This window comes from Pseudoduganella sp. jia 12 (assembly GCF_055502675.1).
In genome coordinates this window covers 56,872-114,542 of sequence record NZ_JBUXKP010000007.1, presented here as the reverse complement: position 1 = coordinate 114,542, position 57,671 = coordinate 56,872, and the positions used below count along the sequence as shown (strand labels likewise).

Here is a 57,671-nt window from a genome sequence, read left to right as displayed (position 1 = left end):
GCTCGAAATGCCGGACGGCATGCCGGACGAGATCTTCAAGCACCTGGGCAAGGTTTGGGTGGGCGGCCAGCAGCTGAAGATCAGCAAGGCCGATGCGATGCCGCCGCTGTCCGGCAAGCACACCCCGCCGAAGAAGCCCGCCGCCAAGGCTGCCAAGCCGAAGGCCAAGCGCTGATCTGCTGCACGGCTGCTGCACGGCCGCGGTGCCGTGCGTGCACCACAAGAATGCCGGGCGTGCGCCGTTGTACCGCACGCTCGGCATTTCAGGGCTGAAATGCTTCCAAATGCCCGCCATCAGGCTGGCCCGGTAATTGCATAGACATCCTTATTTACTTCTCTTGACCGGGGAGGGCGGATGTTGCATACCTTACTGCGAAACGATTTACTTCAATACACCGCGCCGCGCCGGCGCACGGTGCGCGTGCTGTGGATCGATCCGGCGCGTACGCTGGCCTGGCTGTTCGACATGGATGGCAAGGGCTGCGACGTGGAACGGGCACGGATGGTGGACCTGGAAGCGGACTTGGCCCTGGGCCGGGCGCTTCGCCTGGCCGACGACCCATGGCTCGTGTTGGCCGACCAGGAAACCATCAAGCCGGGCCACCTGGCCCTGCGCGAACGGGCCTGGGCCATCGTGGCGGCGCTGACGGCCGACGAACCCGGCATCTACGAGCCGCGCCGGCGTGGCCAGATGATCGCCGACTACACGGCACGCCATGGCGTGTCCCACCCCACCATCTACCGCTACCTGCGCCGCTACTGGCAGCGCGGGCAAACGCCGAACGCGCTGCTGCCGGATTATTCGAACAGCGGCGCGCGCGGCAAGACGCGCTCCTCCACCGCCGGCATCAAGCGCGGCCGGCCGCGTCGCGACGGCGCACCGCCCGGCATCAATGTCGACGAACCGATGCGCCGCGTGTTCCGTGTGGCCGCGGCCACCTATACCGGCACGCGTTTTTCGCGGCGCGGCGCCTACGAGACGATGCTGCGCGAGTTCTTCTGCGAACGCCGCGTGATGCCCGAGACACTGCAAGTGGTGCGGGCCGGTGCCTGCGACGCGATACCCAGCTTCGGGCAATTCAACTACTGGCTCGACCAGGGCCGCATCCTGCGGCCCGCGCCACGGCCGCTGCCGCTGCCGCCGCACGCGCTGGTGAATGTCGAGGGCCGCCCCGGTGCCGCGTTCCAGGTGGCCGCCGTGCGGGCCGATGTGCAGTTGGTGGCCGGTGGCGAACGGCGCCGCCTGGCCGGACGGCCCGTCATCTATCTCGTCAGCGACATGTTCAGCGGCATGGTCACGGGCTTCTACGTCAGCCTGGAAGCGCCGGCATGGCGGCATGCGCTGATGGCGCTCGCCAACTGCGCCGCGGACAAGCCACGCCAGGCCTTGCGCCACGGCCGTGCGATCGCCGCGCAGGACTGGCCCTGCCGCCACCTGCCGGAACGCCTGCTGGTGCCTGGCGCGCTGGCCGGCGGCGATGGCGGCCGCGCGCTGCAGGACAATTTCGGCGTGCGCTGCCTGACCGGCATCCCGGCCGAGGTGCCGGCAAGGGCCGCGCTGGAGCGCCGCTTCGGGCTGCTGCGCGCGGATGCCCCGGCCATGTCGCCCGCGGCGCCTGCTGACCTGGGGCCGCTGGACGGAGCACTCGGCATCCATCAGTTCCGCCGCCTCGTCATCGACGCGATCCTCGAACACAACCTGCAGGGCACCGGAGATGGACCGGCACCTTTGCAGCTGTGGGACTGGGGAGCCCGCGAACGGGGTGCCGCGCTGAAGCAGTATGCCGAAGACGTGGTGCACTGCGCGCTGCTGCCGCTGCACGATGCGCTGGTGACCGAGGAAGGGATCAGCCTGGACGGCCAGTTGTACACCTGTGCCAAGGCGGTGGAAGAGCGCTGGTTCGAGCGCGCCCGCCAGCGCGGCCGCTGGGTCGTGCGCCTGGCCTACGACGAACTCGGCGAACACCCGGGCGACCGCGTGTACCTGCCCGATCCGGCCGCGCCGATGCGCTTCCATGCCTGCCAGCCGGTGCTGCGCGGCCCCGCCGCCGCACAGCCGTTCACCCGGCCGGATTCCCCGCTGCGCCGTACACAGCCTACGAGCCAGTACCCGAGCTTCGAACGCATCGTCGCCGGCTTCGTCACCTGATTTCCTTCACCCTCGTTGTATTTTTGGCGCGCCACCCGGCGCGCCTTTTTTTTGCGCTTTCGCCATGCCCGAGCCCGTGTCCCGGTGCCTGGCACGGGGACACGGGCTCATCCATTGCTTCGGTGCCGTGCTGTAGCAAGTTTCGCCTGCCTTCGCCATGCCCGAGCCCATGTCCCGGTGCCTGGCAGTCGGAGCATGCTCCGACAACACGGGCTCAGCCATTGCTGCAGTGCCGTGCGGCAGTAAATTTTCGATGCGTCGCCATGGTGCACTGCGCAATGCCGCACGGACTTTGCTGCAGCGCCGTCCGCCAAACAATGTATGACGCCGGCAGTGCCGTTCTCCCCGGCCGGTCGCGTCGGGCAGCGGCAGCAGGCTCGTTGCCGAAACCACTTCATTCGCGTCGTCAAAAAGAGTGCTTACCAAACAGGCAATGGCATGCCGATTGCTAGATACCTCCATGCAAGCATGTTCATCAACGAAAGAAGGAGCAGCGATGAAGAGTGGATTGACGAAAGCCCTGACGCGGCGTGATTTCCTTTACCGTGCAGCCGCGGTGGGCGGCACGGGCCTGCTGCTGAACGCGATGAATTCCTGGGGCATGGGGATCGCGTCGACGATGTCCGGGCCGCCGGCGCTGGCGGGCAGCGGCAAGGGCAAGTCGGTGGTGATCCTGGGCGCCGGGCTGGCGGGCATGACGGCCGCGTACGAGATGGCGAAGCTGGGCTACCGAGTGCAGGTGCTGGAAGCGCGTGGCTTCGCCGGTGGCCGCTGCCAGACGGCCCGCGGCGGTTTCGAACTGACGGAGCTGGGCGGCGAAACGCAGCGCTGCAGTTTCGACAAGGGCCAGTACATCAACCACGGCCCCTGGCGCATCCCGCTGCACCACCAGTCCACGCTGCACTACACGCGCCAGTTCGACGTGCCGCTGGAAGTAATGGTGAACGATAATGACCATTCGTTCGTCTACCTGGAAAACGGCGGCCCGCTGGCGAAGCAGCGCCTGCGCCCCGCGCAGATCAAGGCCGACATGCGGGGACATGTGGCCGAGCTGCTGGCCAAGTCGGTGCAGGACCGCCAGCTCGACAAGACCCTCTCCAGCGACGACCAGCGCGCGCTGCTCGACTACCTGAAGCATGAAGGCCACCTGGAAGCGGGCGACCTCAGCTATAAAGGCCGCAGCGGCCGCGGCTTCGCCGTGAATCCGGGCGCCGGCGTGAGCCCCGGGCCGGGCGCGTTCTCCGACCCGCTGGCCTTCCATGACCTGCTGGCTTCGGGCGTGGGGAAGATCTACAGCGCCGTGCAGGATTATCCGATGCAGAACACGATGTTCCAGCCGGTAGGCGGCATGGATGCGATCGCGAAGGCGTTCGAGAAGCGCGTGGGGCGCCACATCCGCTACAACGCCGAAGTGCAGAAGATCAGCCACGGCGAGAACAACGTGACGGTCGCCTTCAAGGACACGAAGACCGGCAAGGAAAGCGCGGTCACGGCCGATTTCTGCCTGTGCACCATGCCGCTGTCCACGCTGCGCATGGTCGACACCGATTTCTCCGACGGCTTCAAGGCCGCGATCAAGTCGGTGGCCTATGCGCCGGTAGGCAAGATCGGCCTGCAGATGAAGCGCCGCTTCTGGGAAGAGGATGACCACATCTACGGCGGCCACGTGCTGACCGACATGAAGGGCATCAATACGATCTCGCTGCCGTCCACCAGCTGGCAAAAGAAGAAGGGCGTGGTGCTGGGCTACTACAACTACCAGACCGCGGCGATCGAGGTCAGTGGCCTGAGCCCGGCCGAGCGCGCCGAGTTCGCACTGGCCGCCGGCGAAAAGATCTTCCCGGCCTACCGCGACGCGTTCGACAGCGCCTTCTCCGTGGCCTGGCACCGCGTGCAGTACAACCTGGGCGGCTGGGCCGAGTGGAACGACGACAGCCGCAAGAACGCCTATCCGGTGCTGCTCGAGGGCGAAGGCCGCGTGCTGCTGGCCGGTGAACACCTCTCGTACCTGACCGGCTGGCAGGCCGGCGCCATCGAATCGGCGTGGCAGCAGATGGCGCGCATCCATGAAAGGGCCATGGCATGAGCCGGCATTTTTCCGCCCTGATGGCCCTGGTCGGCTTCGCGGCCGCCGCGCCGCTGCACGCAAGCGCCACCGACGGCAAGGCCATTTACCAGAAGAATTGCGCCGCCTGCCACATGGCCACCGGCAAGGGCATTCCCGGCGCGTTCCCCGCGCTGGCCGGTAACGCGTTCGTGCAGGGGCCTGCGAAAGACCCGGCCACGGTGCTGCTGAAAGGCCGCGGCGGCATGCCGGATTTTTCGCAGAGCCTCACCGATGGCGATATCGCCGCCGTGCTCACGTATGCCCGCTCCAGCTGGGGCAACAAGGCGGAGGGCCTGTCCGACAAGGACGTGGCTGCGCTGCGCACCGAGATTTCGGCCGAGCTGTTCTCGGCCGGCCAACTGTCCAACAAACACTGAAAGAGAGCCTTCATGAAACAGCACTTCGCCTCCGTTCTCCTGATGGCCGCCGCCATCGCCACCACGTTCGCGACCACCGCGGCCAAGGCGCAGGACATTGTCCGCCACAAGATCCCCGGCTCGGATTTCCCGATCGCACAAGCCGTGACGATCCCGCCGGCGGCCACGATCCACTTCATCAGCGGCCAGGTGCCGCCGATGATCGACAAGTCCGCCAACCCCGACACGATCGCCGCCTACGGCGACACGAAAACGCAGACCGTGGGCGTGCTGAAGAAGATCGAGGAAATCCTGAAAGGCATGAACCTCACGATGGGCGACGTGGTGAAGATGCAGGTGTTCCTGGTGGGCGATCCGTCGAAGGGCGGCCGGGCCGACACCAAGGGTTTCATGGAAGGCTACACGCAATTCTTCGGCGGCCCGCAGCCGAACCTGCCCGCCCGCGCCGTGATGCAGGTGGCGGGACTGAACTCCGCCGGCTGGCTGGTCGAGATCGAGGTCGTCGCCGCCAAAAAATAGACGCCTGAACCCGCATAAGGGCTAAAGGCCCTGGGGAAGCTGCCGGCATCCGTGCCGGCGGGAGGACCCTTTACGCCCGTTTTTCGCCGCACCCGTTTTTCCATCTTCACTACAAGAAAAGGAATCACCATGCACAAGGCCATCATCACATCGGGCGCCGCCGCCATGCTGCTGCACACCGGACTGGCGTTCGCCGCCGAGCCGGGCGGCGCACCGGAGCCCGAACCGCAAGCGGAAAACATGGCCGGTGCCGCCGGCGCGCCCGTATCGATGGGCGCGGTGATCGTCACCGGCACCCGCGCCAGCGGCCTGAAGGCGGAAAACAGCGCGTCGCCGATCCAGGTGCTGGATGCGGCCTCGCTGCAGCGCACCGGCCAGCCGGACCTGATCCAGGCCATCGCCCAGAACATCCCGTCGTTCACCGCGCAGGCGTTCGGCGGCGACACGGCGAACCTCACGCTGTCGGCACGGCTGCGCGGCCTGTCGCCGAACAACACACTGGTGCTGGTGAACGGCAAGCGGCGCCACGGCACCGCCAACCTGGCCGTGCTGGGTGGCCCGTACCAGGGCGGTGCCGCGGCCGACCTGAACTACATTCCGGTGGCCGCGATCGACCACATCGAAGTGCTGCAGGATGGCGCCGCCGCGCAATACGGTACCGACGCGATTGCCGGCGTGGTCAACATCATCCTGAAATCGAACAACCGCGGCGTGTCCGGCAACGTGAACGGCGGCGCCTATGTCGACGGTGGCGGCCACACTGGCGACGGCACGGCCAACATCGGCTTTGCGCCCAACGACAAGTCGTTCATCAGCATCACGGGCGAATCGCGCTACCACGGCTACAGCAACCGCGGTGCGGTCGATCCGCGCCTGACGGCGCCGCAGAACATCGCCGCCATGCCGCTGCTGCAGATACCGGGCTACCCGAACCTGAACCGGATCGCCGGCGATGCGCAGTACCACCTGAACACGCTGGCGCTCAACGCGGGCTACGACATCGACGACGACACGTCGCTGTACGCCTTCGCCACATGGGGCAAGAAGGAAGCGCGGGCCTATGAAAACTACCGAATGCCGAACCGGCTGCCGGAGGTATATCCGTTCGGCTTCAGTCCGAAGGAAACGATGAAGGAGATCGACTACGCCTTCACGGCCGGCGCGCGCGGCAAGTTCGGCGCCGCGTGGAACTGGGAAGTGTCGACCACCTATGGGCGCGACAAGGCGGAAATCGGCGTGATCGATTCGGCCAACGTGTCGCTGTACCGCGATACCGGCTTCACGCCGACCGTGTTCCATGCCGGCACGTTCGTCGCCAGCCAGTGGACCAACAACTTCGACGTCTCCCGCGAAATCGACATGGGCTGGGCGAAGCCGTCGACGTTCGCGATGGGCTTCGAGCACCGCATCGATGAATACGAGATCCAGGCCGGCGACGAATACTCGCGCTACAAGGAGGGCTCGCAATCGTATCCCGGCTTTTCGCTGACGGACGCCGGCAAGCATGACCGCAACAACAAGGCGATCTACGCGAACTTCATCACGTTCCCGATCGCCGGCCTGACGGTCGACCTGGCGGCGCGTTATGAACACTTCAGCGACTTCGGCAATGCGAAAGTGGGCAAGCTGACGAGCCGCTACGACTTCACGCCCACGGTCGCGCTGCGCGGCACCTACTCGAACGGCTTCCGGGCACCGACGCTGGCCGAATCGTACTACTCGGCCACCAACGTGAGCCCCACCAGCGCGTTCGTGCAGCTGGCGCCGAATTCGGCGGGTGCGACGCTGGTCGGCATCGACGGCCTGAAGCCGGAAGCGTCGACGAACCTCTCCGCGGGCATCGTGTTGAACCCCGCGAACAATGTGTCGATCACGCTGGACGCCTACCAGATCAAGATCCGCGACCGCATCGTGGGCTCGGGTTCCGTGTACGGCTCCGGCGGCGCGGTGAACTCGCCGGCGGTGGTGGCGGCGATCCTCGCCAATGGCAACGTGCTCGATCCCACCGTCAGCGAAACGGGCATCAACATCTTCACCAACGCCGTCAATACCCGCTCGCGCGGGCTGGAGCTGGTGGCCACCGTGAACAGCAACTACGGCACGTATGGCCGCGTGGACTGGTCGCTGGCGGCCAACTGGAACCAGGTGCGCGTAACGAAGATCAACCAGGCGCCGGCGCAGCTGCAACCGCAAACGCTGCTGGACCGCACGGCGATCTCGAACCTGGAAACGGCATCGCCGCGCACCCGCGTGAACCTGGGCGCCTTATGGCGCGTGGGCGACTGGACGATCAACCTGCGTGAGGCGCTGTACGGCAAGTCGTATGTATGGGATTCGCCGGATGGCGGCACCTACTTCAAGAACGAGATCGGCAATGCCGCGATCACGGACCTGGAGGTGAGCTACAAGCTGAACCCGAACTGGACGCTGTCGGCCGGTGCCAACAACCTGTTCAACAAATATCCGGACAAGGTGAACGCGGAACTGGCCGCCGCCTATCGCGACCGGCTGGACACGGCGGCCGTGACGCAGTACCCGTCGTTCTCGCCGTTCGGCATCAACGGCGGCTATTACTACGCACGCGCCAGCTTCAAGTACTGATGTGGCGTGACGTGACGTGACGTGATGCGGCACGGCGGGGCAGGGCGCTATACTGCGCGCTGCCCCGTTTTTTCATTGGCCGCCATGACCTCTCCGATGACCTTGCAGGATTACCTCGCGCTCACCGGCCCCGCGCCCGATGCGCGCATCCCCTACGGCAGCGCGCCGTCGCAATTCGTCGAACTGTTCCTGCCACCCGGGGATGGACCTTTCCCGGTAGCGGTGCTGGTCCACGGCGGGTGCTGGACCATGCAGTACGGCGGCATCACGCAGATGCACAGCATGGCCGGCGCGCTGGCCGCGCAGGGCATCGCGGTATGGAGCGTGGAATACCGCCGGCATGACGAGGAGGGGGGCGGCTATCCCGGCATGTACCAGGACGTGGCCACCGCCATCGACCTGCTGCGCGGCCAGCCGGCACTCGACGTGAAACGCATCGTGGCGGTCGGCCACTCGGCCGGCGGCCACCTGGCGCAATGGGCCGTGTCGCGCCACAGGCTGCCCCAATGGAGCCCGGCATGGGTGGCCGACCCTTTGCCGATTCCCGCCGTGGTCAGCCTGGGCGGGCTTGCCGACCTGCGGCTGCAGGCGTCGCTGATCCGTTCGAGCTGCGAACGCGAAACGGCGCAGCTGGCCGGCGAGCCGAGCGCCGCGCGGCCGGACGTGTTTGCCGATACGTCCCCGGCCGAGATGCTGCCGGCCGGTATCCGCACGGTGCTGGTGCACGGCGAACTCGATACCGTGTCGCCGCCGTCGGTGGCCGAAGCCTATGCCCACCGCGCCCGTGCCGCCGGCGACGCGGCCGAGGTGGTCGTGCTGCCGGGAGCGAGCCACTACGATGAAGTGGCGGCCTGCTCGCCCTGCTGGCCGCTCGTCGAACGCGCCATCCTGCAGGCGCTGCAAGCCCCCTGAAAAACTACGGCGCAATGCCGAACAGCTCCATCCGCATGCCTTTCATGCCGGTCGGCGCATAGATCGTGATCGCCTGCGCCTTCAGCATGTTGTCATACAGGTTGCCCTTCGCCGTGAGCGAGAAGTAGTAAGTGTTCGGCCGCACCGGCACCTCGCCGGGCACCTGCGCCATGTGCACCAGCTCCACGCCCGGCAGCGAGATGCCGATCAGGCGCTCCACGTCGTCCGGCGAACCGATCTTGAAGCGCAGCGGCACGGCCGCCACCAGTTCCAGTGCCGGCATGTCGGCACTCACCGCGAGGCAAAGTTCCGTGCGGCGTTCCACGCGCGCCGGATCGAGCACGCCGTGGTGGAGCGTGGTCTTCACCGGATCGGCCGACAGCGGCAGCATGAAGTAGCGCGAGGAAATCACCGTGTCGATCAGGTCGCGGATCATCATGTCGAGCCGCTGGAAGCCGGGGCCCGGATCGTCGTGCTGGTATGCCGGCAGGTCGGACAGCGCGTATTTCGGCGAGAACGTCATCAGGCCGCCGGCCAGCGCCGTCAGCTTGTCGAACACGTATTCCGGATGGTGCTGGCGATAGCGCGCGCAGTGCGTGAGGGGCGCCGCCGCCGTGCAGATCACGTTGAGCATCCAGAACGATGATGCATCGCCGGTGTGCACTTCGAACGCCTGGCGCCCGTTCAGGCGATGGCGCTCGTACAGCGCCGCGATCTTGGCGTTCAGTTTCGCCAGCAGGGCGTCGAGCATGCCGGGCAGGGCGGCAGCCGTGGCCAGCGTGACCGATGGCGGGATGAAGGTGGGGTCGAGTTCGAAGCCGCCGGTGGGCGAACGCTTGATGCGCACGACGGGGAAGGAAAGGTAGGCCGTCCGCGCCTCCGTGTGCGGTATCAACTTCAGGTTTTTGGTCAGGAACTCGACATCGAGCGACAGGTCGCTGGTGAACAGGTCGGCGATCTCGACGTCCTTGCGGATGTAGCGGCCGGACGATGCGAGATTGCCGCCGTGTTCATTCAGGTGCGGCAGCGCCGCGTAGAACGTGAAGACCTGTTCCTCGGCATCCAGCGCCGACAGGTCGACGGCAGGCGGCGCCGGATCCGAGATCGGCGCATCGAAGATCTCGCCATCCTGGAACAGCAGCGACAGCCCGTCGGCCATCAGCGTGCTGTTGCCGAGCATGTCCAGGTTCCACTCCGCCTTGCGCACGCCCCACAGCGATGGACTGATCGTCAGCGCCAGTTGCTGCAGGCGCGTCTCGTGGTACAGGTCCGCCCGCTGCATCTGCTGCGGACCGAAAGTGAGGCCTTCGCCCCACAGGACTTTCGAATGAATGCTCATGGTTCTCCTCTCGTAAGAATGGGTGAAGCATGAATGTTTCTGAGCGGCATTTCCTTGAGTCGGCGCAAATTGCCTGTTGGAAAGCTCAAGAATAATGAGCCTTCCCGCCACTACCTTGCCCGATCATGAAAGATGTCCTTCCCTACTTTGAACGCGAACTGGTGGTCATTCGCGGTTATGCCGCCGAATTTTGCGCCCGGTTTCCCCGCCTGGCCGACCGCCTGGGCATTGGCGACAGGGATTCGCAAGCCGAGCGGCTGATCCAGGCGCAGGCCCTGCTGGCGGCGCGCGTCGCGAAGCGGATCGACGACGGCTTTCCGCAATTCACGGAAGCCCTGCTGGACTCGCTGTTCCCCCATTACCTGCGGCGCTTTCCTTCTTGCGCGACGATCTGTTTTGCCTACCTGGAAAAGGAACTGGCGGAGCTGTCGAGCGTGCGGATCATCGAGCGGGGAACGGTCCTCGAATCCCAGCCCGTGCAAGGTACGCGGAGCAAGTTCCGCACGTCGACGGCCGTGAAGGTGGCGCCGCTCGCGATCGCCGGCGCGCGCTTCGAACCGCTGATCCAGGCGCCTTCGGGCACGCAGCTCCCGGCCGATGCGACCGCATCGCTGTCGATCACGATCGCTTCCGTTTCGCCCCGCCTGGCGGTGCCGCAGATAGCACTGGACACGCTGCGCGTGCTGGCCGACGGCGATCCATCGTTCTGCGCCGCCTTGCACGACACGTTGTTCATGCATGTCAGCGGGGTCTATGTCGAAGCGCCGGGCGGCAAGTGGCTGCCATTGCCGGCGATACCGCTGTCCCCGGCCGGCTGCGCGGAAGGCGAGGCGCTGATCCCGTTCGGCGACCGCTCGCACCGGGCGTGGCGGATATTGACGGAGTACTTCTGTTTTCCGGAGAAATTCCGCTTCTTCGACATCGACCTGGCTGCGCTGCGCACGCTGGTGCCAATGGATGCCCGGAGCGTCACCCTGCATCTTGCGTTGTCGCGCATGCCGGCGGACAGCAACGCGGCGCGCATGCTGCGCCTGCTGGAGCCGGCGAACCTGCGCCTGTTCTGCACCCCGGCCGTCAACCTGTTCAAGCATCCTGTCAGGCCGGTTGCCGTGACCGGCATGGCATCGGAGTACTCGCTGGTGGCGGACGCACCCCGCCCGCAAGCCTACGAGGTGTACTCCGTCGATGCCGTGCGCCAGCACGCGAAGAACGCCGAGCCGGTCGAATTCACGCCGCTGTACGCGAGGGGGCATGCCGCATCGGGGCGCGGCCGCCACTGGGTCTTGCGCCACGACGATGTGCTGGCCGCGATCAGCCCCGGCCACGAGAAGCGCCTGACGCTGGTGGACATCGATGCGGAAGCGTTGAAGGTGGAGCGCAGTTCGCTGTCCGTCGATGTCACCTGCACCAACCGCGACTTGCCACACCAGCTCGGGTACGGCGCCGCCACCGGCGACCTGGCGTTGCCTGGCACGGCGGGCGGTCCGGCCGTGCGCTTGCTGGCCAAGCCGAGCCTGACGCATCACTTCAAGGATGGGCAGAACCACTGGCGCCTGATCTCGCACCTGACGCTGAACCACCACGCGCTGGTGCCGGGAGGGCTAAGCAAATTCAAGGAGCTGCTCAAGCTGCACGACCTGCCCGCCACCCCGGTGACGCAGCGGATGATCGACGGCATCGTGAGCCTCGACCACGCGATCACCACGGCGTGGGTCAAGCACAAGCGGGGCTCCTCGCTGGTCAATGGCCTCGAAGTGCGCATCACGGTGGACGAGGAGGCATTCGTCGGCAGTGGCATCCACCTCTTTGCCCAGGTGATGGACCACTTCCTGGCCATGTACGTGCAGGCCAATCACTACGTGGAACTGGTGCTGCTGTCGCAGCGCGACCAAAAGGAGATCCTGCGATGCAAACGCCGCAGCGGCAACGCGAGCCCGGCCTGATCGGGCAATTGTTCGCCGAACCCTGGCGGTTCGGTTTCCTGCCCGCCGTGACGCAGGTGCTGCGCTGGTTCGCGCGTCGCGGCGTGCCGGCCGATGACGCACTGGTGAAATCGCTGCGCTTCGAGAACAGCATGTCGCTGGCATTCCCGGCCAGCGAGATCGAAGCGATACGCACGGAGGACCAGCCGGATGGTCCGCGTGTCGTGATGACGCCGACCTGCATCGGCCTGCTGGGCACCGCCGGCACGCTGCCCGTGCACGATACGGATCGCTTCGCCCGCGCCGCCACCACCGAAACGGGTACCCGTGCCTTCCTGGATTTCCTGTCGACGCGCATGGTGGGGCTGTTCTGGAAGTCGTGGGCCATGAACCGGCAGGAAGTGATGGCTGATACGCAGGGCCGGGATGCCTGGCGCGCGCGCCTGCAGGCGCTTGCCGGCAAGGAGGAGTCCGGCCTCGATACGGAGGCATGGTACGCCGGCCTGCTGCGGGTGCGCCCCGTCTCCGCGGCCACGCTGGAATGCATCCTCGCCGGCGAGCTGGGTCTGCCGGTGCGCGTCGACTCGATGGTGGGCTGCTGGCAGGTCGTCGACCCTGCACAGCGCACCATCCTGGGCGTAACGAAACCGAAGCTCGGCACCAGCACCATGGTCGGCCGGCGCCTGTGGCGGGTGGACCACCGGATCCGCATCGTCATCGGCCCGCTCAAGCGCGCGCAGTACGACTGGCTGCTGCCGCGCGGCGAGGGCGCAGTTTTGCTGTCCCGCTTGGTGGCGACCGTGATGGCACAGGCGCTGCTCGAATACGAGGTCTGCCTGCTGCCCGGCCCGGAATGCATCCGGCCGCTCGTGCTCTCGGCAAAGCCGGGCAAGCAGCTCCGACTGGGTTGGGACACCTTCATGCCGGACGCACCGGGCCGCAGCCGCCAGCGCGAAATCCGCTACCTGCTGAAACCGAAACTCTACGGAGACAATCCATGACCCTGTTACCGCCGGGTGCCCTGTCGCTCGACCGCCTGCAGCAGACGGGCCGCCTGCTGCGCTCCCATTTTCCGAACGGCGACGGGCCCGACGCCACCCTCGTGGTCAACACGCTGCATGCCGAGGAAGCGCTGTCGCGGGGCTTTCGCTTCGAGGTGGAACTGTTGTCGGACGATGTGTCGATCCCGCTCAAATCCATGGTCGGCCGGATGATGACGGTCTCGCTGGTGCGCGACAACGGCACCGAGCGTCACTTCAACGGCTATGTCACCGAGTTCCGCTTCCTGAAAACCGATGGTGGCTTCGTCTACTACCACGCGGTGCTCGAACCCTGGCTGGCGTTCGCGAAGCTGCGCGAGGACTGCGTGTCGTTCCTGGCCACCAGCGTGCTGGAGATGACCGAAAAGACCTTTGCCCACTACAAGGAGCATGACTGGAAACTGCGCATGCGGGGTGAAGACCCGAAGGTCACGTGCATGAACCAGTACAACGAGACCGACTACAACCACCTGCACCGCCGTTGGGAAGCGGCGGGACTGCACTACTGGTACGAGCATCGCGCCGACGGCCACACGCTCTGGCTGTCGGATGACAGCACCAACGCCGACGTGATCGACCCCTGTGGCACGCGCGATATCGAGCCGGGAACGATGCCGTATCGCGCGTATGCCGGCTCCGCCGAGGGCGACGGCATCCTGCAATGGCAAGCGGTGCGCCGCGTAGGCCCGGCCAGCGTGACCTTGGGCAGTTTCGACTACAAGAATCCGTTGCCGCAGGCCTTGATGTACGAGTCGATGAACCAGCAAGGCGACGTACCGTCCCATGGCGTCTACGAAAACCTGGGCGCCTACGGCTACCGCGACTGGAATGACGGCGAACCGCTGGCCAGGCGCCGGATGGAGGAATCGGACCGCACGGTGCAGTTCTTCGAGGCGGAAGGCAACGACCCCAGTGCCATGCCAGGCCGCAGCTTCGTGCTGGCCGATCATCACAGCGCTTCGATGAAGTGGCCGTTCCAGCAGTCGATGATCAGCGAGCCGATCGGCAACCGCGAGTACCTGGTCGTGGCGGTGTGCCATTCGGCGGCCAACAATCTGGATTCCGCCAAGCGCGAACCTTCGTACTACAGGAACTCGTTCACCTGCCTGCGTAAAACCACGCCGTGGCGCCCGGGGCGGGGCTTTCATAGCTCGCCACCACCCGCGCCGGGCGTGCAGACCGCGATCGTTACCGGTCCGCAGGGCGAAGAAATCCATACCGATGGGCTGGGGCGCATCACGATCCAGTTTAACTGGGACCGGCTGGGCAAGCGTGATGAATACAGTTCGGCGTGGGTGAGGGTGGCGATGCCGATGGCCGGCAAGCAGTTCGGGCAAATCGGGTTGCCGAGGGTGGGGCAGGAAGTTGTCGTGCAATTTTTGGGCGATAACCCGGATCGGCCGATTGTCACCGGCGTGGTTTACAACGCGGCGCATGGGGTGCCCTGGGAGTTGTCTTCGCAGCGGGCTTTATCCGGGTTGCGGTCGCGTGAGGTGGGGGATGTGCGGGGGAATCAGCTCGTGCTGGACGATACAAAGGGGGAGATTCAGGCGCAGTTGCGGAGTGATCATCTGGATAGTCAGTTGTCGTTGGGGCGGATACATCGGCTGGAGGAGCACGGCGGGCACAAGGAGCAACGCGGCGCGGGTTTTGAACTACGCACTGATGGTCATGGCGTAACACGTGCAGCCCAAGGCTTGTTGCTCACCACGGAAGCCGGACGCGGTGTCGCCGGTCCCATGAAAGCCATTGGGGAAACGACAGCACGGTTGACGAAGGCACACGAGCAACACGAAGCATTGGCGACATTGGCGGAACAGCGCGATGCTGCGAACACTGGCCAGTCCAATAGCGCACAGTCAATCGCGGCACAGATCGACGGCATCAAAAGTAGCGACGGCGACCTTTCCGAGCTTTCGGCACCCCATATGGTGCTCTCCAGTGCTGCCGGCATTGCTGCCACGGCCACCCAGTCGGTGCATCTAACAGGCGCCCAGCAAATCGCACTGACAGCTGGAGCCAACCTCTCGATAGCAGCACAGGGTGGATTTTTTGCCAGCGTTCGGCAAGGCGCGCGTCTGTTCGTACAAAAGCTGGGAATGAAATTGATCGCAGCGGCAGGCAAAGTGGAGATCCGTGCCGAGAGTGACGACATCGACTTGATCGCGGAAAAGGTAATGCGCGTGCTTAGTAAAACAGACTGGATCGAGCTGCGCGGCAGGAAAGGCCTGCGGCTGCATGGTGCCGGTTCGATGATCGAGATCGCAGACAAGATACAGGTCTATTCGCAATCGCCTGTCCAGTTCCACTGCAACCTGGAGACTCTCGGTCCGCAGAATCGACCGCAACCGGATCGAAGCGTGAAAAGCGAGGAGGATTCGTCTTCCGCGGCAAAGGACGAGCGGATCAAACTGCGGCCGCTTCTTCAGCCACATTCTGCATCCGGTACGCCATATGCAGAGACGCCGTATGTCATCTACAAGAATGGCGAGGAGATAAAGACCGGCCTCACCAACGACAAAGGTCAAATGGAGTTCGACCACGAGCCCGGAACCGAGAAGTACGAGGTCATGCTCGCCAATGGCGATCGCTTTGCTCTTCGTGTGGAAGATTTCGATCGAAATCCCGACTCCGATGACGAAAAACTGAAATCGAACGAGGGATACCGCGCCTTGAACGATACCGCTGACGGGCGCGAGCATAAATACTGATACCACTACAAGCCGGGAGACTTCGATTAGGAGCCTTCGAGGGGGACGAAATGAAGCATCAGGGAAAAGGCGTGATCCGGATTGGAGATCCTACGACGCACGGCGGCCGCGTATTGACGGCTGCATCAGGCACGGTGGTGTTGGGTAAGCCGGTCGCACTCGCTGGCGACATGGCGTCATGCCCGCAATGCAAGGGGACCTTTCCAATTAATTCCGGCAGCTCGGGTAATCAGCATAAGGGCAAGCAGTACGCATATGACGGGGACACAACCGTTTGTGGGGCCAAACTGATTTCGACCATCTGACGATTTGGAATCGCAACGATAGGTTTCTGGCCTTCACGATGTCTCGATATTGCCATCTTGGCTAGCTATACCAGCAACAGGTGCAACAACATGCCAGCGGGCCTATACATAAACATGCTCGCACCGTTGCGCTTCTATGGGCCGCTCGCGCCGATGGCGGTGAACGAGCCATAGCAGCGCAATACGGTCGTCAAATCTGTGAGCGGCCGAATACAGCTAAAGGGTCCTTTCGGCGAATAGTTGCGATCACTCAACGTCGAAATACATGTCCAATCTATAGTTTCCAAACGGAATTATTCAGAGAGAGGCACACATGAGCGATCCTACCAGGCGTACCGAAACAACTTATATCGACGAAAAAACCGGCACGGCGCGTTGCACTGTTCAATGGCTTCAAGAAAATTTGAACCGACATGGCGCTGTTACCCATCCCATATCGCACAACAACAAACTCACTTTCTTTATTTGCGGCGCCGAAGGTTTCGCGGACATCGCCGACCAGATAGCCAAGGCTGAGGACACGATCGACCTCATCTGCTGGGGATTCGATCCAGGAATGGAACTGAAGAGAACGGGTAGCCAGTGGCCACGCGGCGATACATACGGCGATCTCCTGATCGCTGCAGGAAAACGTAAAGTCAAAGTTCGCTTGCTGGTGTGGTATGACCCTATCGCCAAAGGGCCCGCCCACCCATACAACATGCCGGGCTACGGCCACGATACGGATTCCTGGTATGCCGGAGAACTCGAGGCCGACGAAATCGATTCCAAGAAAAGCGTAGCAATGCTGAAGTCATATATGGCCGAAGCAACGTCACCCATAGCAAAGCGCAGGCGCACTCCCGTATTGGCCTCGCTGCTGCCAAAGACAAAAGATGAAATCCCTCTATCCGCACGACGTCAATATTGCAGCTATTGGTACCAGGCCGCCTTCAAAGGCAATTTAAAAGGGATTTCCATCAGGACGCGAAAAGGTCGCCCCTTAGATGTCGCAGACAATCTCTCCCGTGCGACCAAAGGACAGCGCCATGGCGCAACGCCGTGGGGCGAGGAATATGCAGCCATGGTGGGAGGCGGTACCCACCACCAAAAACCAATCCTGATTGACTACGACTACAAAGACGGCGAAAAAGCCGTCGGTTATGTAATGGGTCTGAATTCGGTTACGGACTATTGGGACACCGCAGAGCACATACTGGAAGATCCACGTCGCGAAGAAGGTGGTGAGAAGGAGGCCAGCGAGAGCATTCAGCAATTCAAAGACGCCGGCTTCAAGACGTTGAAACCCATGCGTGACTATGCCTGCCGCATCGAGCGCGGCGGCACCCTGGTTAGCCTTTACAAGAATTTCACTGCTGCGTGGGAAGGCGACAGTTACAGCAAGGTCAAGGCACAGAGAGTAAAAGCATTGATGGATGTTCGCGATCTGGAGAACGGTCCGTCCCTGCTGCTCGGAAAACCCGCAAGCGGGGACTGTACTGCGCAAATCGTTCGTACTTCTGCGGAAGATCGCGACATCAGTATCCGCGACAGCTATTTCACCGCCACTGACAACGCCACGATGGGGGCCGGCTATATCTATGTCGAGAACCAGTACTTCCAGTACGAGGAATGGTCTCGGCGGCTGATCGAGACGCGCAAGAAAAGCTGTGCGCTATATAACAAGGCATGCGGTGCGGCTGGTAAAACACTACGCGATCTGGCGCCTATGCATGTATTCATCGTAACGCCGACGCCCGAGAGAGCGCAGATGATACCCCGTACGTATGACGCCGTGGCGACATTGGGACTGCATGGAGGGCTATATAAACAACAAGAATTGATCGATGGTGTTAACAACACGTCAAAGAAGGCACCATATGCAACAACACTTAAGATTAAGTCTGCAGTCACCCAGGAAGTAAATGTCGTGGAGCATGCAAACAGCATCGACAAACCGGACATGGCACGCCTCGAGCGGGATTACGGCATCCGGGCTTGCGTGGCGATGCTCTACGCATGCGGTGAAGAGGGCAGCCGATGGCGTTATCGGGAGATCTACATTCATTCGAAGTTAATGATCGTCGATGACCTGTTCCTGACATTGGGCAGTGCAAACTTGAATCACCGCAGCATGGCGGTCGATAGTGAAATCAATATTTCGTTGATAGATCCTGTGCACGCGGAGAAATTGCGCACGGATGTATGGGGTCAGTTGACGGGCGGTACCGCCAGTGGGGGACGAGGAAGCAAGGACGAAATAGTAGTTGCATTCGACAAATGGACCAAACTCATGCGTACGAACAAGGCGAGGGTATTAGCAAAAAAACAAAGCGTAGAAACAAAGGAACTGGTTGGGCACATCCTGCAGCTGGAGGATAAACGCAGCTCGATTATTCGATTGGGGTGAGCATGAAAACGCCTACTCATGTTCGGCTTTTTCTCACGATCATAACCGTCATATTTTTTTCTGCTTGTAAAGCAAAGGAGCCGCCAATGCAGACTCTTCCCCGCAATGAAGTACTAACACTTTTTCATCCGCACATGCCTGATTTCGCCTGCAAGATAGAAGCTACGGCCGTTCCGCCTATTGATTCCCAGGCGGATCAGTGGTTTCGCGAATCGCTTGCACTCGACAGTGCAGACATTTATACGGACGATAAAGACTATCGATCCATCGTCCGGTTGATGCAGCAGGCCGCCGAGCGGAGGCACTGGAAAGCCATGCTGAATTTGGCAAGTCTTTATATCGAACGACGAGATCCATCTCGTGGTGCCGAGGACGCGGTAAAACTCGTTGAGGAAGCCATGCGCCTAGGAATACCAGCGGCCTATGACAGGATGGGTACTTATTACCTGAACGGAACGGGTGTGCCTGCGAATTCGACAAAGGCATACGCATTTATGCAGAAGGCAGCACAAATGGGTAACGGAGGCTCAATGCACTTCCTTGCGGAGAAGATGCGGGCTGGCACGGATGGCGCACTACCCGGGTATTGGTCAAATATCCCTGTCGCCATCAAGATGTTTGAATGCGCGCTGTCACAAGGCTACGGGCCGGCAGGAGAATATCTTGAATTGCTTTACGCAAATCCTGGGTATGCAGAGCCAACGGAAAAAAACAAAGCTCGTGCATTAAAAGCGCTTCACGAGGGGGCTAAATTTGGTTGTCACGAGTGCGCAATTGAATTATTTGTCGAGTTCAGCGATCCCATCGATCTGGCGTATTCACCAGCCCCTTATATTGATCCGGCACGTGCCAAGCGCTACCAGACGATTGGTCATGCCTTGCGGTTCGACCCATCCGACCGGTTTCCGAATTTGGACAAGGTGCTCCCTCTGCCACCAGCAGCACTACCGCCCTGGAACGGCGACCGCGACACTTTGCTCTATGCGGCACGTGGCGTGACTCTGGCTCCGAGCAAACTGCCAACCTCGTCACCAACATCGCAGGCAATGGGCCGGCACTTCCTTGATGCCGCGTACGCTCTGCGACCCACCGGCGAAACCGCGACGGGAAAAGCTCCGTTTGAAGGTTACTGGAAGCCACTGGCACCCGCGCAATCTGAGCAGGTTCAAAAACACATCGCTGCGATACAACCCGGTTTGTACAAGAAGGGTGAAAACTTCCCAACGATCCGCCTGCCAGACGATCATCGTTCAATCCAGGGCGTCACATGGGAGTACTACATCACGATCCCCCATGACCATGGCGCCATCGCGCCTCGCGCACCGAAGGGCATGACGCGTGAAATGCCGTACTTGGCGCCACTCCGCAGTACGGCGGCCGACGAGACCTGTCCTGTCAGCGGCATCTGGCAACCGTGGCTGAAAAGCGGGCATCCGCTTCAAGCGCTGATCAATCAACCTTCGCGACAATCGTGGATTGTCAAAGGACGGCCTTTTCCACATCCCGAGCGCGATTGGCATTTGCCGATCGCTGAACAGGACGTGTCATGGCATATGTTGGATGATTCCGGACCAGAGGGACTGGATGTGGACATCAAGTGAATCGCGGGCCTTCGTTTCCTGGCTTTCTCGGACACCAGAAGGCCAACCATAAAGGTGCTGTATGCGCGCGACGGCGACATGACGCAATATGGCGCGAAGCTGATCGCATCCCTCTGAACGTTAGCAAACCTGCTGGCCCGTGCAAGCCCAACGGACCGGCAGCTAAATCACTTTAATACTCGTCATACTTCCGCGAATCACCTTTCACGACAGCAGCTGGATACTTCTCCCCATTCAGCCGTACCTTCTCCAACGCCGCCGCCCGCAAATCCACTCCAGTAGCATCAGCCAACTGCACCAGATACAGCAGCACGTCCGCGAGCTCGTGCCGAATCCCTTCCAGCTTGCGCTCATCGAGCTCGTCAGGCGAACCGGTACGCAGCCATTGAAAATGCTCCGCCAGCTCCGCCACCTCGACCGACAAAGCCATGGCCAGGTTCTTCGGCGTATGAAACTGTTCCCAATCCCGCTCCGCCGCGAACGCCCGCGTAAGCTCGCGCAGCTCGCTCAACGTGTCGAGAGAGGGAGTAGGAAGGGAAGAACTCACGCCAATTCCTTCTGCATGAATACGGACAGCGGATCCTCCGGATAATCCCCGAAAGCCCCGCGATGCCGGTACCCCATGCGTTCATACAAGGCCAGGGCTTCCGGCATCGTCGGCCCCGTCTCCAGCATGAACACGGAGCACCCGCGCGCAGCAGCCGCTTCTTCAAGTGTGGAAATCAACCGCCGCGCCAAGCCCTTCCCACGCGCGGCAGGCCGCACATACATCCGCTTGATCTCGCCATATTCCGGTGTCACCACGACAGCCGCGCAACCCAGCGCCGAGCCGGAGGAAGGATCGCGCGCCACGGCAAACACCACGTTCGGCGCGAGTAAAGAAGCAATGTCCAGCGCATACACATTCTCGGGCGGATAGAGCGAATACAGGTAATCATCCAGTTCGGCGATCAGCGCGTGCACGTCCGGCTGGTCCGGCGTTTCAAAGGTGACTTGCATGGATTAATTCGGCAGTGTTTTGAAGGAAACGGTGATGTTATCATTCCCGCGCCGCCCGATCGGTGGTCGACTGGGCGCACGACATCTCACAAGGATAATGATGAAACCGCTTCTATCAAAAGCTGTCGCCTTGACGTTGGGTTCGACCCTTCTTGGTTCTTCCCTGCTGCTGGCGGCGCCTTCCGTGCTGGCTGCCGGCGCGCCGCGCGCCGAAAAAGAATGGCTGTCGCAAGCCGACGCCGAAGCCCGTTCCGCACGCGTCTCGAACGTCGCCTACCGGCTCGACTTCACGCTCACGGGCAAGGAAACCTTTGCCAACACGACCACGCTGGATTTCGATCTCAAGGATGCTTCGGCGCCGCTGACGATCGACTTGAACAAGGCTACCGTCAAATCGCTGACCGTCAACGGCAAGACCGTCACGCCGCAATACAACAACTGGTTTATTACCATTGCGGCGAGCGACCTGAAAAAGGGCCGCAATACCGTCGTGGTCAGCTTCGAACGCCTGCACAGCACCAATGGCGAGGGTTTGCACCGCATGGTCGATCCCGTCGATGGTCGCGTTTATACCTATTCGCATTTCGAGCCCGCCGCCGCGCAGCAGATGTTCGCGCTGTTCGACCAGCCGGACCTGAAGGCCACCTACCAGGTCAACGTGACCGCGCCGGCGGACTGGGTGGTCGTGTCCACCACGCGCGAATCGAAAGTGGAGGATGCCCAAGGCGCCAAGCGCTGGACGTTCCCCGTGTCGAAGAAGCTGTCGCCGTATAACTTCTCGCTGCATGCCGGCCCTTACAAGATTTGGGAAGATGGCAGCGCCAAATATCCGATGCGCCTGTTCGCGCGCCAGTCCGTCGCCGCGCAGGTGGATCCGAAGGACTGGTTCACGTTCACGAAGCAGGGCCTGGCGTTCTTCGACGAGTACTTCGGCATCCCGTACCAGTTCGAAAAATACGACCAGCTGCTGGTGCCGGACTTCCTGTACGGCGCCATGGAAAACGCTGGCGCGATCACGTTCGCCGAGGGCCGTTTCCTCCACAAGGACAAGATGACGACGGACCAGCGCCATTCGCTGGCGTCCGTGATCATGCACGAGATGGCGCACCAGTGGTTCGGCGATCTCGTCACCATGAAATGGTGGAATGGCCTGTGGCTGAACGAAAGTTTCGCATCGTTCATGGGCACGCTGGGCACCGCCGAATCCACGGAGTTCAAGAACGCCTGGCAGTACTTCTACGCGCACGGCAAGACGGCCGCCTATCGGCAGGACCAGTCGCTCGGCACGCACCCGATCGAGGTGCCGGTGGCCACCACGGCGAATGCGTTCGACAACATCGACGCGATCACCTATTCGAAGGGCGCGTCCACGCTGAAGCAGCTGCGTCATTTGCTGGGCGAGGAAACGTTCCGGCGCGGCGTGCACAACTACCTCGTCAAGTACCAGTTCCAGAATGCGAAGCTGGACGACTTCATCGGCAGCCTGGGCGAGGCGGCGGGCCGCGACCTGTCGCAGTGGACGCAGGACTGGCTGTACCAGCCCGGCGTGAACACGGTCACCGCGAACTACACCTGCAAGGGCGGCAAGATCGATGCCTTCAGCCTGGCGCAGACGGCGCCGGGCGAGCATCCGGTGCTGCGCGAGCAGCGCGTGCAGGTGGCGCTGTTCCGCAGCCAGGGCAAGGCGCTGAACCTGGACCGCAAGCTCGCCGTCACGTACAAGGGCGCCAGCACGCCGGTGCCGGAACTGCAGGGCGCGGCATGCCCGGATCTCGTCTATCCGAATTACGAAGACTGGGGCTATGCCAAGGTCAAGCTGGATACGCGTTCGTTCGGCACCGCGCGCACGAGCGTCAGCAAGGTAGAGGAGCCGCTGCTGCGCGGCATGCTGTGGCAAAGCATGTGGGATGGCGTGCGCGATGGCGAACTGCCGCTCAACGACTTCATGCAGACTGCCCTGAACAACGCGCCGCGTGAAACCGACTATGCGCTGCTCGGCAATGTGCTCGACAAGGTGCGCGCCGGCGTCGGCTACCTGCAGAAGATGGCACCGGATGCCGCCTACACCGGCAAGACGGTGCAGGCGCTGGAGACGATGGCATGGCAGGGCATCGGCGGGGGCAAGGATGAAAACTTCCGCCGCCGCTGGCTTGGCGCCTACGTGGAATTCGCCGGCAGCAAGCAGGCACTGGACCGCCTTGCGGGCCTGCTGCAAAACCGCGGCGTGCCGAACGGCGTGACGATCAACCAGGATGTGCGCTGGGCGATCGTCCAGCAGCTCTCCGAGCGGAACTATCCGGGCGCGGACAAACTGCTGGCAGCGGAAGCAGCGCGCGACAAGTCCGATTCCGGCCAGGCCGCCGCGCTGGCCGCGCAGGTGGCGCGCCCCGATCCGGCGGTGAAGGCGGAGTGGCTGTCGAAGATCGCCGACCTGCGCACGGACTTGCCGTTCTCGCGCATCCGCACGGTGATGGAAAACCTGTACCCGGCCGCGCAAGCCACGCTCAGCGAGCAAAGCGCCGCGCAGCGCCTCACGCAGTTGCCGGAGCTGGACAAGGCCGCCGGCCCTGTCTACATGCGCAGCTTCGGCGCATCGATGATCCCGGCCACGTGCACGCCGCAAAGCGTGCAGCGCCTGGGTGACGCGGCCGCGCAGTACAAGGACCTGGCCGCCGGCACCCGCCGCGCGCTGCTGGAAACGCAGCAGGAAGATGCGCGCTGCGTGGCCATCCGCAAGGCGATGACGGTGCCGCTCGGTTAAGGGCACACGCTTCGTGAAAACGCCGGCGCAAGCCGGCGTTTTTACTGGCTGAACCTGCCGTATGGATCGACGCAACTGTCCTGGCAAGTCAAAAAACCGGTGTCTGTCACCGCTTTTCGAGAAATATTCCAGATTAACTGGTGTCTGTCACCGGTTTTTCGGGCGCGCTACAATGCCGCCTTCACCGGAGCCCCCCATGACCTACGAAGAATACCTGGACGAAGTGACAACGCTCATCTTCGAGAAATACGATATCCCCGAGAACGATGCCGTCAAGATCGTGATGGCCGCGCAGGACAAGGAATTCTTTGTGCCGCACGATAAAAGCGCCAAGCTGCGCAATGTCGACCAGGCGCACAAGGATGCCAAGACGCTGTTCGAAGCCGCCGGCACCAAGCCCGCAGCGAAACCTGCAGCCAAGCCCGCCGCCAAGGCCCCGGCGAAGCCACAGAAATAAAGCAGCAGTACAGGCCTGTCAGCCGGCCGCGGCCCGCCAGCCGGCCAGGCCGTTGATCGCATCCTCCTTCGACTTCGCCTCTATCTCGATCCACGGCGCGCGCGCATAGGCCGACGGCATCGTGGTGATCAGGTCCGAATGCTGCCGGTCGTTGAACGACGCGCGGCCGTTCGAGATATGCACCAGCTGGTGTTCGGGCACGGCCCAGGTGGTCCGCGCCTTGTCCAGCATTTCGCCCACGCTCGGGTGCTCGTAGCTGTCGAGCTTTTCATGCACGATGTGGTGGTGGGCGTCGAACACCATCGGCACGCCGGTGCGCAGGCAGATGTCGTGGATCTCGCTGGCGCTGTACGCGTACTCGTCGTTTTCCAGGCCCAGGCGGCAGCGGATCGTATCGGGCAGGCGGGCGATGTTCGCCACCAGCGTGTCGTCGCGGTCGGATTTGCCGCCGTGGATTTCCAGCAGCGCCCATGGCGTGCGCGGCTGTGCCAGCAAGTCCATGATGTCCGCATGCATCTGCAGGATCTTGATGCTGTTTTCCACCACGCTGGCCGAATCGGAACTGAGCACCACGAACTGGTCGGGGTGCATCACGAGCCGGATGCCCCGTTCCAGGGCTCGCGCGCCCGTGCGCCCCAGCGTGGCCGCGAACGGCGCCAGCACTTCGCGGCCGATGTCCTCGTCCGAAAACGGGAACAATGAAGAGGGCATGCGGTACAGCCTGATGTTTTCCTGCTCGCAGTAGCGCAGCGCGTTGTCCAGGACCTGGATATTGCTGCGGTACAGGTCGTCGAGCAGCTTGCGCTGGCCGTCGAGGGAATGTTCCAGCAGCCGCTTGCGCGTGACGGTACGGTAACGCACGGCGTTCGAGACGGTGATGCACACGAGGCCCAGGTGTGGAGGCATGGCCGGAATAGGGAAGGTGACGGAAGTCCCGGATTCTAGCCCGGCCTCCGGGCCGCGGGGCGCCGCGCAGCGGGTAACGTGCGAGAAACGTGCGAGAAACGCGTGACAATCCATGGTCAAATGCCTGTCGTGTGCAAACTGGAGGATTTCATCATGGCAGACGATTTCAAGGCGGGCGACAAGGTGCAATGGCATTCATCGCAAGGCACCGTGCATGGAACCATCAAGAAGAAACTCACTTCGCCCACCGACATCAAGGGCCACCACGTGGCCGCGTCGAAGGACAACCCCGAGTATCTCGTCGTCAGCGACAAAACCGGGGCCGAGGCGGCGCATAAAGGCAGCGCGCTGAAGAAAGCCTGAAAAAGTGTGGACGCGGCGGCCGATTTTTGCGACCAGACGGGCGGTTCTTGTGTAAGGTGATGCTTATCGATCACGAGGCACACCACGGAACATGACCACCGAAGCGCCGCTCTACAAAAACCACGCACTGCTGCTGACGCAGAGCTTCTTCATCAAGGACAACAAGGCCGAGCTGCTGCTGCATGCGCATAAATACGATTTCGACATCGCTTTCTTCAGTGAAGTGAGCGATTTCGCGCAGGCCGTCGAGGCCAGCGGCGACAACAGCCTGTTCGTGATCGATCTCGATGCACTGCATAACATGCAGGCCGATATGCAGTCCTCCCGCAAGACGCTGCTGCTGGGCGAATTGCTGGCGCGGCTGCCGGGTGGCCACAGCTATGTCTACCTGCAGTCGGCACGCCAGGGTGGGCGCTTCCTGCTGCAGCAGCGCCTCGTGGACAGCGACTGCCTGGCCTATGCGGAAAAGCCGATCGCCAACGACGTGCTGGTCGACAAGCTGTTCAACCTGTTCGTGCAAAAGAAGCGCGGCGACCTGGTGCGCCTCATGTTCCTGGGCGACGCAACGCACCTGGACGAGGCGGCGCTGCTGGCACAGCGCGTGGAGCTGATCCGCTACGACGATCCCCATACGCTGCACCTGCGCGTGAAGGAACTCCAGCCGGACATGGTGATGATCTTCGAGACGGAATACGAACGCACGGAAGCGATCGTGCGCGTGCTGAAGAAGAACATCGAGGCCGATCCGGTGCGCGAGATCATGATGCTGCAGCGAAGGATCGACGTGGACCTGACCCGCAACGCGCTGGCCAGCGGCTTCGACGGCATCATTCCGCTGATCAGCCGCGACCTGCTGACGACGCAGCTGGTCAACCGCGCCAACAAGATCCGCGTCAGCAAGGACCTGATCGGCAAGGACCGCGCCACGGGCCTGCTGAACAAGGTGGGCCTGCAAAAGAAGACGCAGGAGCTGATCTGCAACGCCGGCCGGGAAGGGCGCCCGCTGGCGCTCGGCGTCGTCGACATCGACAAATTCAAGACCATCAACGACACGTGGGGCCACTACTTCGGCGATATCGTCATCAAGCGGCTGTCGCTCGCATTGTCGTCGCACGTGGGCGAACACGATTTGCTGAGCCGCTTCGGCGGCGAGGAATTCGTCGTGGTGTTCTGGGACTGTTCGCTCGAAGAGGGCGCACGCAGGCTCGATGCGATGCGCCAGGCGTTCGGCGCGATCCCGTTCGAGGTCACGCCCGGCACGGTGCGCCACTTCTCGTTCAGCGGCGGGGTGGCGGCCTATCCGCAATACAAGACGGGCAACGAACTGTTCCTGCGCGCCGATGCCATGCTGTATGAAGCCAAACAGGCCGGGCGCAACCAGATCCGCACTTAGCCACCAACACAAGCCACATGACTGCGTTGCATTCGTCTCGCCGTACTAAAGTACTGTCTTCGACGATGCGCCTTGTCCTGCGGCCTGTGTTGGCGGCTACTGGAGGTTACTAACCTTCCACGAAGATCGCCCGGAAGTCGTTGACGTTGGTGAGCGTGGGGCCGCACACCACCGCATCGTCCAGCGCGCCGAAAAAGCCGTGACCATCGTTGTTGGCCAGGCTGTCGCGCGGGCGGATACCCAGTTGCCGGGCGCGGTCCAGTGTTGCCGGGCCGGCATAGGCGCCGGCGATCTCCTCCTGTCCGTCCACGCCGTCGGTATCGCAGGCCATCGCATGCACGCCTTCGAGCCCGTTCAGGGCCACCGCGAGCGACAGCAGGAATTCAACGTTACGCCCGCCGCGGCCGGTGCCGCGCACCGTTACCGTGGTTTCGCCGCCGGACAGCAGGATGCACGGCGGCGCGAACGGCTGGCCGCGCGCGGCCACCTGCCGCGTGATCCCCGCCAGCACGATGCCCACTTCGCGCGCCTCGCCTTCGATGCCGTCGCCCAGGATATGCGCCGGCACCCCCGCATCGGCGGCCACCGCGGCGGCGGCTTCCAGTGCCATCTGCGGCGTGGCGATGAAGCGGATCTCGTTGCCAGCCAGGCGCGGATCGCCCGGTTTCACGGATTCGCCCCGGCCGCTTTCCAGTACGGCGCGCACGTGGGGCGGCACGTCGATGCCGTGGCGGTGCAGCACGGCCAGCGCGTCCTCGCAGGTGGTCGCATCGGCGCAGGTCGGGCCGCTGGCGATGTCGACCGGGTCGTCCCCCGGCACGTCGGAAATGAGCAGCGTGAGCACGCGCGCCGGGTGGCATGCCGCCGCCAGCCGGCCGCCCTTGATGCCCGAGAGGTGGCGCCGCACGCAGTTCATCTCGCTGATCGTGGCGCCGCTGGCCAGCAGCGCGCTGTTCAGGCGCTGCTTGTCTGCCAGCGTGAGCCCTTCGGCCGGCAGCGGCAGCAGCGAGGAGCCGCCACCCGAGATCAGGCAGATCACCAGGTCGTCGGCGGTGAGATCCGCCACGAAGTCCAGCATGCGCCGTGCGGCGCCAAGCCCTGCCTCATCCGGTACGGGGTGCGCCGCTTCCACGATCTCGATGCGCTCGCACGGCACGGCATAGCCGTAGCGCGTGACGACCAGGCCGGTGAGCGCGCCCTGCCAGTGCCGCTCCAGCACACGCGCCATCTCGGCGGACGCCTTGCCCGCGCCGATCACCAGCGTGCGTCCGCGTGGCGGTGGCGGCAGGTGCGGCGGCAGGCAAAGCGCCGGCTGCGCCGCCGCCACCGCCGCATCGAACATCGCGCGCAGCAACACGCGAGGGTGTCCTGTCGATGGCGCCCGCGTCATTCTTTTACCGTGTCGCCGATCTGGAAATTGGCCATCGTTTCCAGCGCGCGCACCAGCGCCGAATGGTCCCAGGCCTTGCCGCCGTGGGCAGCGCAGGTGCTGAACAGCTGTTGCGCCGTGGCGGTGTTGGGCAGCGCGAGGCCCAGCTGGCGTGCGCTGGACAGCGCCAGGTTCAGGTCCTTCTGGTGCAGCTCGATGCGGAAGCCCGGATCGAACGTGCGCTTGACCATCCGGTCGCCATGCACTTCCAGCACGCGGGAGGCGGCAAAGCCGCCCATCAGCGCCTCGCGCACCTTGCCGGCATCGGCACCCATGCGCGACGCGAACAGCAGCGCCTCGCCCACCGCCTCGATGTTCAGCGCCACGATGATCTGGTTGGCCACCTTGGTGGTCTGGCCGTCGCCATTGCCGCCCACCAGCGTGATGTTCTTGCCCATCAGTTCGAACAACGGTTTAACCCTGGAAAATGCTTCAGGCGTGCCGCCCACCATGATCGTCAGGCTGCCAGCGCGCGCACCCACTTCGCCGCCCGACACTGGCGCATCGAGGTAGTCGCAGTCGAGGGCATTGATGCGGGCCGCGAACTGCTTCGTTTCGATCGGCGAGATCGAGCTCATGTCGACCACCACCTTGCCGGCCGACAGGCCCTGGGCCACGCCGTTCTCGTCGAACAGCACGGCAGCTACGTGCGGCGTATCCGGCACCATCACGATCACGATCTCGGCCTGCTCGGCCACTTCGCGGCCCGAGCCGCGCAACTGCGCGCCGGCTTCCAGCAGTTCGGCTGGGATCGGCTTTACGTCGTGCACGAACAGCTCATGGCCGCCGCGCAGCAGGTGGCCCGCCATCGGCGTGCCCATGATTCCCAGGCCAATGAATCCGATTTTGCTCATGGTTCTCTTCCTTCGTATTGAAATGTTCGGCAAAAATTGTCAGGCAACGTTCTTGAACTTGGCAGCCAGCTGCTCGGCGCCGCGCGCCAGCAAGCCCGTGTCGCTGCCCACGGCGATGAAATCCACGCCCTGTGCGATCCAGCGGCGCGCCAGCTTCTCGTCGGATGCCAGGATGCCGGCCGGTACGCCGGTGGCGCGGATGCGGGCCAGCGCGTCGTCGATCGCGGCCACCACGTCCGGATGGCCGATCTGGCCGATATGGCCCATGCTGGCCGCCAGGTCGCCGGGGCCGATGAAGATGCCGTCCACGCCGTCCACCGCGGCGATGGCTTCGATATTGGCCAGCGCGGTGGGTGTTTCCACCTGCAGCAGCACGCACAACTGTTCTTCGCAGGCGTGCGGGTAGTCCTTGATGCGGCCAAAGTCCGAGGCGCGGGCCGCGGCGGCATAGCCGCGCACGCCCAGCGGAGGGTAGCGGGTGGCCGCCACGGCATTGCGCGCTTCGTCCGCGTTTTCCACGAACGGGATCAGGAGCGTCTGCGCGCCGATGTCGAGCAGGCGCTTGATGACCACCGTGTCGTTCCACGTGGGGCGCACGATCGGATGCGTGGCGCCGCGCGTGATTGCCTGCAATTGCGAGTGCACCATGGGCAATTCGTTGGGCGAATGCTCGGTATCGATCAACAGCCAGTCGAAGCCGGCATTGGCCAGCACCTCGACAGTCACGTGACTCGACAGGCCGGACCACAGGCCCAGTTGCATCTGGCGATTGCGCAGCGCCTGCTTGAACGGGTTGATGGGGACATTCATGTTTATCTCCATAAATTGTTGTATGACATCATACGACTATCATGCAATTCGATTGCCGCAGTGAGTCCTCTATAAGACATAAGATACTTAAGAAACAAAGACTAACGAATTTTTTAGCTATCGGTGCTGATGTATAAATGCAATACCGACCACAAGATATCATGTATTTGTACGACGTCATACAACTTATTTTTTCGATAATTTGATTTGTCGCAATGTCCGGGTCTGCTTTTTATGTCTTAAGATCCGCTTCACGAAGCCGCCGCAGAGTAGGCACTTTCGGCATACTCGCAACGCTTTTCCTACTTCCTGCCCGGTCCATCATGCGCATCCTGCTGGTCGAAGACGATACTTCCCTTGGCGACACCATCCAGGCATGGCTGCGCATGGACCAGCACGCCGTCGACTGGGTCCAGCGCGGCGATTCGGCGCAAACGGCGCTGATGACGCACCGCTACGATTGCGTGCTGCTCGACCGCGGCCTGCCGGGCCTGACCGGCGATGCGCTGCTGGCAAGCCTGCGCGCTGCCGGTAACCGTGTGCCGGTTATCCTGATCACCGCTTTCAACGCGCTGGCCGACCGGGTGGAAGGGCTGGACCTGGGGGCCGACGATTACCTCGTCAAGCCGTTCGAACTGGAGGAGATGTCGGCCCGCATCCGTGCCGCGGTGCGCCGCGGCGCGGACCAGGTCAGCAACGCGCTGGTCCACGGCGACATCGCGCTGAACCTCGACAGCCGGCAAGCCACGCTGGCGGGTCAGCCGGTCGCGCTCACGGCGCGCGAATACCACGTGCTGTATGCGCTGCTGCTGCGCAAGAACAGCATCGTCACTCGCGCGCAGATCGAGGAAACGCTGTATGGCTGGGGCGACGAAGTGGAAAGCAACGCGATCGAGGTCTACATCCACAACCTGCGCAAGAAGCTGGGCAGCGACAGCATCGTGACCGTGCGGGGCCTCGGCTATCGCCTGAAGAACGATGGCGGCTGACGCCCCGCAACCGTGGTCGCTGCGGCGGCGCCTGCTGGCGGCGATCGTCGCGGCCAGCACCGTGCTGTGGCTGGCCAGCCTGGGCATCGTCACCGTGATCGCCTGGCAGGAAACCAACGACGTGTTCGACGATGCGCTGGAGGAATCCGGCTACATGCTGATGGCCGCCACGACCGACTGGGACGAGCGCGGCCTGCTGGTGCAGGCGCGGGCGGGCAGCGCGCAGGACCGCAAGGTGGACATGCAGTACCAGGTCATCGTTGCCGGCCGCGTGATCCAGCGCACCGGCGGCGCGCCGGCACAGCCATTCGTGGCCGCCTTCGACGACGACGACGGCTTTGCCGACGTCGAGCTGGCGGAACGCCGCTGGCGGGTGTTCGTGGTGCGCGATGCGGCCCGCAATGTCGAGGTGCAGGTGGGGCAGAAGCATTCCAAGCGTTACGACATCCTGGAAGAACTGGCCGACCACCTGTGGCTGCCCGTGCTGGGGTTCCTGGCACTGCTGGCACTGGTGTGCTGGCTGCTCACGGGCCGCGTGCTGCAGCCGTTGCGGCGCACCGCCTCGGCCATCGCGGCCAAGACGCCGGACGACCTGGCGCAGGTGCCGCTCGCCGGCCAGCCGCGCGAACTGTTGCCGATCGTGCAGGCGCTGAACGGCGTGCTGGCGCGGCTGGACGCGGCGTTGCAGGCCGAACGCCGCTTCACGGCCGATGCCGCGCACGAACTGCGCACGCCGCTCGCTGGCCTGCACATGCACGTGCAACTGCTGCAGCGCCAGCACCCCGGCCTCGCCGTTCCGTTTCGCAAGCTGCGCGACGATATCGGCCGCGTGACGGCGCTGGTGGACAGCCTGCTCGCGCTGGCCCGCATGGATCCGCTATCGCGCGAACAGCTGGTGCGCGAGCGCGTGGCGCTGGCGCCGCTGCTGGAACGGGTGCGCGCCACGCATGCGCAGGCAGCGCAACGGCGCAATATCGCGCTCACCGTGCGCTGCGAGCTGGAGGCGCTGGAGGCGAACCCGCAAATGATCGAGATCGCGCTGCGCAACCTGGTCGACAACGCGCTGCGCTATTGCCCGGACGGCAGCCGGATCGAAGTCGATGCCTCCGGTGCCGGCGGGCATGCGCGCGTGACCGTCCGCGACGATGGCCCGGGCGTCGACGAAGCCAGCCGCCAGCGCCTGTCGGAACGCTTTTTCCGCGTGCTGGGGCAAGGGCAGGGCGGCAGCGGCCTGGGGCTGTCGATCGTGCGGCGGATCGCCGAGCTGCATGGCGGTTCGCTGGCATTCGGGCCAGGCCTGGATGGGCGCGGCTTGGGTGCGACGCTGGATTTGCCGGCATCTTAAGATTCGGTTCATGTCCGCCCGGTGTAATGCGTCCATGCCCGCCGCGAACGGCGGCTCCATCAACCAATCGGAGGATCCACCATGAAACGCTTCATCCAACTCTCCTGCATGACCGCCGTCCTGGCTGCATCCGCTGTTGCCGTCGCCCAGACGGGCGGCTATTCCGGTCCGTCCGCCGCCGCGGCGCCGGCCACGACCGCCAAGGCTGCGCCGGGCGGCTATACCGGCCCGTCGAACGTGCCGCTGATGACGGCGAAGGACTTGCTCGCCAACGGCAAGGACGACCAGAAAGCGCGCCTGAAAGGCAAGCTGCTGAGCCACAAGGGCGACGAGGAATACGAGTTCGCCGACGCCAGCGGCAAGATCACCGTGGAAATCGACGACAAGCGCTTCCCGGCCGGCGTGAAGGTCGACCACACCACCGAGGTGGAACTGTACGGCGAGTTCGACAAGGACCTGATCGGCGAATCGAAGTTCGATGTCGACCAGATGAAGGTCGTCGGCAAGTAAGCGCCGGCAAATTAGCCGCCATGCCCCTGCCCGGCACGGGCGGGGGCGCCGACCCGGTATCATTCCAGGAAAGGCCGCACCGGTGCGGCCACGCTACCGGAGATACCCATGGTGATCGTCACCCACAACGGCAAATTCCACGCGGACGACGCGTGGGCCACCGCCGTCCTCTTTGTCCTGTTCCCGGATTCGGAACTGATCCGCACGCGCGACCCGGCCGTCATCGAGGCGGCCGATTTCGCGGTCGACGTCGGCGGCATCTGGCACCCGGCCACCGGCCGCTTCGACCACCACCAGAAAGGCTTCGACGGTGCCCGGCAGAGCGGCGTGCCGTATGCGAGCGCGGGCCTGGTATGGCGCGAATACGGCGCCCGTTGCGTGAGCGCGCTGGCAAGTGCCCACATGGGGCATCGCCTGCCGGACGATACGGCGCGCGAGATCGCCTACGCGATCGATGCCGACATCGTGCAGTACCTCGACCTGTCCGATGTGGGCGCGGCAAAGAACGCGCCGGGTGGTTACGGGCTCTCGGCGGTGATCTCCGGTTTCAATCCCAACTGGCTCGACGAACAAAGGCTGGGCTACGATGGCGCGGCCGATACCTATCGGCTGGAGCAGTTCCGGCGCGCGATGGCCCTGTTGACCGATATCCTCGTCAACGCCGTCAAGTACCGCGTCGGCGCCTTGCTCGCACTGGACCAGGTGCGCGATTCGGAAGTGCTGCAAAACGGCCGGCTGCTTTTCCTGCGCAACAGCGCGCTGCCCTGGACCCAGGTGGTGCGCAAGGAAATGCCGAAGGTGCTATTCGTCCTCAGCCACAGCATCGCCGAAAACCGCTACATGCTGCACACCGTGCCGGTCAGCCCGGAAAACTTCACGGCGCGGGCCGACCTGCCGGCTTCGTGGGCGGGGCTGCGCGATGCCGAGCTGGCGACCGTCACCGGCGTGCCCGATGCCACGTTCTGCCATAACGGCCGCTTCATCGCCGCCGCCAGGTCGTTCGAAGGGGCGCATGCGATGGCGCTGCTGGCACTGGAGGCGGTCGATGGCGGCGGCCGATAGGGCTGTCGCCCCGGCCGCTGGAACACCACATGGAAAGTCGCCGAATTTGTTCTATTGTCGATAAATAAAGCGGGGTAGCATTCCTCACCGCCGCGCATCCGCCGGCCAAGTTCACATGGAGGAACGACCCCGATGCGATTTCGCGCGATCCCGCTGGCCGCGGCATGCCTGTCCATCCTTTGGCCCACCGCGGCCCATGCTGCGCAACCGGCCGCCCTGGTGAAAGTCACTGGTGGCGACATCGCCGGCGCGCAAGCCGGCGACATGAAGTCGTGGCTGGGCATTCCTTTCGCGGCACCGCCTGTCGGCAACCTTCGCTGGAGCGCGCCGCAACCTGTCGTGCCATGGCAGGGCACGCGGCAAACGCGCAGCTTTTCCGCCGCGTGCGCCCAGGCCGCGGAATGGATCACGCACCCGAAGAGCGAGGATTGCCTGTACCTGAACGTATGGGCGCCCGACCGCGCGGAGAAGCTGCCGGTCCTTGTCTGGCTGCATGGCGGCGGGTTCTACGGCGGCACGGCTGGGCAGCCCCTGTATGACGGGAGCAACCTGGCGAAACACGGCGCCGTCGTCGTCACGGTCAACTACCGGCTCGGCATCCTCGGCTTCTTCGCGCACCCGGAACTGACAGCCGAATCGCCGGACCGGGCATCCGGCAACCAGGGCATCCTCGACCAGGTCGCCGCGCTGCGCTGGGTGAAGGACAATATCGCCGCCTTTGGCGGCGACCCGCAACGCGTGACGATCATGGGCGAATCGGCGGGCGGAGAATCGGTCGCGATCCTCGTTGCATCGCCGCTGGCAAAAGGGCTGTTCCAGCGCGCCATCGCCCAGAGCGGCAACGACGGCCTGCCGATGGATGCGCGCGAGAAGCACCGCTTCGACAACCTGGCTACCGCCGAAGCGAAGGGAAAGGCGTTTGCCACAGCCGCCGGCGCGAACAACCTCGCCGGCCTGCGCGCCATGAGCGCCGAAGCGTTGCAGAAGCCGGCCTGGCTGCCGCGCACGTTCGTCGACGGCCACCTGCTGCGCGAAGACCTCACCACGACCTACCGCGGGCAGCGCCAGAACGACGTGCCGCTGCTGGTCGGCTGGAACGCCGAGGAAGGCAAGGACCTGGCACCCGAGATCCTCGGCACGGACAGGTTCACCGTCGCCAGCCATCGCGACCTGATGACGAAGCTGCTGGGCCATCCACCCCCGGCCGCCGTGCTGGCCGCCTATCCCGGCACCACCGATACGCAGGCCAGGGCATCGATCGACCGGCTGACCAACGACTGGTGGGGCTGGCGCATGGTGCATTGGGCGGGGCTGCAGGCGAAGCATGGCCGGTCGCCATCGTATGCCTACTTCTTTGCCCACCGCCCCGCGGAGCCGGCCACACCATGCGGTTATGGCTGCGGGGCAGGGCACGGGGCGGAAATCCAGTATGTGTTCGACAATTTGCACCTCGATGTGCGCGGCTGGACGGCGGCCGACCGGCAACTGGCGGCGCGGCTGGCGAAGACGTGGGTGGCGTTTGCCCGCACGGGCAAGCCGGATGTGGATGGCTTGCCGGCGTGGCCGGCGTTCGATGGAAGCAACGGCACGATATTGCGCATCGGCGGAATTGGAGACATGGCCCTGCCGGACTTTTCGCTTTTTTCGCGGCGCGAACCTTGATCCTGATGACAGAGCATCGATGGATTGCCGGTCAGCCTGCACAGGCAGCTGGCCCACAAGGATCTCGCACCCCTGTTTTCAGTGCTTTTCCGTCGCCGGCCGGCTGGCCCGGCGGCAGCGCTCCGAACAGTACTTGACTTGGTCCCAGTCGCGCTCCCACTTCTTGCGCCAGCTGAAGGGAAGCTGGCAATGGGCGCACAGCTTGGACGGGAGCTCGGATTTCTTGCGCATCTTCATGGCAGCTGTCCGCTCGCTTACCAGGGCAGTTCCGCGCCGTTGTACGACCGGAAGGAGCCGCTGTCGGCCGGCGTCAGCGTGTCGAGGACCCGCAGCATGTCGGTGGCGGCGTCCCGTGCCTGTCGCCCAATGGTCTCGCCACGAAAGGGTTGCGACAGGCGCGAGTTGACGGTGCCCGGGTGCAGTGCCACCAGCACGCTGTTCTTCTGGTTGCGGGCGACTTCGATGGCGGCTGTCCTGACGAGCATGTTGAGGGCAGCCTTGGAGGCACGATAGCTGTACCACCCGCCCAGCCGGTTGTCGCCGATGCTGCCCACCTTTGCCGACAGCAGGGCCATGATGGCGCGCTCGCCCGCCAGCAGCGGCGCGAAATGGCGCAGTACCAGCGCGGGGCCGAAGGTATTTGCCTGGAACGTTGCCTGCATCTGCAGGTAGTTCAGGTCGGCCAGCCGCTTCTCCGGCATGAATGCTTCGGTGTGCAGCAGGCCTGCCGCATTGATGATGAGGTGGTAACGCCGGCCGCCGTTGCCAAGAATCCGCGCCGCCTCGGCGACGCTGTGTTCGTCGGCGAAATCGATGGGCGGTGTCGAGTGGCGGTGCATGCCATCCACCGATGCGCAGCGTAGCGAATCCCTGAGCAGATCGACGAATGCCGTGCCGATCGTGCCCGAGGCGCCAATGACCAGGGCATGGAATTGGTCGGGAAGGCTGGTCATCATGATGTCGATGCTCCGTCGTGATCGGTTCGGGAAGACACCATTCTGCGCATCGTTGCGCGTCGACAACGCGCGCCCGAGTAGTCGCCTGGTGCCTTGGATCATATCCCGTGTCACGGCATGGGGTTGTTTCTTGATTCACCAGCCTCTTTTTGCGCCATGGGGAATTGCCTGATATGGAAACAAGGTTCACCTTGAGGGGGCTTCCATGGCAGCAAGCCTGCAATACGCGGATAGTGCGGGCAAGGTATTTGTCTCGGCCAGGTCTATCCGTTGAGCGCTGCCACCGAGCAGGCGAACCAGAAAACGGAACGCCTTCGGCATGCAAAGCTGAATCCGTTCAATCGCCCTGAGACAAGACCGTCCTACTGTCGCAACACGTACTGCGGAATCGAACTACCGAAACAAGGATTTTCAATCCTCTGCGCCAGTCACTGGGTTCGACAGCGCAAGGCGTGTGGCGGTGTCAGCGCAAGTAGCGCTTTCGCCCACATTGATGTATTGACAAAGCCGGGTAATGCCGGATACTGGGGTATCCCATCAGCAGGGCATCCCATGCAAACCTTACGAATCGGCAAGTTCATCTTGCAAGGCGGAATGGCGGTGACGCTCCTCCTGCAAGGATACGCATGGGCGGCCGGGCCCATTGACAAACAAGTGCAGGAACATGCCATGCAATCCACGCCGGCGGTCCTGGGCCTGATGGAAAAGCTTGTCAATATTGATTCGGGCACATCCAATGAAAAAGGGCTCGATCGGGTAGGCGGCCTCATTGCGGAAGAGGCGCGCAAACTCGGCATGCAGGTGGAATTCTCGGCTGCGGCAGCGCCGGCGGTAGGGAAGAATATTGTCGCCACTTTCAAAGGAACCGGCAGGGCGAAGATTCTCCTGATGACCCATATGGACACCGTGTTTGCAGACGGAACGGCCACGGCGCGTCCATTCCGCGTCCAGGGCGACCGTGCGTATGGCCCCGGCGTCATGGACGACAAGGGCGGCATTGCCATAGCGCTGCAGGCGATTCGAATTTTGCAGCAAACGAAATTCAACAACTTTGCACGCGTCACCTTGTTCGTCAACACCAATGAAGAGACTTTTTCCAAAGGCTCGCGCAGCCTGATCGAGTCGCTTGCCAGGCAGCACGATGTCGTACTGAGCATGGAGCCGGGCCGCGCCGCCGATGGGGTAGTCGTCTGGCGCAAAGGATCGGCTGACCTGGCCATCGACGTCAAAGGCAAGGCGTCCCATGCGGGCGTGGCGCCGGAAGCGGGCCGAAATGCGGCCATGGAGGCAGCCCACCAGATGTTGCAAATGGCGGCTCTCGGCGATCCTGCCAAGCAGACCACAGTGAACTTCACGGTATTCAAGGCCGGCGACCGTGCCAACGTTATCCCGGAGGCCGCCCGGGTCCAGGGCGACATGCGGGCTACCCAGGCCGACGAATTCGATCGCGTCGAGAAAGAGATGGCGCGCATCGCCGCGAAAAAGCTGATCGCCGGAACCGAGGTAACAACCAGCCTCATGCGCGGCATGGCGCCGATGCCGGTCAATCCGCGCACGGACGCGCTGGCCGCACGGGCGCAGGCGGTGTACGCGGAACTGGGCATGACCCTCCGTCTTGAAGGCTCGGGCGGTGCTGCCGACGCGAATTACTCGGCAGCACTAGGCGTGCCCACCATTGACGGCTTCGGCATCGTCGGCGGTGGCATCCACACCGATGAAGAGTACGCAGAGATCAAGAGTATTCCGCCGCGTCTCTACCTGCTGGTTCGCATGATCATGGAACTGGCCGCCAAGCCGTAGGCTGAAAAGCAAAACGCCAACCTACAGGGGTTGGCGTTCTGTTCGACACTAATCTTGGTGGCCCGGGGCGGAATCGAACCACCGACACAAGGATTTTCAATCCTCTGCTCTACCAACTGAGCTACCAGGCCAAGGCGCGCAATTATAGCAGCCCTGTTGCGCGTTTGCCTAGCCCCTTTTGCGGGCGGCGCTCATCCGTTGACCCGCCAGCCGGCATGGGTGTACTTTGGGCATTTGGCCGGGAGCCGCGATGCCCATCAATTATGCCCGCCGCCTCACGGGTCACCAGCGCGAGGCCGGTGGCAACCGCCAGCTCGGCATGGTGCTCGCGTTTGTCGCTGGTGCCGCCAATGCGGGCGGTTTCATTGCCGTGCGCCAGTACACGTCGCACATGACGGGCATCGTATCGGCAATGGCCGACGATATGGCCGTTGGCGCCTTCGACGTTGCCACCGCGGGGCTGGGCGCGCTGGTGGCATTCGTGGCCGGCGCCGCCTGCTGCGCGCTCATCGTCAACTATGGCCGGCGGCAGGCGCTGCACAGCGTGTATGCGCTGCCGCTGCTGCTCGAGGCGATGCTGCTGCTGTCGTTCGGTGTGCTGGGCACGTGGCTGGCTTCCGTGGAGGTGCTGATCGTGCCGGCCACCATCGCGCTGCTGTGCTTCATGATGGGGTTGCAGAACGCCGTGATCACGAAGCTGTCGAACGCCGAAATCCGCACCACGCACATCACCGGCGTCATGACGGATATCGGCATCGAACTGGGCAAGGCGCTGTATCCGAACCGCGATGCCCGGGCTGCCCCCGTCGTTGCCAACAGGCCGCGCCTCGGGCTGCTCGCCATGCTGGCGCTGTGCTTCTTCGTTGGCGGCATCGCGGGCGCGGCAGGATTTACACGCCTTGGCTACGCGGCCACGGTGCCGCTGGCCATGGTGCTCGTGGTACTGGCGATCGTGCCCGTGGTGGATGATCTGCGCCGGCCGCGCATGCGCTAGTTTCAACGGGTGCCGGACACGGAGCCTGCACGGCTTTTCAGCACCCGCCCGCCGGCATCGAACAGCACCAGGTACTCGGGCTTGCCGTCGGCCCGGCGGTCATCCAGGCGGGGATACAGCCATGCCTCGCGCCCATCGCGGAACGCCACCGCCGTGGCGAGGCCGAGAGCGGCACGCACCTGCTCGCGCGTGTGGCCCGGTTCGACGCCGGGCGCGTTGGGCGCACCGGCCGGCGACGGGTCGTCCATCGTTTCGAACGACAGCAGCGTGTCGTCCGGCCACGCGCGGTCCCAGATGGGCGCGTGGTAGCTGCGGTCGAGAAGCACCTGGCAATCGCAGTAGGCCAGGTCCGGCCCCTGCACGCGGCCGCCGGCGTACAGGAAGCGCAGCGGTGCCGGCGTGGCATGGCCGCGCGCGTGCAGGGTGACTGCAAATACCGGGCGGTCGGTGAAGAACAGGTAGCGGCCGTCCGGGTCTTCGCATACCTTGTCCGGATTCGCCAGCAGGTCGCCCAGCCAGGCGAACAGGTGGGCATTGTTCGAGACCAGTCCCGCCTCCATGCCGACCCGGCATTCCAGGCGCAGGTCGCCCAGGCGGCGCATGCCTTCGGGCACGCCCGGGCTGCGCACGTCCGCACGCCACGTCATGCTCGCTGTGCGGCGGTTCGCCACGAGCGCCGCGTCCTCGCGCCATGCGCGCTCGTTCCGTTCCAGCGTGAAGCCATTGTCCGCGCTCACGGGCACCGGCAGGGCCAGCGTGTCGCCCACCACCTTCATCTCGATGCCTTCCATGCGCGTTTCCGGCAGCCGGGGCAGGAGGCGGAAGCGCAGCGAGGCACCCGGCGCCAATGCCGGTGCCTCGCGCGCGAAGCGGTCCATGCCGCGCAGCATGCGGCGGTAGGATTTGTCGACCGGATCGCGCGTTGCCGTGACCGCAACGCTGGGAACCGTTGGTGCCACGGACTGAGGCGCAGGCTGCGCCGCGGATTGTGCCGCCAGCGGCGCGGCAAGCGTGCACCCCATGCCGAACAGGGCCAGGAACACCGGCCTGCATGCCAGGATGTTAATAGATCGCAACATGAAAGCCTCCCTGTCCTGAACAGCACGATGCTACGCGCGGCCAGTCCTTGTCTTCGCACGGTTGGCGTTACAATCGCGGGACAATAACGTCAGTGAAAACACGATGAGCGATAACTCAGCCCCTGGTTCGTCGCTGCCTGCCCCGGGGCCCGCATCCACGCCAGTCTCCACCAAGCCGGCCCTGCCCGATTTCCAGCAGCGCTACGAACTGCTGGTGGCCAGCATCAGCGATTATGCGATCTACATGCTGGATTCGGAAGGCTACGTCAGCAGCTGGAACGCCGGCGCCGAGCGTTTCAAGGGATACAAGGCCGGCGAAATCATGGGGGCGCATTTTTCCCGTTTCTACACCGACGAAGACCGCGCCGCCGGCCTGCCCGAGCGGGCATTGTCCGCAGCGCGCGATGACGGCCGTTTCGAAGGTGAGGGCTGGCGCGTGCGCAACGATGGCACGCGCTTCTGGGCCAACGTCGTCATCGACCCGATCCGCAATGCCGAGGGTGTCCTCGTGGGATTCGCGAAGATCACGCGCGACATCACCGACCGCCGCGCCGCCCAGGAAGCGCTGCGGCAGAGCGAGCAGCATTTCCGCCTGCTGGTGCAGGGCGTGACCGACTATGCGATCTACATGCTGTCGCCGCAGGGCGAGATCACCAACTGGAACGTGGGGGCGCAGCGCATCAAGGGGTACACCGAGGAAGAGGTGCTGGGCACCCATTTCAGCCGCTTCTTCACCGACGAGGACCGCGCCGCCGGCGTGCCGCAGCGGGCGCTGGAAACGGCCGCCCGCGAAGGCCGCTTCGAAAGCGAAGGCTGGCGCATGCGCCGCGACGGTACCCGCTTCTTTGCCCATGCCGTGCTCGATGCCATCCACGACGAAACCGGCGAGCTGATTGGCTTCGCCAAGATCACGCGCGACGTGACGGAGCAGCGTGCCACCGCCGAATCGCTCGAGCAAACACGCAATGCGCTGTTCCAGGCGCAGAAGATGGAGGCGATCGGCCAGCTCACCGGCGGTGTCGCGCACGACTTCAACAACCTGCTGGCCGTGCTGTCATCCGGTGTCGACATCATGCATGCGCAGAGCCCTGGCACCACCACCCTCCGGGTTCTGGACAGCATGCGCCGTGCGATCGACCGCGGCGCGCTGCTCACGCAGCAGCTGTTGTCGTTCGCGCGCCAGCAGCCGCTGTCCGCGGCGCTGCACCAGGCAAATGCGCTGATCGGCAGTTTCGAGCAGGTGCTGCGGCGCGCCAGCGGCCCGCAGGTATCGTTCGTGTTCGACCTGGCGCCGCGGCTGGCGAGCATCGTCGTCGACGAAGCCCGCTTCGAGGCCACGCTGCTGAACCTCGTCGTCAACGCGCGCGATGCCATGCCGGGCGGCGGGTCGCTGTCGCTGGAAACGCGCAACGTGCGGTTGCGCGACAACGAAGTGGGCACGCTGCCGGCCGGCGAGTATGTGCGCGTGACGGTGCGCGACAGCGGCACCGGCATGACGCCCGAAGTAGTGCAGCGTGCCTTCGAGCCGTTCTTCACCACGAAGCCGGTCGGCAAGGGCACAGGCCTGGGCCTGTCGCAGGTGTACGGCTTCATCACGCAATCGGGCGGCGACGTACAGATCCGCACCGAGCTCGGCAAGGGGACGGCGATCAGCCTGTACCTGCCCGCGCACGAGAACGCCGACCAGTCCGATGCCGACTTGCAGGAGCATGCCGAGCGCGTGTTGATCGTGGAAGACGACCAGCTGGTGATGGCCGTGGCCTGCGACCTGTTCGAGACGATGGGCTACCAGGTGCAGACCGCGCCGGATGGCGTGGCCGCGCTGCGCCTGCTGGAACAGCATGGCTCGGAGGCGGGCGTGGACGTGCTGTTCACCGACCTGATGATGCCGAACGGGGTCACGGGGCTGCAACTGGCTCGCGTGGTGCGCGAGCGCTGGCCGCACGTGAAGATCATCATCGCTTCCGGCTATCCGCAACAGGCACTGCAGGGTGAACCGGCCGACCTGTCCGAGTTCGATTTCGTCGGCAAGCCCTACCGGCTGGCCGACCTGGCGCGGCACCTGCGCGCGCCGGGTTGATCGAGAAGAATGCCGAAAACGCCGTGAAAAAAACGGCCCCGTCGAACGGGGCCGTTTTACATGGCACTGCACCCCGTGGGGTGCATCGGCTTGTTGCCCGAACCTCGGTCAAATGGCGCCGTAATGTGCCTCCTGGGCGGCACCCACGTGCGTGTCGCCCTGGCGCCGCACTTCTTCCACCGCCTTCAGGTAGCGTGCCAGCGCATCGTCGAGCGTTGGCATCAGCTTGCCCCGTTCGCTGCCCAGCGCAGAGTAGCGCGGCTGCGGCGCCTGGCCTTCCAGCGCGGTGGCCGGCTGTGCATCGACCAGCGATTCCGGCAGCCCCGCCAGTGTGCACACACGGCGCGCCAGGTCGGCCCACGACACCGCCTCGCCGTTCGACAGGTGCCAGATACCGCACTCATGGTCGATCAGCAGGTCCAGGCAGGTCTGCACCAGGTCGGGCACGTAGGTGGGCGACACCACCAGGTCGCTGGCGGCCGTGAAGGTGCGGCCTTCCTGTAGCGCCTGCAGTGCCAGCGTGACGAAGTTGTGGCGGTCCCACGGGCCGAAGAACGCGCTGGTGCGCACCATCAGCACGTGCGGGTTCACGGCCAGCACGCGGCGTTCCGCTTCGGCCTTGCTCTGGCCATACACGTTCAGCGGCGCGACCGGATCGCTTTCCACATAGGCGCCGCCCTTGGAGCCGTCGAACACCAGGTCGCTGGAGAAGCTCAGCAGCCGGATATCGTGGCGCCCGCAGGCATTGGCCAGCACCACCGGCCCGTGCGCATTCTCGCGCAGGCAGCGGTCCGATTCCTGCTCGGCATCGTGCACCCGCACGTAGCCGCCGGCATTGATGATCGCCCATGGCCGGTGCTTGCGGATTGCCGCTTCCACCGAGGCGGGGTCGGCGATATCCATTTCCTGCCGCGTCAGCACCTTGAACGCCAGGTTGCGCTCCTCGCAGATGCGGGCGAACGCGCTGCCCAGCGTGCCGGTGGCACCGCTGATGAGGATCGGCTGCACCGGACGGTTCACGCCGTTGCGTTCGGCCGGCAGCGCCGCCACGGTGGCGCTGGTGGCCACCGGCGGGCACAGAAAGCGGCCCGGCCGGCGCCACCAGCCCAGCCCCTGCAGCACCGGCGCCGACGGCGTGCGGCCGCTCGCCAGTTCACGCATCAGCCGTGCCAGCGCCGTGGGGCGCGGTTCCGGCGAGCGCAGGTCGTAGGCGCCGTTCTCGTAATAGCCGCGGCACTCCGTGACCAGGCAATTCCAGTCGTAGGAGCCGAGCAGCGACCAGACGGTAACGGCGCGCATGTCCGCGCCCTTGCGGCGCACGTCATGCGCGGCGTTCCACACCTCGTACAGCCAGCGCAGTTGATCTTCCCGATTGGCATCGATATGCGCTTCGGTCACGGCCATCGGCAGGCCATAGCGCTCCCATGTTTCTTCCAGCAGCGGGCCGATGCCCGGGGTGGGCGTGGCGAGCGCACGGGCCGTTTCGATGTCGGCGAAACCATGCGGGCCCACGTACTGGGCCGGGTAGCGGTCGCCCCGGTGGTCGAGCCAGCGCTCGCTGGTGATGTAGTAGTTCAGGCCCATCACATCCGGCGGGCAGGGGTTGTCGCGGAACCACAGCACGTCCTCGGCGGGGATGCCGCTTTTGAGGAAGTAGTTGAACAGCGCGTGCTCTTCATCGACCATGCCGCACAACAGGTCCCACGCCAGCCAGCGCCGCTCGTTGTAGAAGTCGGCCCATTCGGCCATCTCGGGCGTGCTGTAGGTCTTGCCCAGGTCGTCCGTCTGCACCAGCTTGGCGTTCGGGTTGACCTCGCGGATCGCCCGCATCGACAGCACCACGCCCTTGCACTGGTTGATCAGCGCCTGCAGGAACGTGAGGTCGTCGCGGCCGTGCGGGTACCACACGCCGTACAGGCCGGCAAAGCGCGCCGTGGTGCAGGGTTCGTTGACGGGGGTGTAGTACTCGACCCAGGGAAAGCGGCGTGCCACCGCGCCGGCGAATTCGGCCAGCCTGGGGCCGAATTCGGGATCGACGAGGCTGGTGTCGCGAGGGCCGCTACCGTGGTGCACGAGGCCCACGATGGGGTTCACGCCCAGGTCGCGCAGCGCCGGCAGGCGCTCGTCGGCCCATGTCCAGTCGGCCTGCTCGATGCCGTCGGGAGCGGTCAGCTCCCACAGCACGGGATAGCGGATGGCCGTGATGCCCAGCGCCGCAAAGCGGTCCAGGTCGCTGATCCGCTGGCCGTGCCCGTTCTGATCCATCTGGCTGAAATATTGATCGCGCACGCGGTTGACCGTTCCTTCCAGTCCGCCCCAAAGCTCGATCGCCCGTGTTTGGATTGCGTCATCTTTTTTCATATGGTTGGTGAGCTAGTCGAACGAGCGACAAAGTATGGCGAAAAAATCCAAACGCTGTCGCCGTATTGCCGGGCGTCATTGAACAGGTTGCAGAGCCAATGCCGAGCCTTTCCGGTGCCCTCGTGTGCGCGCTCGCACAGGGTGCTTCGGTACACTCTCGCGAGCGAAAAGGAGAGTACATGCGTTACGTTTGGTGGGGCAATCCGATCCAGGAGTGGGCAACGGCGCTGGCCGTGGCGTTTGCCGCGGCGGTAGTGATGATCCTCGTACGGACATTCCTCATCCACCGGCTCGAGGCCGTGGCCGAGCGCACCGAAACGCGGGTCGACGACTGGTTCCTGCGCATGCTGCGCAATACCTACAGCCTGTCCATCGTGATCCTGGCCCTGTACCTGGGGTCGCTGATGCTGGAATTCTCGAAGAAATACGAAGTCTCGCTATGGCGCGTTACCGTCACGGCACTGCTGCTGCAGGTCGCGATCTGGGCCGACACCGGCGTGCGCGTCTGGCGGCGGCGCTACCGGCAGGCCGCCATCGGCGGTGCCGACAGCACGGCCGGTGTGGCATCGACCGCGATCATCGACTTCATCCTGCGCCTGTTCGTGTGGGTCGTGTTCATGCTGATGATCCTGGATAACCTGGGCTTCAACATCACGACCCTGGTGGCCAGCCTGGGTATCGGCGGCATCGCGGTGGCGCTGGCGGTGCAGAACATCCTCGGCGACCTGCTGGCCTCGCTGTCGATCGTGCTGGACAAACCTTTCGTGGTGGGCGACTTCATCATCGTCGGCGAATACCTGGGTACCGTCGAATACATCGGCCTGAAGACGACGCGGCTGCGCGGCCTCGGTGGCGACCAGGTCATCTTCGCCAACGGCGACATGCTCAAGTCGCGCATCGCCAACCAGACCCGCATGTTCTCGCGGCGTGTCGCCTTCATGATCCGGGTGCGCTACGGCACGCCGCCGGAGCAGTTGGCCGCCATCCCGGCGATGATCAAGGAGATTATCGAACGGCAGGAGGAAACTGCGTCGTTCGAACGGGCGCACTTGCGCAACCTGAGCCAGTGGGCAGTGGAATTCGAGGTGGTGTACTGGATCAAGACCGCGGATTATTTCGTGTTCATGGATACCAACCAGGCCGTGCTGCTCGACGTGTTGCGCGGGCTGGCGGAGCAGGGTATCGACATTGCCTTCCCCACCCAGCTCAATGTGCGGCCCACGGACGTTTACAGCGCACAGGAAGCTGCCCTAAACTGGCCTGTTTCCGGGAAAGGAGCAGGCGCATGAAGAAACTGGTGGCGGGGGGATTCGCGATGATGATCGCCGGCGGCGCGCTGGCCGCCTCGGTGCAGGACGTGGCGGAGCGTTATCGCAAGCTGGTGCTGGCCGTGGGCCAGCATGATGCGAGCTATGTCGACGCGTATTACGGCCCGCCGGCCCTGCAGGCGCAGGCGGCAAAGGACAAGCGCAGCCTGGCCGCGATCCGCAGGGATGCCGCGGGCGCGCTGGGCGACCTGGCCGGCAAGCGCGGTGCCAATCCGGACGAGGTGCTGCGCATCGCCTTCCTGCGCAAGCAATTGAAGGCATTGGGTGCCCGCGTGGACATGCTGGATGGTAAAAAATTCGGCTTCGACGAGGAAACGGCTTTGCTGTACGACGCCGTCACGCCGCACCATGACCGTGCTTACTACGAGGCGCTGCTGAAGAAAATCGATGCGCTGGTGCCGGGCGAAGGCCCGCTGCCGCAGCGCGTGCAGGCGTTCCGCGCCCGCTTCGCCATCCCGAAGGACAAGCTCAAACCCGTCTTCGACGCGGCGATCGCCGCCTGCCGCGAACGCACGGCGCCGCACCTGGCGCTGCCGCCAGACGAAAGCTTCGTGATGGAGTTCGTGACCGGCAAGCCGTGGTCCGGCTACAACTGGTACAAGGGCGACGCGCACAGCCTCATCCAGATCAATACCGAATTCCCCATCTACATCGAGCGCGCCGTGGACCTGGGCTGCCACGAGGGCTATCCCGGCCACCACGTCTACAACGCGCTGCTGGAACAGCACCTGGTCAAGGACCGCAACTGGGTCGAGTTCAGCGTCTACCCGCTGTATTCGCCCATGTCGCTGATCGCCGAGGGCAGCGCCAACTACGGCATCGAGATGGCTTTCCCGGACGAGGAGCGGCTGGCCTTCGAGCGCGACGTGCTGTATCCGCTCGCCGGTATCGATACTGCCCTGGCGGGGCAGTACGCCGCGCTGCAAAAGCTGCTGGCGCAGCTGTCCTATGCCGACAACGACAATGCGATGCACTACCTGGAAGGGCGCTTCACGCGCGAGCAGGCCGTCGAATGGCTCGTCAACGTGGCGCTGTACCCGCCCGAAAAGGCCGGCCAGCGCGTGCAGTTCTACGACGCGCTGCGCGGCTACGTGATCAACTACAACCTGGGCAAGGACCTGGTGAAGGCGTGGGTCGAAAAGCAGGTCACATCCACCGACCCGCAGCAGGCGCGGGCACAGCGGTGGGCCGCGTTCAAGCAGCTGCTGTCATCCCCGCGGCTGGCCAGCGACCTGCGGTAAAAGTTGCTTGAAAAATGGGGACGTACCCCATTTTTCAGGAAATATTGCTCAAAACCCGGGACGGACCCTGTTTTTAAGGAAATTTCCTTAAAAACAGGGTCCGTCCCCTATTTTTTACATCGCTGATTTTCAGCCGCCGGCAGCAGCAAGGGCGATGCTCTGGGCGCTGGCGGGGTCGAAGTCCCGCAGCGCATCGACCAGCTCGGCCACCGAGGTGCCGGTGGCGAACAGCATCACGTCGCCCGGCTGGCAGCGGGTGAGGGCGAGGCGCAGGGCGGCGCCGGAATCGAGTTCCAGGTGCACGCGGGTGGAAGCGCGGATCGCGCCGGCGGCCATCAGCGCCGCGCGCTCGCCCGGCCGGCGGCCGCGGTGTTCGGAGGGCGATTCGTAGACGATCACTTCGTCGAATGCGCCACCGCAGGTTTCGCCCACCAGCGCCAGGTCGTCGTCGCGGCGGTCGCCCGGCGCGGTGATCACGGCCACCGTGCGCCGCGTGCTCATGCTGCGCGCGGTCTGCCCCAGTGCCGCGTAGGCGGCCGGGTTGTGCGCGTAGTCGACCACCACCTTCACGCCGCGCACGTCATAGACATTGGTGCGCAGCGGATTGCCCACGTTGTCGGACACGAACGATGCCAGGCCGTCGGCGATCTGCCCGATCTCCAGGCCGGCGGCCAGCATCGCGGCACCGGCCGCCAGTGCGTTGGCGATGTTGTGGCGCGCGCAGCCGTCCAGCGCGGACGGCATCTCCTCGGCCCACAGGATACGGTGGCGGCGCGTGCCGTCGGCCAGGATCAGCGCGCCGTCCTGCAGGTAGGCGGCGCGGCCGCCGCTCTCCAGGTGGCGCAGCAGCACGGCGTTCTCGGGATCGCAGCTGAAGTACAGCCGCTCCACATGCTCTTCCAGCTCGCCCGCCATGGCCACGCAATACGTATCCTGGGCATTGAGCACCACGGCGCGCGACGCGGACTTCGCCACCACCGCCTTCACGCGGGCCAGGTCGTCCAGCGTGTTCACGCCGTCCAGCCCCAGGTGATCGTGCGACACGTTCAGCACCACCGCCACGTCGCAGCGGTCGAACGCCAGGCCGCGCTTCAGGATGCCGCCGCGCGCCGTTTCCAGCACGGCGAAGTCCACGTTCGGATCGGTCAGCACGCTGCGCGCCGACCAGTAGCCGGCGCAGTCGCCCTTGCGGATGCACGTGCCGTCGATGAACACGCCCTCGGTGGTGGTACAGCCGGTGCGCACGCCGGCCTGGCGGATACTGTGCTCGAGCATCAGCGTGGTCGTCGTCTTGCCGTTCGTGCCCGTCACGGCAATCACGGGAATGCGGCCGTCGCCCTTGCCGAACATGCCGTCGACGATCGCCTCGCCCGCGTTGCGCGGCGTGCCGGCGCTCGGGTACTGGTGCATGCGGATGCCGGGCGCGGCATTGACTTCGATGATCGCGCCGCCCTGTGCTTCGAGCGGCTGGGCGATGTCGGCGCAGACGATATCCAGCCCCGCCACATCGAGCCCGATTTTCTGCGCGGCGCGCACGCACAGCGCGCGGGTTTCCGGCGGCAGCAGGTCCGTCACGTCCTCGGCGGTGCCGCCGGTGGACAGGTTGGCGTTGCCGCGCAACTGCACCGGTATGCCGGCGCCCGGCACGCTGTCGAACGCGAGGCCTTGCTCGGCCAGCAGCGTTTCGGCATGGCCGTCGAGCGGGATCTTCGTCAGGATATTGGTGTGGCCTTCGCCGCGCGCCGGGTTCAGGTTTTCCCGTTCCACGAGTTGGCGCACGGTCGACGTGCCGTCGCCGGTAACGGCCGGCGGGCGGCGCAGCGCGGCGGCGGCCACGCGGCCGTCGGCTACCAGCACGCGGTAGTCATGGCCGGTCACGTAGCGCTCCACGATCACGCGGCGGCCGTGTTCGCGCGCCCGCTGGAATGCCACCGCCAGTTCTTCCGGCGTGGTGCAGCGGGTCGTCACGCCGCGGCCGTGGTTGCCGTCCAGCGGCTTCACGGTCACCGTGCAGCCGAGCCGGCGCGCGGCGCGCTGCGCCTGCTCCAGCGTGCGCACCGTCACGCCTTCCGGCACCGGCACGCCCGCTTCCTGCAGCAGCGCTTTGGTCAATTGCTTGTCGCTGGCGATGCCAACGGCGATATGGCCCGTATCGGCCGTGATCGTGGCCTGCAGCCGTTTCTGGCGCGCGCCCCAGCCCAGCAGGAACAGGTTGGCTTCCTCGGTCAGCCGCAGCACGGGAATGCCGCGCGCCTTCGCCGCCTTGACGATGGCGCCGGTGCTGGTGCCGATCGCATGGTCTTCCGCCGTTTCGCGCAGTGCCGCCAGGGTGTCGGCCAGCACGTACGCTTCGCCGCGCGCCAGCGCCGTCACCAGTGCAACGGCGGCGTCGAAAGCCTCGCCTACCACCTGTTCCAGTTCATAGGCGCAGACCACGCGGTAGATACCGCTATCCAAGTCGTCTGCCTTGTGCGTGCGGCCCGTATTGACGGTGGTGCCGGCCAGGCATTGCAGGGCCAGCGTCACGTGTTCCACCACGTGGGCCAGGTTCGTGCCCGATTGCAGCGTCTGCACGAAGCCGGCGTACTTGCCGACCGAGCAGCGGTGGTCGTACAGCGACGGCAGCAGTTCGAGCAGCCGGTCGTTGAAACCCGGCAGCGCATCGGTGCGGGCATCCTTCAGGTCGCCGGTATCGAGCACCGTCAGCAGGCATGGGTGGTGCGAATACAGGTTACGGCCGCGCAGCAGCCTTTGCTCGATGATGTTCATGACAACGGGTTCCTCTTGGTGAGATTGCTGATGAATTCTTGTATGGGCACGGGCGCCTCGCGCCCGATGTGCTTCAGCCGCGCCGAAGGTTTCGCGCCGGGCAGCAGGTAGCCGGAGCCGGCGGGCAGCACGTGCAGCTGTACGCCGATCAGTTCGGCCTGCTCGCCATCGCCGATGTCGGCGGCGTTGGTGATCATGGTGCGGCCATCGACGAGCGTGACACCGCCATCGCCGATCACTTCGACGCCCACGCCGCGTTCCACGACCAGCGCCGTGTCTTCGTCGATGCCCAGGCCGTACAGGTAGGGATTTTGCGCAATGAGGCTGAGCAGCCGGTTGATCCGGTGGCGCTGCGAAAAATGCTGGTCGATCACGATGTGCTGCACGAAGCCGAGCCCCGCACCCAGCGTGGCGGCGCCTTTTTCGGGCGCGTATTCGGCGCGACCGGAAGCAAGCATGTGGCCGGCCATGGCCGACGCGCCGGCACTGGTGCCTGCCACGCAGGCGCAGCGGCGCTTCAGCGCCTCGTGCAGCGCATGATCGACGGCGGTGCCGCCGATGGTGGCCATCAGGCGTTTCTGGTCGCCGCCGGTGATCAGGATCCCATCCGCGTGGGCGACGCGCTCCGCCACTGCGGGATCGTTCGCCTGTTCGCGGGTGGCCGTGTGCACGGTATCGCAGCGGGTCACGTCCAGCCGCGCCAGGGCTTCCCGGTAGGGGCGGGCCATCTCTTCCGGTTCCTCGCTGGCGCTGGTGAGCAGCACCACGCGTGGGTCGGGATGGCCCGGGCCGCCGGCGAGTTCGACGAAGCGGGCCAGTATCCGTTCCCGCCACTGGCGCTGCTCGTCGCCACCGATGATCAGCAGGCACCCGTCCTCTTCGGCAGGGAAAGTCATGGTCGTTCCTTGGTATGCCGGCTGTGCTGCCGCACCGCGGCAGTGCACCGGTGCGGGATGCGCCGCGCTGGTGCGGTCATGTTAAGTATTGGTGCAAGTATCGGTGGGCGACGGGGTGGTGGAACAGTGGTGTTCAACCCGTCGATTTGTAAGATTTGGATGACGCGGAAGTTACATACGTGTGACATTGCTAATTGTCGTGCGCAATAAACGCTTTCGCGTCGGCAATGAGAGAAAGGGGATGGCGATCCAGGTGAGATATTCGGGCGAGAGGTTGCCCCAGGTAATTGAATGCATGCACGCTTCCAACTAGAATAGTTGCAAGGTGCTTATATAAATTGAATAAATATAATAATTGGGAAAGCAATGTCCATTACCGCCGCGCGCGCCTTTCGCCAGCATGTCAACCGCATGAGTACCCTGCAGGCCGAAGTGGCGCCCTGCATCGGGGAGGGATTCATCGATTACGAGGAAATTGCGCGGCTCGGCAGCCGCAGCGGTTTCGATTTCACGGCGGGTGAGGCCAGGCAGGCATTCTCGGCGCCCGGCGAACTGTCCGATTTCGAAAAGGCGGTAGCCGCCAGTGCCTTGCTGGTCTGTGCGTGGAGAAAGGCAGCGCACCGCTGAAGCGCGGCGTGCGCGTCCGGTCAGGCGGCCTTGGCGCTGTGGGCCTGCCGGTCTTGCAGCAGTGCCAGCATGTCGGGCAGCGGCATCGGGCGGGCGAACAGGTAGCCCTGCATGCCGGGGCCACCGTGCGCGACCAGGAATTCGGCCTGGTCGGGCGTTTCCACGCCCTCGGCCACCACGCGCAGGCCCAGGTGCGCCGCCATCGCCAGGATCGATTGCACGATCGCGGTGCCGTTCACGTCGTCCGGCGTATCGTGGATGAAGCTGCGGTCGATCTTCAGTTCATACAGCGGCATGCGCTTCAGGTAGGCGAGGTTCGAATAGCCGGTGCCGAAGTCGTCGATCGAGAAGCGGATGCCCAGCTGCGCCAGTTCGTGCATGCGGGCGATCGTGTCGTCCAGGTTTTCGATCAGCATCCCTTCGGTGACTTCGAAGATCAGCTGCGAGGCCGGTGCGCCCGTTTCCAGCAGGATGGCGCGCACCTGCGCCACGAAATCGGGCTCGCGCAGCTGCGATGGGCTCACGTTCACCGACAACGGCAGCGCATGCCCGGCGGCGGAAAGGCGCAGCCACGCCAGGCAGGCCTGGCGCAGTGCCCAGTAGCCGAGCTTGACGATCAGGCCGCTGGCTTCGGCGGCCGGAATGAACACGTCCGGCGGCACCGACGTGCCGTCCGCGCGGCGCCAGCGCATCAGCAGTTCGGCGCCGACAGGCCGCTCGTCGCGGTCGACCTGCAACTGCACGTGCATCTGCAGTTCGCCGTTGGCCAGCGCCTGGCCGAGATCGCGCTCGATCATCAGGCGGCGTTCCACTTCGGCGCGCATCGTATCCTCGAACAGCGCCACGCCGTCGCGGCCGCCGGCCTTGGCGCGGTACATGGCGATGTCCGCCTCGCGCAGCAGGTCGTCGACGGTCTGGCCGGCGCGCGGCAGCAGCGTGACGCCGATGCTGGCCGTCGACTGGTAGGACTGGCCGCCGATCTCGAACGGCTGCGCCAGCGCCTCGCGGATGCGGGCGGCCATGGCCAGCGCGCCGCATGCGGCATCGCCACTGTTCGTGCCCAGGCCGGAGAGCAGCATCACGAACTCGTCGCCGCCCAGCCGGGCCACGGTGTCGGCCGGTCCGGCCAGCTGCGACAGGCGCTGCGCGGCGCCACGCAGCAGCCGGTCGCCAGTGGCGTGGCCGCGCGCATCGTTGACGTTCTTGAAGTTATCGAGGTCGATGAACATCACGGCCGCGTGCGGTGCGGCGGGGCCGGCGTCCAGCAGCCCTTGCAGGCGGTCCATCAGCAGGCGGCGGTTCGGCAGGCCGGTCAGCACGTCGTAGAACGCCAGCCGGTGGATCGCATCGGCCGACTTGCGGCGCTCCGTCACGTCGCGCCCGACCAGCACCCAGTGCGTGTTGACGCCTTCCTCGTCGGCGAACGGCACCATCTCCATCTCGACCCAGTAGGGTTCGCCGCCGCGCGTGTAGTTCACCAGCTCCACCGTGACCGCTTCGAGCTTGCGCATTGCCTGGACCACCCGCGCCACCTCTTCCTGGTCGGTTTCGGGGCCGTGCAGCATGCGCATGCTTTGCCCCAGCATCTGTTCGCGGGTGTAGCCGCTGCGCCGCAGCAGCGCATCGTTGACGAACACGATCGGCTGCTCCACGTTCGGCAGCGGATTGGCCTTGGCGATCATGACCATGTCGTTCAGGCGGGCCACCGCGGTGGACGTCAGCCGCAGTTCGGCGTTCACCGCCTGCAGCAGGCTGCGGCCTTCTTCCAGCGATCCGGTGAACGTGCGCAGGTCCGCCAGCGAGCGTGACAGCCGTTGCAGCAGCACGCTGCACGTCAGCGTCAGCAGCAGGCCGATGCACAGGTAGTTCAGCAGGATGACCAGCGTGGCGACCGGCGACTGGCCTGGTATGTCCGATACATACAGGTGCGCGTGCCCGGTCAGTGCCAGCGCGCCGACCGTGGCGCCGGACAGGACCAGCGCCACCAGCGCGGGGCCGGAGCCGAGCAGCACCGCGGCCAGTATCGGCGGCGCCAGCAGGTAGACCTGGCTGATCGGCCCTACGGTGAGCATCATCGCCACGCCGACGAGATAGAGGATCGCCAGGAAGTGGTACACGCGGACGCGGTACGACACGCTGCGCGCGCGCCACAGCGCCAGCAGCCAGGCCAGCGCGACGGTATCGACGACCACGATATTCCAGCGGCCGTGGTAGGCGGTGATGGCGATGCTCGGCAACGCCACGATCACGCCCAGTACGGCAACGATCGAAATCAGCAGCGTGAAGATCTGGAGGCGCCAGTGCGCGATGTCATTGAATGCCACGATACAGCCATGATGAGTTTCCTAGAGGAAATAGCATAGCGTGTGGTGCCGGGCAAGTCATCCATTAATTGACAGTGACAGGAACCAGATATCAACATTGTTGTGAGTTGCTCACAAAAGTGGCAAGGATGAAAACAGTTCGCGCCAGTTGGCGCATTAACGGTTCAATACCCGCACGTTGCTGATGGCCGGCGGTGCCGCCGAACGGTTTTGCAAGGTGTACACGAGCGAGAGCAGGGCAAGTGTCTGCACGCTGCGGTCCTCGACGCCGCCCGCGTTTGAAAAAGGCGCAACGCTGAAGTGCTTGTCGCGGTAGTCCACTGCGACCGCGGCGCCCGGCGCCGGCTGGCAGCATTGCATGCGAAACAAGTGAGCGATGCGTTCCTTGCCGATGCGGATCGCCACCGGATCGATGCGGGTAGCGTCCGATGCATTCTGGTAGCGGCTCAGTTCACCCAGGTAGTAGATCATCGACTGCGTGGAGCGCAGCACCAGCCTGGCTTCGGCGATGGCCGGGCCGGCATCGTCGCGTGGCGGGACGGCCTTGGGATTGGCGGCATTCCCGGCCGGACGGCGCTTGTCGCCCGGCCCGCCCACCGAGATCTGCAGTGTCGACAATGCCTTGCCGATCTGTTTCAGCGTATCGGCAACGGGCGGTTCACCGGTTGAAAGCGCCACGGCCGGTGCCAGGGCATCGCCATCGGCAGGGACCTCGACCGCGGCTTGCGCAGCCGGCGATACATTGCCGTCGATCGCGCAGTCGGCCGCGCCGGCAATGCCGGACTTGCCCGAGCCATAGGAGTCGAGCTTGACCCCGGCTTCCCGCACCACCTGTGCGAGCCGATAGTAACGCGCGGCGCCGGCCTTGCGCGCGTGCGGCCCACCAGCAAGCTCGTTGCCATCTGCATCGACTTCCACCGGCACCAGGCCGGCCGCCCTTGCCGCGGTGACGACGGCGATGTCCGCCAGTTTCGTGGCGGGGAAGGGCTCGCCCTGGAATTCATGGGAAGTCGATTCGGACAGCACGAGCCGGCAGCCGGCCACCACGTCGATGAGTGCACTGAATGCCGGGAACGTTTCGTTGCGCGGGCTGTTGACGAGGTTGTGCAGCAGGTTGCCGTGACTGTCATAGGTTTCGACCGCGCCCACGAACATGTACAGCAGCAGCGGCAACGGCCAGCCCTGGCTGGCGAAATACGCCATCAGCCGCGCATCCACCGGCGTGGTGAGGCCGTTCATGAATTCCTGCGACACGAGGCTCACGGTATCGACCGCCGACGCCGATTCGAGCGACGGGCGCAGCGCATAGTACGCCGGCGCCGCGCCGCCGAACGGGATGTCCAGCCCCACGAACGGGGTGCCGAGCCCGCCACCACCCGGCGTGGCGCGCACCGTGTTTACCTGTGTGAAATGCATGGGCATGCGTTCATGGGCACGGGCGATGTTCAGCACGAGGTAGGCGTTGTGCGCATCTTCCTGCACGATGTTCGACGTGATCGCGCTTTTCACCAGCGGGCCGGAACAGCCGGCCAGCAGCGCCGCGGCCGCGGCGGCAAGGGTTTTCCGCATCCTGCTTCCTCGTACGATGAACGAGGAAGCAGGCTAAGGCGCGCACAATTCAATGTCAATGAAATAACCTTGCTGCCTGCGCCCCCATGCGCGCGCTACAGCAGCGACAGCGCCGGCGGGCCATCCTTGCCCAGCCACGTGGTGTCGAAACGCTGCTGCGCCGCGGCCAGCGCGGCCTCGTCGCCGCGCTGCCGGTAGACTTCAATGAGGCCCCGCAGCGCCCAGCCGTTGCTCGGCGTGCGCGCCAGCGAAGCGCGGAACGTGCCCTCGGCCGCGTCGAGCCGTCCGGCGCGCAACTGCGCCGCGCCGAGCGACTGGCGCACCGGGTAGTACCAGTAGGGCGGCTCCGTGTAGGGCAGCGTGTCCTGCACGTCGACCGCTTCCTGGTAGGCCGCCATCGCCGCGGGCAGGTCGCCGCGCGCATCGGCTACGCGGCCGGTGGCCACGGCACGTGCCGTGCGCACGATGTCCCGCGCCGGTATGCCGGCCGCCTCGATCGCCTTGAAGTCCGCCGTGCGCTCCAGTGCCGACAGGGCGGCGATTTCCCGGTTCGCCGCCGCCTGCGCGCCCTTGCGGGCATGGCCGACGGCGCGCGCGTAATGCCACATTGCCTTCACCAGCACCAGGTCGTTGCCGGGGTCGGGCAGGGCCAGCAGCGTATCGGCGCTGGAGAACTGCACGTGCGAGAAGTAGGGCGCTGCCTTCACCGGCTGCATCATCGCGAATTCCTTCACGAGTTCCGCGGGCAGCGAGCGGTTCAGCTTGGCCGCCGCCTCCAGCGCGGTGCGGCTGTCGCCGCCCATCAGCGCCGACACCATCACGAAATGGATATTGTGCGGGTAGTAGGCGCCCTTGTACACGGCATCGCTGGCGGCATTGCCGAAGTAGGCTTCATCGGCCGCGATCGCGTCCAGGTTGGACTGCAGCGCTTCGCGGTACAGGCCCACCCGGTAATAGATGTGCGACGGCATGTGCACCAGGTGGCCCGCGCCGGGTGCCTGCGCCGCCAGCATGCGGGCAAAGGGCAACGCCCGTTCCGGGTGGCTCGATGCCTCCACCGCGTGGATGTAGTAGTGGGCCGCGCCCGGGTGCCGCGGATTGCGCTCCAGCACCCGTTCGAGCGCATCGACCAGCTCGGCCGTGCGGCCCTTCGGGCGGGTACCGGCGGCCTGCCAGTAATCCCAGGGCGCCAGGTCCATCAGCGATTCGGCGAACAGCACCTGCACCGTATCGTTGTTGGGGAAGGTGCGCGCCGCCTCCGTCATGGCCGCCGCGTAGGCCTTGTCCAGCGCCGCCCGGTCCGCCGTGGGCGAGGCCTCGTAGCGCCGCGCCACCGCGCGGATCAGTGCCTGCTCGACAGGCGTGCCCCGCGGCGCCAGTGCCAGGGCGGCCTGCGCCGCGGCGAACGCCGGCTCCACGGCCTGCGGGAACATCGGTGCATTGATGTTCGGGCCCAGCACGAGCGCCTCGCCCCACCAGCACATGGCGCAGGCCGGATCGATCGTGCGCGCCGCGCGGAATGCGCGGGCCGCTTCGGCATGGTTGAAGGCGAACGTGAGCCGCAGGCCCTGGTTGAAATACGCCTGCGCCTTCGGCTGCTTCGTGGTGACGGGCACGTTCAGCGTGCCCAGGTTGTCATAGAGCGGTGGCACGGCTTGCGCCGCTTGTGGTGCCGTTGCCCTAGCCGATGGCCGGAACGGCGCCGTTTCCGCCTGGGCCAGTACCAGCCCCTCCAGCAGCGGCGGACGGCCCGGCCGGGCCGGCATGCACGTGGGCGCGCCCGCCAGTACCGGGTCGAAGCCGCCGCGCCGTTCGGCCAGCGATGGCGGCCGCGGCCGCCAGGATCACTTTCGCTTTCATCGTCCCTCTCCCTTCGTTCAGTGCATTCGCGATTGGAACAACAGGAGCAGGGCGGGTTCCTGGTTTTGGAAGACGTCCTGTGTAGAATCAAATTAACGTGAATTAGCCGGGGTTGCAATGCCAAAGCTGGCCTGGGTAATCTTGCCGCTGGCGCTGTATGGCGCCTGGCTCGGCGTGGCGTTGCTGCGCGGCAGGGCACCGTCGCGCCATGTGCTGAACGTGCAGCTCAGCGTGCTGTTGATGGGCTACCTGCTCGCCACCGCCGGGCTGGGAAT

Annotated in this window: 45 protein-coding genes and 1 tRNA gene (2 of these 46 only partly in view); 29 read left to right on the top strand and 17 right to left on the bottom strand. The window is 64.7% G+C overall.

The genetic code is table 11. The annotated features are described in order from the left end of the window. From ACY65G_RS16845 to ACY65G_RS16815, 7 genes are all read left to right on the top strand, one after another. Positions 1 to 175, top strand: partial view of a DEAD/DEAH box helicase gene (locus ACY65G_RS16845; protein ID WP_464998476.1) — the 3' end only. Its footprint begins 2,075 nt before the window's first position; only the last 175 of its 2,250 coding nucleotides appear in the window; the start codon falls outside the window, past its left edge; the stop codon is at positions 173 to 175. 180 nt (positions 176 to 355) lie between these two features. Beyond that, positions 356 to 2,149 carry a Mu transposase C-terminal domain-containing protein gene (locus tag ACY65G_RS16840; protein ID WP_464998475.1) on the top strand — a complete coding sequence of 598 codons (1,794 nt, stop codon included), beginning with the start codon at positions 356 to 358 and terminating at the stop codon, positions 2,147 to 2,149. Positions 2,150 to 2,645: 496 nt separating this feature from the next. Further along, positions 2,646 to 4,235, top strand: coding sequence for a flavin monoamine oxidase family protein (locus tag ACY65G_RS16835; protein ID WP_464998474.1), 1,590 nt, complete (start codon positions 2,646 to 2,648; stop codon positions 4,233 to 4,235). Beyond that, a complete protein-coding gene (locus ACY65G_RS16830; RefSeq protein WP_464998473.1) occupies positions 4,232 to 4,633 on the top strand; it encodes a c-type cytochrome in 402 nt (133 codons plus the stop codon). The genes ACY65G_RS16835 and ACY65G_RS16830 overlap by 4 nt, the downstream gene beginning before the upstream one ends. 12 nt (positions 4,634 to 4,645) lie before the next feature. Then, entirely contained in the window at positions 4,646 to 5,152 is a 507-nt protein-coding gene (locus tag ACY65G_RS16825; protein ID WP_464998472.1) for a RidA family protein, read from the top strand. A gap of 129 nt (positions 5,153 to 5,281) precedes the next feature. Beyond that, the gene (locus ACY65G_RS16820; protein ID WP_464998471.1) at positions 5,282 to 7,753 is read left to right on the top strand and encodes a TonB-dependent receptor plug domain-containing protein; all 2,472 of its coding nucleotides are present in this window, start codon (positions 5,282 to 5,284) and stop codon (positions 7,751 to 7,753) included. Between the two features lie 84 nt (positions 7,754 to 7,837). Further along, a complete protein-coding gene (locus ACY65G_RS16815) occupies positions 7,838 to 8,665 on the top strand; it encodes an alpha/beta hydrolase family protein (protein WP_464998470.1) in 828 nt (275 codons plus the stop codon). Between the two features lie 4 nt (positions 8,666 to 8,669). Here the strand turns inward: ACY65G_RS16815 and tssK are convergent, their stop codons facing one another. Beyond that, positions 8,670 to 10,004: a type VI secretion system baseplate subunit TssK gene (tssK, locus tag ACY65G_RS16810; RefSeq protein WP_464998469.1), complete on the bottom strand. Its 1,335-nt coding sequence runs from the start codon at positions 10,002 to 10,004 to the stop codon at positions 8,670 to 8,672. Between the two features lie 125 nt (positions 10,005 to 10,129). Between tssK and tssF the strand changes: the two genes are divergently transcribed. The 6 genes from tssF (at position 10,130) to ACY65G_RS16780 (ending at position 19,972) form a co-directional block, all read left to right on the top strand. Then, entirely contained in the window at positions 10,130 to 11,947 is a 1,818-nt protein-coding gene (gene tssF, locus ACY65G_RS16805) for a type VI secretion system baseplate subunit TssF (RefSeq protein ID WP_464998468.1), read from the top strand. Beyond that, entirely contained in the window at positions 11,911 to 12,927 is a 1,017-nt protein-coding gene (gene tssG, locus ACY65G_RS16800) for a type VI secretion system baseplate subunit TssG (RefSeq protein ID WP_464998467.1), read from the top strand. The genes tssF and tssG overlap by 37 nt, the downstream gene beginning before the upstream one ends. Continuing rightward, positions 12,924 to 15,677, top strand: a complete 2,754-nt coding sequence (locus ACY65G_RS16795; protein WP_464998466.1) for a type VI secretion system Vgr family protein — start codon at positions 12,924 to 12,926, stop codon at positions 15,675 to 15,677. The genes tssG and ACY65G_RS16795 overlap by 4 nt, the downstream gene beginning before the upstream one ends. A gap of 50 nt (positions 15,678 to 15,727) precedes the next feature. Then, positions 15,728 to 15,982, top strand: coding sequence for a PAAR domain-containing protein (locus ACY65G_RS16790; RefSeq protein ID WP_464998465.1), 255 nt, complete (start codon positions 15,728 to 15,730; stop codon positions 15,980 to 15,982). A 313-nt stretch (positions 15,983 to 16,295) separates the two neighbouring features. Further along, positions 16,296 to 18,371, top strand: coding sequence for a phospholipase D-like domain-containing protein (locus tag ACY65G_RS16785; protein ID WP_464998464.1), 2,076 nt, complete (start codon positions 16,296 to 16,298; stop codon positions 18,369 to 18,371). Between the two features lie 2 nt (positions 18,372 to 18,373). Beyond that, complete coding sequence (locus ACY65G_RS16780) at positions 18,374 to 19,972, top strand: tetratricopeptide repeat protein (protein WP_464998463.1); 1,599 nt, start codon at positions 18,374 to 18,376, stop codon at positions 19,970 to 19,972. Positions 19,973 to 20,144: 172 nt separating this feature from the next. Here ACY65G_RS16780 and ACY65G_RS16775 read toward each other — a convergent pair whose 3' ends face one another. Then, on the bottom strand, positions 20,145 to 20,519 hold the full coding sequence (locus ACY65G_RS16775; RefSeq protein ID WP_464998462.1) for a nucleotide pyrophosphohydrolase: 375 nt from the start codon (positions 20,517 to 20,519) through the stop codon (positions 20,145 to 20,147). Further along, positions 20,516 to 20,971 carry a GNAT family N-acetyltransferase gene (locus tag ACY65G_RS16770; RefSeq protein ID WP_130186342.1) on the bottom strand — a complete coding sequence of 152 codons (456 nt, stop codon included), beginning with the start codon at positions 20,969 to 20,971 and terminating at the stop codon, positions 20,516 to 20,518. The genes ACY65G_RS16775 and ACY65G_RS16770 overlap by 4 nt, the downstream gene beginning before the upstream one ends. Before the next feature lie 130 nt (positions 20,972 to 21,101). Here ACY65G_RS16770 and pepN point away from each other — a divergent pair, with 130 nt between their 5' ends. Together pepN and ACY65G_RS16760 are read left to right on the top strand one after the other, a co-directional pair. Next, entirely contained in the window at positions 21,102 to 23,732 is a 2,631-nt protein-coding gene (pepN, locus tag ACY65G_RS16765) for an aminopeptidase N (RefSeq protein ID WP_464998461.1), read from the top strand. Positions 23,733 to 23,928: 196 nt separating this feature from the next. After that, the gene (locus tag ACY65G_RS16760; protein WP_464998460.1) at positions 23,929 to 24,189 is read left to right on the top strand and encodes a hypothetical protein; all 261 of its coding nucleotides are present in this window, start codon (positions 23,929 to 23,931) and stop codon (positions 24,187 to 24,189) included. Positions 24,190 to 24,207: 18 nt separating this feature from the next. On the opposite strand, the gene uvsE is transcribed toward ACY65G_RS16760, so the two are convergent. Continuing rightward, positions 24,208 to 25,095: a UV DNA damage repair endonuclease UvsE gene (gene uvsE, locus ACY65G_RS16755; RefSeq protein ID WP_464998459.1), complete on the bottom strand. Its 888-nt coding sequence runs from the start codon at positions 25,093 to 25,095 to the stop codon at positions 24,208 to 24,210. Between the two features lie 153 nt (positions 25,096 to 25,248). On the opposite strand from uvsE, the gene ACY65G_RS16750 reads away from it, so the two are divergent. Both ACY65G_RS16750 and ACY65G_RS16745 read left to right on the top strand, forming a co-directional pair. Then, positions 25,249 to 25,458, top strand: a complete 210-nt coding sequence (locus tag ACY65G_RS16750; protein ID WP_464998458.1) for a hypervirulence associated TUDOR domain-containing protein — start codon at positions 25,249 to 25,251, stop codon at positions 25,456 to 25,458. Between the two features lie 91 nt (positions 25,459 to 25,549). Next, positions 25,550 to 26,851: a GGDEF domain-containing protein gene (locus tag ACY65G_RS16745; protein WP_464998457.1), complete on the top strand. Its 1,302-nt coding sequence runs from the start codon at positions 25,550 to 25,552 to the stop codon at positions 26,849 to 26,851. 109 nt (positions 26,852 to 26,960) lie between these two features. Here the strand turns inward: ACY65G_RS16745 and ACY65G_RS16740 are convergent, their stop codons facing one another. Genes ACY65G_RS16740 through ACY65G_RS16730 form a run of 3 tightly spaced genes read right to left on the bottom strand, consistent with a single transcriptional unit; the run spans position 26,961 to position 29,944 of the window. After that, entirely contained in the window at positions 26,961 to 28,241 is a 1,281-nt protein-coding gene (locus tag ACY65G_RS16740; protein ID WP_464998456.1) for a glycerate kinase type-2 family protein, read from the bottom strand. Next, positions 28,238 to 29,134 carry a 2-hydroxy-3-oxopropionate reductase gene (gene glxR / locus ACY65G_RS16735; RefSeq protein WP_464998455.1) on the bottom strand — a complete coding sequence of 299 codons (897 nt, stop codon included), beginning with the start codon at positions 29,132 to 29,134 and terminating at the stop codon, positions 28,238 to 28,240. Before glxR ends, ACY65G_RS16740 begins: the two co-directional genes overlap by 4 nt. Positions 29,135 to 29,173: 39 nt before the next feature. Next, entirely contained in the window at positions 29,174 to 29,944 is a 771-nt protein-coding gene (locus ACY65G_RS16730; protein WP_464998454.1) for an aldolase/citrate lyase family protein, read from the bottom strand. A 323-nt stretch (positions 29,945 to 30,267) separates the two neighbouring features. Here ACY65G_RS16730 and ACY65G_RS16725 point away from each other — a divergent pair, with 323 nt between their 5' ends. The 5 genes from ACY65G_RS16725 to ACY65G_RS16705 all read left to right on the top strand — a co-directional run bounded on the left by ACY65G_RS16725 (position 30,268) and on the right by ACY65G_RS16705 (position 35,512). After that, positions 30,268 to 30,933 carry a response regulator gene (locus tag ACY65G_RS16725; RefSeq protein ID WP_464998453.1) on the top strand — a complete coding sequence of 222 codons (666 nt, stop codon included), beginning with the start codon at positions 30,268 to 30,270 and terminating at the stop codon, positions 30,931 to 30,933. Beyond that, the gene (locus ACY65G_RS16720) at positions 30,923 to 32,278 is read left to right on the top strand and encodes an ATP-binding protein (protein ID WP_464998452.1); all 1,356 of its coding nucleotides are present in this window, start codon (positions 30,923 to 30,925) and stop codon (positions 32,276 to 32,278) included. Before ACY65G_RS16725 ends, ACY65G_RS16720 begins: the two co-directional genes overlap by 11 nt. Positions 32,279 to 32,359: 81 nt before the next feature. Further along, positions 32,360 to 32,788 carry a YgiW/YdeI family stress tolerance OB fold protein gene (locus ACY65G_RS16715; RefSeq protein ID WP_464998451.1) on the top strand — a complete coding sequence of 143 codons (429 nt, stop codon included), beginning with the start codon at positions 32,360 to 32,362 and terminating at the stop codon, positions 32,786 to 32,788. Positions 32,789 to 32,896: 108 nt separating this feature from the next. Then, a complete protein-coding gene (locus ACY65G_RS16710; RefSeq protein WP_464998450.1) occupies positions 32,897 to 33,850 on the top strand; it encodes an MYG1 family protein in 954 nt (317 codons plus the stop codon). Between the two features lie 132 nt (positions 33,851 to 33,982). After that, a complete protein-coding gene (locus ACY65G_RS16705; RefSeq protein WP_464998449.1) occupies positions 33,983 to 35,512 on the top strand; it encodes a carboxylesterase/lipase family protein in 1,530 nt (509 codons plus the stop codon). A gap of 78 nt (positions 35,513 to 35,590) precedes the next feature. Here ACY65G_RS16705 and ACY65G_RS16700 read toward each other — a convergent pair whose 3' ends face one another. Together ACY65G_RS16700 and ACY65G_RS16695 are read right to left on the bottom strand one after the other, a co-directional pair. Continuing rightward, positions 35,591 to 35,749, bottom strand: coding sequence for a DUF2256 domain-containing protein (locus ACY65G_RS16700; RefSeq protein ID WP_464998448.1), 159 nt, complete (start codon positions 35,747 to 35,749; stop codon positions 35,591 to 35,593). 17 nt (positions 35,750 to 35,766) lie between these two features. Beyond that, positions 35,767 to 36,465 carry an SDR family oxidoreductase gene (locus ACY65G_RS16695; protein ID WP_464998707.1) on the bottom strand — a complete coding sequence of 233 codons (699 nt, stop codon included), beginning with the start codon at positions 36,463 to 36,465 and terminating at the stop codon, positions 35,767 to 35,769. 555 nt (positions 36,466 to 37,020) lie between these two features. Between ACY65G_RS16695 and ACY65G_RS16690 the strand changes: the two genes are divergently transcribed. Beyond that, on the top strand, positions 37,021 to 38,268 hold the full coding sequence (locus ACY65G_RS16690) for a glutamate carboxypeptidase (RefSeq protein WP_464998447.1): 1,248 nt from the start codon (positions 37,021 to 37,023) through the stop codon (positions 38,266 to 38,268). A gap of 55 nt (positions 38,269 to 38,323) precedes the next feature. Here the strand turns inward: ACY65G_RS16690 and ACY65G_RS16685 are convergent. Then, positions 38,324 to 38,399, bottom strand: a tRNA-Phe gene (locus tag ACY65G_RS16685). Positions 38,400 to 38,518: 119 nt separating this feature from the next. Here ACY65G_RS16685 and ACY65G_RS16680 point away from each other — a divergent pair. Continuing rightward, positions 38,519 to 39,262 carry a YoaK family protein gene (locus ACY65G_RS16680; protein WP_464998446.1) on the top strand — a complete coding sequence of 248 codons (744 nt, stop codon included), beginning with the start codon at positions 38,519 to 38,521 and terminating at the stop codon, positions 39,260 to 39,262. Positions 39,263 to 39,264: 2 nt separating this feature from the next. Here ACY65G_RS16680 and ACY65G_RS16675 read toward each other — a convergent pair whose 3' ends face one another. Continuing rightward, positions 39,265 to 40,341 carry a hypothetical protein gene (locus ACY65G_RS16675; RefSeq protein WP_464998445.1) on the bottom strand — a complete coding sequence of 359 codons (1,077 nt, stop codon included), beginning with the start codon at positions 40,339 to 40,341 and terminating at the stop codon, positions 39,265 to 39,267. A 103-nt stretch (positions 40,342 to 40,444) separates the two neighbouring features. On the opposite strand from ACY65G_RS16675, the gene ACY65G_RS16670 reads away from it, so the two are divergent. Next, positions 40,445 to 42,421: a hybrid sensor histidine kinase/response regulator gene (locus ACY65G_RS16670; protein ID WP_464998444.1), complete on the top strand. Its 1,977-nt coding sequence runs from the start codon at positions 40,445 to 40,447 to the stop codon at positions 42,419 to 42,421. A gap of 108 nt (positions 42,422 to 42,529) precedes the next feature. On the opposite strand, the gene ACY65G_RS16665 is transcribed toward ACY65G_RS16670, so the two are convergent. Then, the gene (locus ACY65G_RS16665) at positions 42,530 to 44,782 is read right to left on the bottom strand and encodes a sugar nucleotide-binding protein (RefSeq protein ID WP_464998443.1); all 2,253 of its coding nucleotides are present in this window, start codon (positions 44,780 to 44,782) and stop codon (positions 42,530 to 42,532) included. Positions 44,783 to 44,961: 179 nt separating this feature from the next. Here ACY65G_RS16665 and ACY65G_RS16660 point away from each other — a divergent pair, with 179 nt between their 5' ends. Both ACY65G_RS16660 and ACY65G_RS16655 read left to right on the top strand, forming a co-directional pair. Continuing rightward, entirely contained in the window at positions 44,962 to 46,071 is a 1,110-nt protein-coding gene (locus tag ACY65G_RS16660) for a mechanosensitive ion channel family protein (RefSeq protein ID WP_464998442.1), read from the top strand. Beyond that, positions 46,068 to 47,351 (top strand): hypothetical protein, encoded by a 1,284-nt coding sequence (locus ACY65G_RS16655; RefSeq protein WP_464998441.1) that lies wholly within the window; start codon positions 46,068 to 46,070, stop codon positions 47,349 to 47,351. Before ACY65G_RS16660 ends, ACY65G_RS16655 begins: the two co-directional genes overlap by 4 nt. Positions 47,352 to 47,480: 129 nt before the next feature. On the opposite strand, the gene cphA is transcribed toward ACY65G_RS16655, so the two are convergent. Together cphA and ACY65G_RS16645 are read right to left on the bottom strand one after the other, a co-directional pair. After that, complete coding sequence (gene cphA / locus ACY65G_RS16650) at positions 47,481 to 50,120, bottom strand: cyanophycin synthetase (RefSeq protein ID WP_464998440.1); 2,640 nt, start codon at positions 50,118 to 50,120, stop codon at positions 47,481 to 47,483. Then, entirely contained in the window at positions 50,117 to 51,016 is a 900-nt protein-coding gene (locus ACY65G_RS16645; protein ID WP_464998439.1) for a cyanophycinase, read from the bottom strand. The genes cphA and ACY65G_RS16645 overlap by 4 nt, the downstream gene beginning before the upstream one ends. Positions 51,017 to 51,382: 366 nt before the next feature. On the opposite strand from ACY65G_RS16645, the gene ACY65G_RS16640 reads away from it, so the two are divergent. Next, on the top strand, positions 51,383 to 51,643 hold the full coding sequence (locus ACY65G_RS16640; RefSeq protein WP_464998438.1) for a hypothetical protein: 261 nt from the start codon (positions 51,383 to 51,385) through the stop codon (positions 51,641 to 51,643). A 20-nt stretch (positions 51,644 to 51,663) separates the two neighbouring features. Here the strand turns inward: ACY65G_RS16640 and ACY65G_RS16635 are convergent, their stop codons facing one another. The 3 genes from ACY65G_RS16635 to ACY65G_RS16625 all read right to left on the bottom strand — a co-directional run bounded on the left by ACY65G_RS16635 (position 51,664) and on the right by ACY65G_RS16625 (position 57,302). Beyond that, positions 51,664 to 53,967 (bottom strand): putative bifunctional diguanylate cyclase/phosphodiesterase, encoded by a 2,304-nt coding sequence (locus ACY65G_RS16635; protein WP_464998437.1) that lies wholly within the window; start codon positions 53,965 to 53,967, stop codon positions 51,664 to 51,666. Positions 53,968 to 54,123: 156 nt separating this feature from the next. Next, entirely contained in the window at positions 54,124 to 55,536 is a 1,413-nt protein-coding gene (locus tag ACY65G_RS16630) for a hypothetical protein (RefSeq protein ID WP_464998436.1), read from the bottom strand. Positions 55,537 to 55,631: 95 nt separating this feature from the next. Beyond that, complete coding sequence (locus ACY65G_RS16625) at positions 55,632 to 57,302, bottom strand: tetratricopeptide repeat protein (RefSeq protein ID WP_464998435.1); 1,671 nt, start codon at positions 57,300 to 57,302, stop codon at positions 55,632 to 55,634. Positions 57,303 to 57,513: 211 nt separating this feature from the next. Here ACY65G_RS16625 and ACY65G_RS16620 point away from each other — a divergent pair, with 211 nt between their 5' ends. Further along, on the top strand, positions 57,514 to 57,671 hold the start of the coding sequence (locus ACY65G_RS16620) for a SagB/ThcOx family dehydrogenase (protein ID WP_464998434.1). The gene runs 1,654 nt beyond the window's last position; only the first 158 of its 1,812 coding nucleotides appear in the window; it begins with the start codon at positions 57,514 to 57,516; its stop codon lies beyond the right edge, outside the window.

Excerpts from the sequence above, each read along its gene's own strand:
- ACY65G_RS16750 (WP_464998458.1), top strand. The coding sequence starts at position 25,249 with ATGGCAGACGATTTCAAGGCGGGCGACAAGGTGCAATGGCATTCATCG.
- ACY65G_RS16720 (WP_464998452.1), top strand. The coding sequence starts at position 30,923 with ATGGCGGCTGACGCCCCGCAACCGTGGTCGCTGCGGCGGCGCCTGCTG.
- ACY65G_RS16740 (WP_464998456.1), bottom strand. The coding sequence starts at position 28,241 with ATGACGCGGGCGCCATCGACAGGACACCCTCGCGTGTTGCTGCGCGCG.
- ACY65G_RS16645 (WP_464998439.1), bottom strand. The coding sequence starts at position 51,016 with ATGACTTTCCCTGCCGAAGAGGACGGGTGCCTGCTGATCATCGGTGGC.
- tssK (WP_464998469.1), bottom strand. The coding sequence starts at position 10,004 with ATGAGCATTCATTCGAAAGTCCTGTGGGGCGAAGGCCTCACTTTCGGT.
- uvsE (WP_464998459.1), bottom strand. The coding sequence starts at position 25,095 with ATGCCTCCACACCTGGGCCTCGTGTGCATCACCGTCTCGAACGCCGTG.
- ACY65G_RS16785 (WP_464998464.1), top strand. The coding sequence starts at position 16,296 with ATGAGCGATCCTACCAGGCGTACCGAAACAACTTATATCGACGAAAAA.
- glxR (WP_464998455.1), bottom strand. The coding sequence starts at position 29,134 with ATGAGCAAAATCGGATTCATTGGCCTGGGAATCATGGGCACGCCGATG.
- ACY65G_RS16745 (WP_464998457.1), top strand. The coding sequence starts at position 25,550 with ATGACCACCGAAGCGCCGCTCTACAAAAACCACGCACTGCTGCTGACG.
- ACY65G_RS16640 (WP_464998438.1), top strand. The coding sequence starts at position 51,383 with ATGTCCATTACCGCCGCGCGCGCCTTTCGCCAGCATGTCAACCGCATG.
- ACY65G_RS16655 (WP_464998441.1), top strand. The coding sequence starts at position 46,068 with ATGAAGAAACTGGTGGCGGGGGGATTCGCGATGATGATCGCCGGCGGC.
- ACY65G_RS16725 (WP_464998453.1), top strand. The coding sequence starts at position 30,268 with ATGCGCATCCTGCTGGTCGAAGACGATACTTCCCTTGGCGACACCATC.
- ACY65G_RS16675 (WP_464998445.1), bottom strand. The coding sequence starts at position 40,341 with ATGTTGCGATCTATTAACATCCTGGCATGCAGGCCGGTGTTCCTGGCC.
- ACY65G_RS16710 (WP_464998450.1), top strand. The coding sequence starts at position 32,897 with ATGGTGATCGTCACCCACAACGGCAAATTCCACGCGGACGACGCGTGG.
- ACY65G_RS16660 (WP_464998442.1), top strand. The coding sequence starts at position 44,962 with ATGCGTTACGTTTGGTGGGGCAATCCGATCCAGGAGTGGGCAACGGCG.
- ACY65G_RS16820 (WP_464998471.1), top strand. The coding sequence starts at position 5,282 with ATGCACAAGGCCATCATCACATCGGGCGCCGCCGCCATGCTGCTGCAC.
- ACY65G_RS16625 (WP_464998435.1), bottom strand. The coding sequence starts at position 57,302 with ATGCCGGCCCGGCCGGGCCGTCCGCCGCTGCTGGAGGGGCTGGTACTG.
- ACY65G_RS16730 (WP_464998454.1), bottom strand. The coding sequence starts at position 29,944 with ATGAATGTCCCCATCAACCCGTTCAAGCAGGCGCTGCGCAATCGCCAG.
- ACY65G_RS16705 (WP_464998449.1), top strand. The coding sequence starts at position 33,983 with ATGCGATTTCGCGCGATCCCGCTGGCCGCGGCATGCCTGTCCATCCTT.
- ACY65G_RS16795 (WP_464998466.1), top strand. The coding sequence starts at position 12,924 with ATGACCCTGTTACCGCCGGGTGCCCTGTCGCTCGACCGCCTGCAGCAG.
- ACY65G_RS16670 (WP_464998444.1), top strand. The coding sequence starts at position 40,445 with ATGAGCGATAACTCAGCCCCTGGTTCGTCGCTGCCTGCCCCGGGGCCC.
- ACY65G_RS16680 (WP_464998446.1), top strand. The coding sequence starts at position 38,519 with ATGCCCATCAATTATGCCCGCCGCCTCACGGGTCACCAGCGCGAGGCC.
- ACY65G_RS16815 (WP_464998470.1), top strand. The coding sequence starts at position 7,838 with ATGACCTCTCCGATGACCTTGCAGGATTACCTCGCGCTCACCGGCCCC.
- ACY65G_RS16665 (WP_464998443.1), bottom strand. The coding sequence starts at position 44,782 with ATGAAAAAAGATGACGCAATCCAAACACGGGCGATCGAGCTTTGGGGC.
- ACY65G_RS16715 (WP_464998451.1), top strand. The coding sequence starts at position 32,360 with ATGAAACGCTTCATCCAACTCTCCTGCATGACCGCCGTCCTGGCTGCA.
- ACY65G_RS16695 (WP_464998707.1), bottom strand. The coding sequence starts at position 36,465 with ATGACCAGCCTTCCCGACCAATTCCATGCCCTGGTCATTGGCGCCTCG.
- ACY65G_RS16790 (WP_464998465.1), top strand. The coding sequence starts at position 15,728 with ATGAAGCATCAGGGAAAAGGCGTGATCCGGATTGGAGATCCTACGACG.
- ACY65G_RS16780 (WP_464998463.1), top strand. The coding sequence starts at position 18,374 with ATGAAAACGCCTACTCATGTTCGGCTTTTTCTCACGATCATAACCGTC.
- ACY65G_RS16690 (WP_464998447.1), top strand. The coding sequence starts at position 37,021 with ATGCAAACCTTACGAATCGGCAAGTTCATCTTGCAAGGCGGAATGGCG.
- ACY65G_RS16630 (WP_464998436.1), bottom strand. The coding sequence starts at position 55,536 with ATGCGGAAAACCCTTGCCGCCGCGGCCGCGGCGCTGCTGGCCGGCTGT.
- ACY65G_RS16700 (WP_464998448.1), bottom strand. The coding sequence starts at position 35,749 with ATGAAGATGCGCAAGAAATCCGAGCTCCCGTCCAAGCTGTGCGCCCAT.
- ACY65G_RS16825 (WP_464998472.1), top strand. The coding sequence starts at position 4,646 with ATGAAACAGCACTTCGCCTCCGTTCTCCTGATGGCCGCCGCCATCGCC.
- ACY65G_RS16835 (WP_464998474.1), top strand. The coding sequence starts at position 2,646 with ATGAAGAGTGGATTGACGAAAGCCCTGACGCGGCGTGATTTCCTTTAC.
- ACY65G_RS16830 (WP_464998473.1), top strand. The coding sequence starts at position 4,232 with ATGAGCCGGCATTTTTCCGCCCTGATGGCCCTGGTCGGCTTCGCGGCC.
- ACY65G_RS16760 (WP_464998460.1), top strand. The coding sequence starts at position 23,929 with ATGACCTACGAAGAATACCTGGACGAAGTGACAACGCTCATCTTCGAG.
- ACY65G_RS16770 (WP_130186342.1), bottom strand. The coding sequence starts at position 20,971 with ATGCAAGTCACCTTTGAAACGCCGGACCAGCCGGACGTGCACGCGCTG.
- cphA (WP_464998440.1), bottom strand. The coding sequence starts at position 50,120 with ATGAACATCATCGAGCAAAGGCTGCTGCGCGGCCGTAACCTGTATTCG.
- tssF (WP_464998468.1), top strand. The coding sequence starts at position 10,130 with ATGAAAGATGTCCTTCCCTACTTTGAACGCGAACTGGTGGTCATTCGC.
- tssG (WP_464998467.1), top strand. The coding sequence starts at position 11,911 with ATGCAAACGCCGCAGCGGCAACGCGAGCCCGGCCTGATCGGGCAATTG.
- ACY65G_RS16840 (WP_464998475.1), top strand. The coding sequence starts at position 356 with ATGTTGCATACCTTACTGCGAAACGATTTACTTCAATACACCGCGCCG.